The following is a 55,146-nucleotide window of genomic DNA, read 5'->3' on the forward strand; positions in this document are numbered from 1 at the left end:
GACGAAGTAGTCGGCGCCGAGGTCACGGAACCGGGCGTTGGGGTCGGATAACAGGTGCCACATGATCACGAGAATGGAACGGCCGACCGCGACGATGGCCTTCTTGGCGCCACTGCGGCGAGCGATGCGCCGGTAGCGTTCGCCGAGAAAAGTGTTGGTCCTGCTGGCGGACACTGCGGCCTCGCCCAGGATTCGGGCCAGGTAAGGGTTGCCGTGCCCGGTGGCAGCTTTGCCTTTCTTCTTGCCGGCCGACTCCGACACCCCGGGAGCGAACTTGGCCCAGGAACACAGGTGGCCCGGAGTTGGGAAGCGTGCCATGTCCAGCCCGATCTCGGCGATGGCTACCTGGGCGGCGGTGCGCCCGACGCCGGTGATCTCATCAAGCTGGTCGACCGCTGTGGCGAAAGGGGCGATCAACTCCTCGATCGCGGCATCCACTCGGGCGACGTCAGCGATCCCGGCATCCACCCGGGCCAGCATGGTCGACAACAGGAACGCGTGATGATCGGTGAAAAACCCGGTGAACGCCTCTTCCAGCCTGCCGATCTTGCGCCGCATCGAGGTGCGGGCCAGCTGCGCGAGTACCTTCGGGTCCCGCTGCCCGGCGACCAGCGCGGCCAGCATGGCCCGGCCGGACACCCCGAAGATGTCCGAGACCACCACCGAGAGCTTGATCTGGGCATCTTCCAGGAGCTTTTCCACCCGCTGCTTCTCCGCGGTGCAGACCTCGACCAGGTCACGCCGATACCGGGTCAGATCCCGTAGCCGGCGGATCGGTGACGGCGGGACAAAACTGGGCCGGATCATCTGCCGCTCGGCCACCTTGCACAACCACACCGCGTCCAATCGATCCGTCTTCGGCCGGCCGGGCAGATGCTTGACATCGCGGGCGTTGACCAGCCAGGTCTCGAACCCGTGCGCCTCCAACAGGTAGAACACCGGCTTCCAATAGTCCGATGTGGACTCCATGACCACCCGGGTCACGCCCAGCCCGGCCAGCCGATCAGCCAGCACCAGCAACGACCGGGTCATCGTCGAGTACGGCCGGACCTCCTGCAGCCGCTTACCCGGACGCGCCTCATCGGGCACCCGGACACAACACATCACCTCGGCCTTACCGATATCCAACGCGGCCACCCGCGCGATGATCTCCTCGTTGTCCTGTGTCTGCTCCAACATCGGCCTCTCCCCGAGCGTCCGGCGGGGCGGCTACCCGCGGGAGCCCAGGCAACAACGAATCTGATCCGCGTGCTCGAAGCAACAATCAAGGGCCCACCAAGGGCTCCCAGCGTCCGACTAACGCACGGCCTTCACAGACCATAGAGACAACGACGTCAGCGGGCAGCCAACACCGATTTTCACCCCTCAACGGGCGTCTTCACCAGAGGACAGACTGACTAACGCGCATAACCACTCACGAGGTCTCGGAAGACCGGCAGCAGGATGCGGTCGGCGGGCAGCCATTCGACGTCGCCGAGCTCGTCCTGGCTCAGCCAGCGCACGGCCTCGTGTTCGACCGCGACCGGATCCCCAGCACTCTCGGCCTCGTAGATCCGCAGCAGTTTTCCGCCTGGCAGCACGACGTCCGGCCCGATCGCCACACCGGGTGACACCGTGATCCCCAGCTCTTCCTGGCATTCACGAATCACGGCCGCTTGATCGCTCTCCCCCGGCTCGACGCGACCGCCCGGCAGCTCCCACATCCCGGCGACATCCTCGGGAAAAGCGCGCTGCTGAGCCAAAAGCCGTCCGTCACGGACGATCGCGGTCCCGACAATCACCGGCGCGTCGACCAACTCGACGGCACGCGTCCGAGTGCCTTGCGCGACCGACCCGAGCAACGACAACACGGGCCGACGAACCGCGATCCCGTCCACGAAAGCGTTGGGCGACAACCAAGACAGCTCGCACGTAAGCATGGTTCCGGCAGGCGTCGAAGCGCATGTGCCGGTCAACCGGGCGCCTCGGAAAGGCTGCCCCGGCAGCACGGCCGCGATCTGCCCGGCCGACACCGAGACCAGGTGGGCACGCTTGGAGATGACCTCGATCAGTGCTCCGGCAACGGTTCGCGCGGGCACGTCGATCAACTCGGTGGTTCGCAAGGCGGGCATCAGGGGCGCACCAACGGCAGGAAGACCAGATCGACGATCTCCTCGATGACCGAGTCCGGCACGTTCGGCCCGCCGACGTGCTGCAGGATCTCGTTGCGGATCAGGTCGAGCGGCAGCGTCCGCAGTCGTTCCGGCAGATCGCCGCGGGCCTCCCCACGAGCCTCGGCCCGTTGGAGAATTCCGTGCATCTGCTTGGGTTTCATCAACGCGAGCCGTTCGCGGATCTTGGTTTTCAGCTCCTCGTTCGCGCCAGCGTCGGCGATCACCCCGAACACGAAGTGCAGCATCCCGGCGGTTGCCCGGTCGGCGGTGCGCCGCAGCAACGCGATCACGTCGGTACGCAGGCTCCCGGTGTCCGGGACGTCGAGCTCGGCCGCGGCGAACTTGAAGTACGCGTCGATGATCAGGTCCGGCCGCCCTGACCAGCGCCGGTACAACGCGGCCTTGCTGGTCCGCGCCCGGATGGCGATCCGTTCCATGCTCACCGCGGTGTAGCCGACCTCGGTCAGCTCCTCGATGGCCGCGCGCAAGATCGCTTCTTCGAGCGCCTCGCCGCGCCTGCGCGGCCCTTTCCGGTGATCAACCTCCACCCGTCAGAGCATAGTCCCAGCCATGTCGAAATGGCCGATGACCTGCGGATTCATCGGCCGAAACCCGTTGCGCGAATTAATTCAACACACGTAGAGTTATTGCTATGCTAATAGCAACGAGCACAAGGGGGCGGAAATGATCACGTACCCACAGGCGCGGACCTGCCCGTATCAGCCCGCACCGGGCTACGACGAGCTGCGCGAAGGCCCGCCGCTGCGCCGGACACGGCTGATCAACGGGCAGGAAGGCTGGGTCGTGTCGGGTCACCGCGAGGCCCGCGCGTTGCTCGCCGATTCGCGAGTGTCGTCGGACCGCACCAACACGGGCTTTCCGATGATCATGCCGCCCGCGCTCGCGGCCGTGCAGACCTCGCCGAACCGGCCGTTCATCGTGCGCGACGACCCGGACCACAACCGGATCCGCCGGATGCTGATCCCGCAGTTCACCGCACGGCGGCTGCGGGAACTGCAGCCGGAGATCGAGCAGATCGTGCACGCCACGATCGACGACATGCTCGCCGCGGGCCCGCCTGCCGACCTGGTCAGCGCGTTCTCACTGCCGATCCCGTCGCTGGTGATCAGCCGGTTGCTCGGGGTTCCATGGGAAGATCACGAGTTCTTCCAACGGGCCACCAAGGCGATCGTGCAGGCGTTGGACACGACCGTGACAGGCGAGGTCCTCGCGTCACTGATCAGCTATCTCTCCACGTTGGCACAGGACCCGCCGCCCGGACTGATCGCCCAGCTCAAGGAGGAACAGGTCGCCACGGGCGCGATGTCCCAGGACGACCTCGTGTTCACGTCGATGCTGCTGCTCGGCGCTGGCCACGAGACCACGTCGTCGATGATCTCGGTCGGCGTGATCACCCTGATCGACCATCCTGACCAGTTGGCGGCATTCCGGTCCGATCCGGACACCGTGCCCGACGCGATCGAAGAACTGCTGCGGTACCTGACAATCGTGGAGGCCCCGCTGCTCAGGGTCGCCGTCGCCGACATCGAGATCGCTGGCGAGGTGATCAAGGCGGGTGAGGGCATCGTGTTCGCGGGCAGCATCGCCAACCGGGATCCGGACGCGTTCGAAGACCCGGAACGCTTCGACATCAGCCGCACCGCCACGCATCACATCTCATTCGGCTATGGCGTGCACCAATGTCTCGGGCAGAATCTGGCTCGGACGGAACTCCGGCTGGCCCTGTCGGCGTTGTTCGAGCGGGTGCCGACATTGCGGTTGGCGGTGCCGGTCGAGGAGCTCGGCCTGCGGCCAGCGGTGTCCATCCAAGGGGTCGACGCACTGCCAGTGACGTGGTGACGATGTTTCCTGACATTGTGCTGACAAAGGGGTTCAGGACGCGTGACTAGTGGTAGGAGTGAGATATGCACGTAGAAGGTGACCGGGATGTGTGCGTCGGCGCGGGAATGTGCGTGCTGACCGCACCCGAAGTGTTCGACCAGGACGACGAGGGCATTGTCACGGTGCTGCACGAGGTGCCGAGCGCGGACGAGGAGTCCGTGGTGCGCCAGGCAGCCACGTTGTGCCCCTCAGGAGCGGTCAAGCTCAGCTCCTAAAGGGACTTCCACCGGACCTGGAACCGCGCCCCGCCATCGGGTGACTCGGTGACCAGGACGGTGGCGCCACGCCGTCGGACCAGTTCGGCGACCAGGGCGAGACCGAGGCCGGATCCGCCGGTCTGTCTCGCCCGGTCGTCCTGCACCCGGTAGAACCGGTCGAACACCTTTTCCCTGTGCTCAGGCGCGACGCCAGGACCGTCATCGTCCACAATCAACCGAATGTGCCCGCCCGCCGGGAGTACCGCGACGGTCACGTGAGCGCGTGCGTACAGAATCGCATTGCGCAGCAAGTTGTCCAGTACAAGGTCCACTTCGGCCGGTGCGGCAAGCACCCAGGCCGATCCCGTCGGCGCTTGGAGCGTCACGCGCGGTGTTTCGCTGCTGCAGCGGGAAATCGCCGCTTCGGCCGCCGAGACCAGATCGACCGGTTCCGCCGTGGGCAGCTCGCCCGCGTCGGATCGGGCAAGGGTGAGCAGTCCGTCCACCAATGTGGACAGTCGGACGGACTCCTGCACGATGTCCGCCAGAACCTCTTGGGACAGCACAGGATCCGGGTTCGCCACCGCGACCTCGGCCTGCACCCGGATGGACGCGACCGGCGAACGCAGCTCGTGCGCGGCGTCGCCGGTGAAGCGGCGCAAGCGTTCCGTGGCCTCATCCCGGCGATCCAACAGCGCATTCATACTTTCGGCCAACGATCGCAGCTCGTCATGCGAGTCTGGCAACGGCAAGCGTTGCCCCGCAGGCAATCGAGAGGCCGCGACACGCATCCGGTCCACCGGTCGCAGCGAGGACCGCACGGCGAACCACGTCGCGATCCCGGTCGCGGCGGCCCCGAGCACACCGGCAAGCAGCAGCCAGTTGAGACCCACGTGTTGCGCCTGCTGGTATCCAGCCAGCGCCGCGCCAGCGACCACAAGCCTTTGCTGGCCGTCGGGCGCGGTCACGACCGTGCCAATCCATCGCGTCGGCGGGTCGTCTGACCACTGCAGGACGGGCTCGGCGCCTTTCAGGTCCCGCAGCGCCCATTCCTTCAGGCCGGGGTCGCCAAGGTTGTCCTGCGGCGTTCCGGCCGTGTCCAGGACCCTGACCTGCACGTACGGCGTGTCGGGGCGAGGGGTTCGGCCAGCGGAGACGTCCGCGATCGCGGCGTCGAGGATCGGCTGCAGCTCACGGTCGGCCGAACTGATCAGCAGACCGCCGATGCCACGGCCAGAAACCCAGGCCAGCCCGAGCAGTATGACGAGCGTCGCCCCGGTCGCCATGACCGCGATGCGAAACCGGACGGATCGGCGGAACCACGCCTCTTTGGCCTTGTTCACGACCCCATCACGGCGTCAATCTCGCCCGTGGACGCCAGATAACCGTGGCCACGGACCGTGCGGACGATGGAACCGGCGCCGACCGCGTCAAGCTTGCGCCGCAGGTAGCCGACGTACACCTCGACGGCGTTGCGTGTCGCGGCCTGCTCATCGCCCCAGACGGCTCTCAGCAGCTCGTCCTTCGTGACAACGGACCCTGCCCGGCTCGCCAGCACATCAAGGACGGCGAACTCACGTGGACTGAGCGACACAGGCTCGCCGGACATGCTGACCTGCCGCGCAGCCCGATCGACCACGAGTTCCCCCAGCCGAAGCCGCTGACCAGAACCCTCGACCGCGCCTCGTCTCAGCAACGCCCTGACCTGGGCGACCAGGACCACGAAGGAGAACGGTTTGACCAGGTAGCCATCAGCGCCCAGGTCCAGCCCGTCGGCCTGGTCGATCTCGCCGTCCTTGGCCGACACGAGCAGCACGGGAGTACGGACGCCTTCGGCTCTCAGCGCCTGCAGCACCCGATAGCCGGACAAACCGGGCAGCATGATGTCGAGCAGGATGGCGTCGAACGAGCCGGTCCGCGCGACCTGCAGCGCGCTCGGGCCATCCGCGGCCACCACCACGTCCATACCTTCCGCTGCCAGGCCACGCTGCAGCGCCCGGCGCACGCCCGGTTCGTCGTCAACCACAAGAACGCGAGGTCTCACGCGCACAGCATGCCCGTCTCTCAGCTTTCCAGCCGGGATTTCTGAGCCTTCTCTCAGCGTCTCAGCCTCATCTCAGGTGCTGGCAGGCAGTCTCTGTCTTGCGGGAACATCACAAGACGCGAAACGGGGAGTTGACGGATGAACACCAAGAGGACGGCACTGGCCGTCGCGGGGGCAGGCGTTCTCGCCGGCGTGATCGGGCTCGGTGTGCTGGCCGTCCCAGCCGGCGCTGACGAGCCGCCGCCCGTGCTGCCGCAGATCAGTGCGGAGCAGCTGGTCGAGTCGGTCGCGAACGCCAAGATCCCGGCACTCGCGGGCAAGGTGTCCGCACAGGAGAACCTCGGCCTGCCGATCAAGCTGCTCGAGGGCTTCGGCAACGCCTCGGTCTGGGCTGACGGGCAGAACCGGTTCCGTGCCACGCTGCCGGGCAAGGGCTCGGAGAGGACCTTCGTCGAGGACGGCGGCACCGCGTGGATCTGGGACTCAGCCCGCAACACAGTCACCAAGGTCCCCCACGGCCAGCAAGCCACGCCGGAGAAGCTGGCTGGCAAGGACCCGGCCACGGTCGGCAAGGACCTGCTCGGCCTGGTGCGCCAGTACAGCGACGTGAAGGTGGACGGCACCGCACGCGTGGCCACGCGCCCCGCGTACGAGCTGGTCGTGACGCCGAAGCCGACCGAGCGGACGCTGCTGCGGGAGATCCGTATCGCGGTCGACTCGGAGACCCGGATTCCACTGCGGCTGCAGGTGCTGGCCAACGGCCAGGCCGACCCGGCCGTGAAGGTCGAGTTCACCGAACTCAACGTGGGTCCGCAGGACGCGAACCTGTTCACGTTCACCCCGCCGCCGGGCGCGACCGTCAAGGAGCGCACGGACGCCGACAAGCCGCACGACTCGGCTGAGGCACGCAAGGGTGTGGAGGACTTCCTGAGCGGGCTGAACCTGAAGACCGTCGGCGAGGGCTGGGACACCACGCTGGTGGCCAAGCTGCCCGGCGACCTGAGCTCGATGCTCGGCCAGGCCGCAGGTCAGGGCCGTGGTCGCGGTGACATGGACGTCAGCGGCATGCTGAAGACCTTCGACAAGGAGGTCTCGGGTCCGTACGGCACCGGGTACCTTTTCAGCACCAAGGTGGCGACCGCCCTGGTCACCACTGACGGCCGGGTGGCGGTCGGCGCCGTCCCGGAGCAGGTGCTCACCGAGGCCATCGGACAGGTGAAGTGACGTTCGCTGAAACAACCGGGGTGGGCACGGCCGAGGCCGTGCCCACCCCCATGTTGGCCGCGAGAACGCGCGGCCTGCGCAAGCTCTACCGCAATACCGTCGCGGTCGATCACGTCGACCTCGACGTCCCGGAAGGCGCGGTGCTTGGCATGCTCGGGCCGAACGGGTCCGGCAAGACCACGACCATCCGGATGATGCTCGGCCTGACGACACCGACCGCTGGCGAGATCGAGCTGTTCGGCGCGCGGCTGCCCGAAGCGGCTCAAGCGGTGTTGCCGCAGGTCGGGGCGTTGGTCGAAGGGCCAGGGTTCCATCCGTTCCTCTCCGGGCGGGACAACCTGCTGCGCTGCGCGGCGGCTGAGCCGTTGCTGAAGACATCGGCGATCGCCAAGGCTGTCGACGAGGCGCTGGAGCGTGTCGGCCTGTCGGACGCGGCCAACCGGCGTTATCGCGGCTACTCGCTGGGCATGAAGCAACGCATGGGCCTGGCTGCGGCTTTGCTCGTGCCTCGGCGGTTCGTGGTGCTGGACGAGCCGACGAACGGCCTCGACCCGGCCGGAACACGCGAGGTCCGCACGGTGATCGCGGACCTGCACGCGGCAGGCACGACCGTGCTGGTTTCGTCGCACCTGCTGTCCGAAGTAGAGGCGACGTGCACGCACGTTGCCGTGCTGCATCAGGGAACCGTGGTCGCCCAGGGCGAGCTCAAGGACCTGCTCGAGGCTTCGAACGCCGGGCTGCTGGTGTCCACACCGGAAGTGACGGCCGCGGTCGACGCGTTGCGGGACAACAGGATTCCCGCTCGTGCCGTGCCGGATGGCCTGCTCGTGGACTTGACCGCGACGACGGCGCCGGAGGTCGTGGCGACGTTGGTGCGTGCCGACATCCCGGTCTACGAGGTGCATCGGCAGCGCACCGGCCTTGAGGACCTCTTCGCGCAGCTCACGGAGACGCCATGACCACGCTCGCGCCGGTGAAGGCGCCCATCGGCCGGTTGTTGCGCTCAGAGCTGCGCTGGATCTACCGGCGGCCGCGGACGTTGATCCTGTTGGGGCTGCTGGCTTTGTACCCGATCCTGTTCGGGATCGGCACCCAGGTGATCGACGATCCCGTTCAGGCGACCCAGGACCAGACACTGGTCGCGACTGTCGCCGGGAACGCCTTCATGCTGCCGGTGATCGTATTGTCCACGACCATGGTGTTCTTCCTGCCATTGGGAACGACGATCACTGCGTCCGACGCTTTGGCAGGCGAGGCCTCACACGGAACCTTGCGCAGCTTGCTGCTCGCGCCAGTGAGCCGGGTCCGATTGTTGGCCGTAAAGGCTTTCGGTGTCGCGGTGGTGTCCGCGGGCGCCGCCTTGACGACCGCGCTGATCGCGTTCTTCACCGGGTTGATCATCGCGGGGCCGGGCAATCTGGTGTCCATCTCCGGCTCGACTTTGTCGGTGGGCGAAGGTCTGTGGCGGGTTCTGCTGGCGACCGGGTGGGTCGTCGTGCAGATGTGGGCGATCGGCGCGATCGCTTTGGCGGTGTCCGCGGCGACCGAGCACCCGCTGCTGGTGATGGCGTCGGTGATCGGCGGGCTGTTCGTGTTCGGCCTGCTCAGCCAGATCCCGGTACTCGACTGGATGGACCCGTTCCTGCTCACGACCAGCTGGAACGACATCGCGGACTTCCTGCGTGACCCGATCCCGTCGGAATACCTGATGACCGGATTGCTGCGGGCGGTCTGCTACATCGTGATCGGCTATTCCCTAGCCCTCGCGCGCATGGTCACCAAAGACTCGTGAGTGGTTAGCCGTGTTCTAACCCGCGTAATCACTCACGAGGTCCTACCAGGGCAAACCCGTCGGCGTCGAACCGCAGTCGCACTGGGTGGCCGGGTTCGGGGGCGTCCGCGATACTCGCGACCGCGTCCACTTCGCGGTGTTCCAGCTTGACCAGGAGCCGCACATGGTCACGTCGATGCACGCGCCCGCTGACCTCGCCATACAGCGGGCCTTCCTTGTCCGCCACGAGTGCGTTGGGGCGCAGGCCGATCTGGTGACGGCCGTCTGGCGCCCAGGGGATCTTGACTTCGCCGAGGTCGAACCTGGCGGTGCCGTTTCTGATCTCGGCGCGCAGGATCGTGCCGCAGCCAAGGAAGATCGCGGTGGCCTCGTCGACCGGGTGCCGCCAAACCTGCTCGGCGGTGCCGGTATGGACGATCTTTCCCCTGCGCATCAAGGCAACGCGGTCGGCCAGTGTGAAGGCTTCGTCGTGGTCGTGCGTGACTACGAGGGCTGACGTGCCCGCTTTTCTGAGCAACCTGGCCAGATCCAGCGCCAATTGTTCCCTGAGGGCTCGGTCGAGCGCGGAAAGCGGCTCGTCGAGCAGGAGCAGGCGCGGCTTGGGAGCAAGTGCTCGGGCAAGCGCGACGCGTTGCTGCTCACCGCCGGAAAGCTGAGTGACCCGGCGCTTCTGGTAACCGGTCAGGCCGACGAGATCGAGCAGTTCGTCGACCCGGCCGTCGTCCTTGATCTTGTGCATCCGCAGGCCGAATTTGACGTTCCCGGCGACATCCCGGTGCGGGAAAAGCTGGCCGTCCTGGAAAACCAGGCCGATGCCGCGCTTGTGCACGGGCATCTTGGTCAGGTCCTCGTCGCCCCAGTGGATTGAGCCTTCGGCCTGTGGCTCAAGTCCCGCGACCGCACGCAGGAGCGTCGACTTCCCACAGCCGGAAGGGCCGAGCAGGGCAACGACTTCTCCATCGCCGATGTCAAGGTCGACATCGTTCACGGCGGTCGTCTGTCCGAACTGGACCGTGAGATTCCGGATCCGCATCAGAATTCCTCCACTGTGGTCCGGAACCGTTCAATCAGGACGGCGACCGCGATCGTGACCACCATCAACAGCACGCAGGCCGCGTACGCCATCTGGTTGTTCAACTCACCAGGTCTTGAGATCAACCGCCCGATGGCAATGGGCAGAGTGGGCGCGTCCGGCCTGGCCAGAAAGCTCGTCGCGCCGAATTCGCCCAGCGCGACAACGTAACCGAAGGCCGCCGCGGTCACCAATGACCGCCCGACCATCGGCAAGTCCACTTCGAACCAAACTCGGACAGGACTGGCGCCGAGTGTGCCCGCGGCCTGCCTGAGCCGGTCGTCAATGGATCTCAGCACGGGCAGAAGAATGCGAATGATCAGCGGTGTCACGACAACCGCCTGCGCCAGCGGGACAAGGAGCGGTGAGGTCCTGAGGTCGCCGGGTAGGGCGTCGAGCGTGATCAGATATCCGAAGCCGACCGTGACCGCGGAGACGCCGAGCGGCAACATCATCGCGATATCCACGAGCTCAGCCGTCTTTCCCAGTCGTGTCAACGCGACCGAGGACAGTACGCCCAGAACAAGCGCTAGCACGGTCGCATCCGTTGCCGTGCTCAACGAATTCATCGCGGCCCGGAAACCGGTGACTTCCAGGCTGTTGTCGTGCCCAGTGCTCGCGAGCGCCCTGAACCCCTCCACACTGGACTGGCTGATCAGGCTGATGATCGGAGTGAGCAGAAGCGCGATCACACCGTACGCGATCCCAACGACAATCCACTCGCCACCAACCGGCCTACGCGCAGTCTCCTGACGCCCTCTCAGTTTCAGCGCAGCCTGGCGCCTTTTCCTCGCTATGGACCCGATAACAAGCGCCGCGACGACGGCCGCAAGCTGAAGGATCGACAGCGCGGCTGCCCCCGGCAGATCGAAAAGCTGGACTGTCCTCAGGTAGATCTCGGTCTCAAGTGTCCGATACTCAGCCCCACCCAGGATCAACACAACACCGAAACTCGTGCTGCAGAAGAGAAACACGACCGCGGCGGCCGATCCGATCGCTGGTGTCAACGCGGGCAACGTAACCTGCGTGAACGCCTTGAACCTGGTGGCACCCAAAGCCCGCGCCGCGTCTTCAGCCCGCCGGTCGGTGTTCGCCCACAGCCCGCCGACCGTCCGCGCCACAACCGCGACGTTGAAGAACGCGTTGGCCAGGATGATCGACCACATGCCGCCGTCCGGCATCAGACTCCGGAACGCCAGTCCAACCACGACCGTCGGCAGCACGAACGGCACCAAGACAATGGCCTGGACCAAGGCTTTGCCAGGCAGCTTGCACCGGGCGAGCAGGAACGCCAACGGCATCCCGGCGGCGAGAGCGACCACAGTGGACGCTGCGGCCTGCCCAAGCGTGAACGCGACCAGTTCCCACGTGTCGGAATTGGTGAGCGTGTCGAGCATGTGGGCACGCGCGCCAAGGCCGATGATAGCGACCACCGGCCACGCGAAGAACAACGTGAGAAATCCCAGTGGCACAAGGGCCACCAGGATCACGCCTATCCTTGGACGAGCGAGCGCCACTGGTTGACCCAGCTCTCCCGGTTACGGTCGACGTCCTGAGCCGGAAGCGTCGCCTCGACATCGGCGGGCATGGGTGCGGACTTCTGCCACGCCTCCGGCAACGCGACGCCGTCCCGCGCGGGGTAGACGTACATCTGGTCCGGCACCTCGGCCTGGAACTGCTGGGAGAGCATGAAATCCAGGACCTTCTTGGCACCTTCGGGGTTCTTGGCGCCCTGCAGGACGCCCGCGTACTCGACCTGCCGGTAGCAGGTGTCCAGGAGGGCCTTGGTGTCCGGCGTCGCGGCGGGGCTGGAGGCGTAGGAGACGACGAGCGGTCGCGTGCCTTTGCCTGTCCCGGAGAACTCCTGGTTGTAGGCCTCTTCCCAGCCGCTGACGACCTTGACCCCGTTGGCCTTCAACTTGGTCCAGTACTCCTGCCAGCCATCCTCCCCGGCGTGCAGGATGGTGCCGAGCAGGAAGGCAAGGCCCGGTGAGCTGGTCGCAGGGCTCTCGACCACGAGCATGTCCTTGTACCTCGAGTCGGTGAGGTCCTCGTACGTCTTAGGCTCAGGCACGCCCTTGAGCCCGCCCGTGTGCACGTTGACGCACACGTCACCGATGTCGATCGCCGTCAGCCGGTTGGTCGCGTCAAGCTGGTAACGCTTGTTCGCCCCCTGCGCCTCGTAGGGTTGGAACACGTTCTCATTGAGCGCCCGTGACGCGAACGTCGAATCAATGCCGTAAGCAATGTCACCAATCGGGTTGGCCTTCGTCAGCACAAGCTGATTGGTCAGCGCCCCGGCGTCACCGGATTTTCTCAGCTCAACCTTGATCCCGCTCGTCTTCTGGAACTCATCAAGGAGCTCTTTCCGTACAGCGAAAGAATCGTGCGTGACCAGGGTGACTGTCTGCTGGTTGGCGGGCTGGGGTTGCTCGGTCGTGAGCGAGCACCCCGCCGTGACCAGCGCGATCGCGACAACTGCTATTCGAAGCACCGTGTGTTCCTCCGTCCCTGCGCCGGCATGACCCGGATCAGGTTCTTACGGTCGAGGGCTGGTTCGCCCTCCTCTCAGCCCGGTTGCACCGGACTCCCGTGGCAGAACCGAGAGCATAGATGCACGATGGAGGAATGGCCGAACTGCTGACTTCCGAAGAGCTGACCTCGGCGCTGACCCACCTGCCAGCGTGGCGCCATTCGGGCTCGTCGATCACCCGAACAGTGGAGTTCGCGAGCTTCCCCCAGGCGATCCAGGTGGTGAATCGCGTGGCTGAGATCGCGGAGAACGACGACCACCATCCGGACATCGACATCCGCTGGCGGACTTTGACGTTCGTGCTGAGCACACATTCGGCTGGCGGGTTGACTAGCAAGGACACCGCCCTGGCCACCGAGATCGACGCTGTCATCGAGGCAATCCGCCCTGAATCCGGGGAGTGACCCGACTGCCCAGGCTTCGCGCTCAGCCCCTCAGGTTCACCAGCGAGCCCTCCACCTTCGCGGCCCGCCTGAGTCGGCTGGCCCCCGCCCGCCTGGTCTACCCTGCAGCCACCCCTGACCTGCACGAACCCAAAACTGTCGTACCCACGGCGTAACGTAAAAATCAGGGGTCCCCCTGGGGAATTGCTGTTGCGGTCGAGGGTGCGCGAAGACCGTCGCCGGGGCCTACGGGTGCGGGGACGGTCGAGGCCTATGGGGTGCGGAGACCGCCATCGGGTGTACGAGCGCGAGGACCGTCGCCCCGGCCACGGGATCGGTGGCGCCGATCGAACACGAGCCCTCAGTCGCGCTCGGCCGAAGAATCAGAGGCACCCCAGGACTCCATCGCGCCCGGGCCATCGAAAGTGCACCGAGACATCGGCAAGTTTCCGGTGCCACAAAACCAACCTCCTACCTCCGATTGGCCTGCGGTAAAAGGGCCGATCGGAGGTTGTTCGCGACATGAACGTGCCGTTTAGCTACGGGAATGGGGGGATTCACCGGAAGCGAGGTACGTTCCATGGCTGATCTGAGCAGACGTCGGGTGTTCACCGGCGCGGTGGCACTGGCAGGGGCTGCGACGATCGGACTCAATCCGGTCGCGGCCGCGCAGGCGACGCGGCAACGCACCGGTGCTCAGCACGCGCCGTCGCTGAACTTCGGCGACTTCCCTGTCGTGGCAAGGGTTCGCGCACGCCGGGCCTTGGAGCACCTGCAAGTGCTCAGCGACAAGATCGGCCCTCGAATCGCTGGTACAGAAGGCGAACTGCGCGCCAAGGACTACATCGCGCGGGTGCTACGCGATCTGCGATACCAGGTTTCGTTGCAGCCCTTCAAGATCGCAGACAAGTTCCTCGGTTCGGTCCGCGTTGGCAAGGACACGTGGCAGACGGGTTCGTCGCCGCAAGGCTTGCAAGACGCTACGCGTGAAGGCGTTGTGCTCGATGTCGGCGATGGTTCGAACATTCCGGCAGACGTGACCGGAAAGATCGTGTTCATCGGCGCGGTCACGAACGTCGCCGACGCGTATTTGACTGCGGCCCAACGGGGTGCGATCGCCGTACTGCTCGGCAGGATCGGGGCGGACCCGCTGCGCAGGCTTTCCGCGTTCTCGCCGACTTTGCCGACGCCGGTCACCATTCCGGTCCTCGGCCTCGCGCAGGTTCAGACCGAGCGGTTACGTGAGCGGCTCGCCAAAGGCACCGTCAAAGTCAAGGTGTCCTCGGTGCAGCACAAGAACCTGACGTCCCACAACGTCATCGCCGAACGTCCGGCGACTTTCCACAACCCTGACAACAAAGTCGTCATGGTGACCGCGCATTACGACAGCGTTCCCGGTTCACCTGGCGCCAACGATGACGGCAGCGGCACCGTACTGTGCCTCGAACTCGCCCGGGTGCTGCGTCATCTTCCGACGAACAAAGCAATCCGCTTCGCACTGTGGGGATCGGAAGAGTACGGCCTGATCGGCTCGCGGCATTATGTGTCGCAACTGGCCGAGCCGGACATCAAGCGGATCAGCGGCACATTCCAGAACGACATGGTCGCCACCGCCTACGACCCGGCGCACATCTACTGGCTGCTGTCGGTCGACGGCGCCAACAACGCGACGACGCAAGCCGTTGCCGCAGCGGCAAAGCGCCTTGGTTACGAGCCGCGGACAAAGGGTCCGGTCGCTCGTGGTTCCAGCGATCACGTGCCGTTCCACGAAAAGGGCGTGCCCGCGGCCAACTTCAGCTGGCGTGGAGAGGGCGGCCCTGCTCTGCTCGAGCCGACATACCACACGCCTGAGGACACCATTGCCGACAACATCAGCCTTGAGCGCCTTCAGGTTTCGCTCGAACTGATCGGCGCGGCCGCGTACGACCTCCTGCGCCAACGCTGAGGAGGAACCGGGGGCCCTGCCGTGCGGCAGGGCCCCGGTTTGCTTGGCTAGTAATAGGTCTTGCGGCCCAGCGGACGGCCGACGGCGCCGAGCACCGTGAGGATCAAGCCGATGACCAGCAGGATCCCGCCGATCGTCGTCAGGATCGAGATACCGGCTAACAAGCCGATTACCAGCAGGATCGCACCGAGAATAATCATGACACCTCCATGGGGACCTACCTGAGGAGTTGCCACCCGCGCCGCAGTCGAAACCTAGGATTGCTGAGCGCTCTGCCAAAGACCGAGCAGGTTGCCCTCGGTGTCCTTGAAGTACGCCGCGAACCCCATGTCGCCGACCGGTGCCTTGGCCGTGACGGTCAGACCGCCGAGCTTCTCGATCTTCTCAAGCGCGTGGTCGATCTCCGGGACGTCGATGACGAGCACCGGCGACGTCGCCGCGTTGACGCCACGTGCGAACATCCCACCATTGATGAAGCCAGGTTCGGTCGGACCGGTCTGCATGTCGGTGGGACCGGAGGAGACCAAGTTGTACTGCATCTCCGGCATACTCATGATGTCCCAGCCAAACGCCTCCTGATAGAAACCTTTGGCGCGCTCAGCGTCATCGAACGGGACCTCGAAGTGTACGACTCTGCCACTCATCGCTCTCGCCTCCCGGTGTCAGGGAAACGACGGTAGACCTCGCTCAGCATTTCCGCCAGGACAACCGGAACGTCGATGAAACACTGCTGTCAGTGGAGTCCATGGTCATGAAAGTCGTCGCCGACTTTCCCACAACACGCAGTTCGGCGTTGATACTCAACGGTTTCCGCTGCCGGCACGGTCCATGCAGGACATCCTGTGGCGGAAGCTGATCGGTGACCTGCCAGTTGTCGCTGACCGGTCCCGGTATCGTGTGCGAACTGTGCCGGGTAGGCATGCCAGGGAAAAAGTAATGCCCCTTCGCGATTCCCCGTGACCCAGCACCAATATGCGCGAACCCGCGATAATCGGTCTGCGCGATGCCATACGTGTAGTCATCTGGATGATTCACCCGCACACTGATCTCACACGTCTTGCGCACCTCAGAACTGTGCGCCTGAACAATGAAATCGCTGTAGGTCACCGTGAACGCCTCATTGTCCAAGGACATCGCCACAGCGGCACTACCCGCCGCGCACCCGTCTCCCTTGAGGCTGAGCACCTCGATCGTGACTGGCCCCGGCGGCGGGACAACGGAAGCGAAGGCGAGAATGACCGTGGCCAAGGCATTCAGCATGGCAACCTCCTGAGCGACGGCGGCACGCTATCGCCAAGGGCGCCATCGGCAACACCGCCGGGAGACCGGCTCAGGATTCCCCCGAACGACGCAGCCCTGCCCACCATCGCCGACCGCCGAAAAGAGCGGTCGCTGATCCGCTGACCAGACCCGACATATAATGTTTCCGCAGGTAGGAGGTCCGCTTTCGGATGTGCGAGTAGCTTGTGGCGATGCGAGTCGCTACCGCTGACGTGTGACCGCTCTACCGGACTGGATGCGCCCTCCTCGCGCCGAGGGCTGGTACGCGGATGACCTGGACGGTCTCCAGGACGCACCCCGCCACACAGAGCTCATCGACGGAGCGCTCGTATTCATGATGTCTCCGCAGCGGTCATGGCACGGCCGCATCGTTACTGGGCTCACAGTGGCCTTAACGGACCAAGCCCCCGACGGCATCGAAGTCGAACGCGTGATGACGATCAGGCTGGATGTACGGAACCGGCCGGAAACCGATGTCCTCGTAACAACCGCCCCCTACGAGCCGGACCGAACGTGGTACGCCCCGGCTGACGTGCTGCTTGCCGTAGAGGTCGTCTCCCCGGAGTCCGCTCATCGCGACTCCACCGTCAAGCTCCGCAAATACGCTGAGGCCGGTATCGCGCACTACTGGATCGTCGAAGAGCAGGACACGAAGCCAGTAGTGCATGTCTACGAGCTGGACGCACCGACCACCACCTATGTCCCGGCGGGAATATTCAGGGGCACGCTGGACCGTCCAGTCCCGTTCCCCATCGCCCTTGACCTGGACAATCTCATCCGGATGAAGTGAGCAAGGGACCGCTCCAGCCCGTCACTTCACGTGCTGATCGATGCCGCCGGTCGTATGACCAGCAATGATCCGCACGGGAGTGGCGGAATCGAAAGACGCCGCGTCCTTGTACCAAACCGGCTGGAACGTCACTTCCCTGAAGTGGACCTTGACCTGCTGCGTAGCCAAGCCGTCGATCGTGTAACCCCGGCCGGAATCGGTAACGACCGGCCCGGCGACATCCCCGGTCCAGGCATTCACCACCGTCACCTCGACAGAGCTGGTTTCCTGCCCCTCGACGCTCGTGACGCCGCTCAAACTCCCACCGGCCGACAAGGTCTCGACGGCAGCCGCGGTGTTATGACCCGAGTTGACCTTCACCTTGGCTGCGTGGAACCGGTCAGCCGCGTTGCCTGACCACTGCCATGCGTGTTTCCCGGCAGACGACGTGAACTCAAGCGGCCACCAATAAGGACCAAGCCCGGTCACTGTGTACGCGCCCTGAGCATCAGTCGTTGCCGCACCAGAATTGTCCGAACTCGTTGTAGCGTAAGGGAAAACCTTGACCCCGCCGAACGGGTCGCCGGTCTGCTTGTCTTTGACGATGCCAGAAATCGTGCCAGCCGGGTCGAGGCGGATCGGCGGAACCTTGGTGTACGTCCCGGGCTTGCCGTCGATCTCACGAGCGAGTTCTTGAATGCCCGTGCCACCGCCCAACCTGCCAACCCACTGCATGCCGTGCGTTGTGTCGCCAGGCCGTACGAAAAGGTTGTAGACGGCAGGAGCAAGCGGGCCGATGGTGACCGCCCCGGTCTGATCACTGCACCACGACCTGACACCCGAATCAGACACACCACGATCAGCGACCGGTTGCGTACATGCGCCAGCAACGGGATCGCCGGTCTTGGCGTCCCTGATGGTCGTTTGGATCGCGACGGCAGGCTTCGCCTTCACCGTGACCTTGGTGACCTCGCCAGGCCGAACAGTGACCCTGACCGTGTCGGGCGAGAAGTGGGTTTTCTGGGTGACCGTGACGGCGAGGCCGTACGTCCCGCGGACGAGCTTATGGTCGACCTGCCCTGTCGTCGTACAGGACCGGTCCCGGCGCCCAGGCACGAAAACGCAGAACTCATTGACGGGCGCGCCAGTCACTTCGTCCACAACAGACAGATCCACCACACCCCGCGGAAAGATCTGCTCATCGACAACAGGTTCGACACCCGCAGGCACAGTTACCACTTCCGCCTCTTCCGGCGTGTCTTTCTGGTGGTACCACTGGTTTCCGAGGGCTTCGGTCAGGATCTCGACGCGATAGCGCGCTGGCCACAACCCATCGACGCGATACGTGCCATCCGCAGCCACGCCGACCGAGTTCCAGATCTGCTGTGGATAGTCGGCATCGTGCACCCGCACGCGTGCTCGAAAACCGGGCATGTCAGCCGTCACCACGCCGCGCACCACGCCCTCCCCCGTCGGGCGCAACCCCAAATCCAGTTGCCCGCCGGAAAGGTGTGCAGTCTTCGCGGTCGCGATACCGCGCGCGTCGCCGCCGTTGTCGGAGTTCCACGTGTCGGCATAGCCCGCCGCTGACACCTTGACCTTGTAGTCCTGCCCGGTCGGCGCGGTCGACTCAACCCTATATCTGCCCGCTTGGTCGGCACATGTGTGCGCGACCTCGACGTTGCTGGAGTCGAAGACCGTCACACAGGCCTCGCCCACCGGCTGACCGGTGAACCTCGCGGAAATTGTTCCGCTCGCCAGGACATTCTCAGCATTGGCAGTACCAGCCAACGAACCGAACAAGGCGAGCACGGCCACAAATGCCGTGATTCGACGTCTCACGCTACCCTCCCCTGACAGCTGGTCAGGAATCTAGCGGGCGCCAGGAATCGCTGTCAGTGCCCGATCGCGCCGACAAGCGTTCCAATTGGCCGGACGTCAAGGCTTTTCCAGGCGCCAGAACGTAGGACGCCACGTTGCTAGGCATAACACTCCTTCACCGGGCTTCCTTCTCGTTGGCCAGACAGACACTCAACGCGGTGAGTACGGTGTGACGAAACGTGTTCATCGGAAAGGATCACGGTGACGGATCCAGAGCAGATCGTTGCGGACTACGAGCTGCGTACCGCGGAATTGCTTGAGCGGCTGAAGAGGCCAAGACCAAGCTCAAGGACTTGACCGGTACCGCTACGAGCCAGGACGGCGCGGTGACTGTGACCGTCGGTGTCGCCGGTGCGCTGGTCCGCCTGTCTTTCGGGCCGAAGGCCGACCAGATGCCCAAGGAGCGGCTTGCCTCCCTCGTCATGAGCACCGCGAGACGAGCGCAGGCGCAGGCCGCAGGGCAGATCAGCGCGATCATGGAACCGCTGATCGGCGCGGACAGCGACGCGATGCACTTCGTCAACGAGCAGATCCCGGCCGTCGACCTGCCAGACGAAACGGAAGAGTCTCCGCCCATGCGACGACTGGCCACACTCAACGAGGACCAAGAGGGCCGAGCAACACGCACAGGCACCGCCCGCTCGTCGCGCTCCCACTCCCGATGACGACGACATCGACTATGACCAACACGACCTGTTCAAAAGGGGTGAGCATTGATGCCCGACGGCTTCGCGGTCGACCTCAACGTGCTCGCAGCGCACGAACGCGAACTCAAAGCGCTGATCGCCGGTCTGCCTGATGCGGCATCGGCAGGTGCCAACCTGTGGAACCCGCAAGCGTTCGGCGTCGTCGGCATGGTCTTCGCCCAAGTGCTCAACCGGTGGACGAACGACGCTGCTGAATACGTCGGCAAGGTCAAGGCCGCTGGCGACAGTGTGGCCGATCGATTCACCGCGATGCGCACGGCATACGACGAGAACGACAAGAGTCTGAAGGACGCGTTCACCAAGTTGCGCGAGGGCATGGACGAGGCGGCGCCATGACCCAGCCGCAGAATCCGCTCAACGCGACAGAGGATTTCGAGGCGTCCAGCCTGCTTCAACCGTCCAATTTCGACAGCGCGACTCAGGCGTGGGACGGCTCCGGTCTGTTCGGCAGTGCCGCCAACACGATCTACGACGGGTTCAACGGCGACTGGGGCGCCTTTGCGGGCGACGCGGTCAGCGTCGGTCTCGACCTGCTCGGCGTTGCGATGAACCCGTTGGGAAGTGTCCTTTCCGGTGTCATCGGCTGGCTGATCGAGCACATCGGATTCCTCAAGGAGCCTCTCGATCTACTCGCCGGCGACCCGGACGCGGTCACAGCGATGGCGGCCACGTGGTCCAGCATCGCTACCCGGATGCAAGAAACCTCAGCCAAATACTCGGACACACTTACCGCGCTCAGCGACGCACATGGTCCAGCCATCGATGCCTATCGCACTGCCGTGAAGGACTTTTCCACCGTAGTGGCCGGTGGCGCCGACCACGCGACGTCCGCCGCCCGCGCGATGACCGTCGCCGCCACGATGGTCGGTGTCGTACGCGGTGCTGTGCGTGACTCGATCGCAACTTTCGCGTCGGATCGCATCATCCGGTTCGCCGCAGCCTCTGCACTGGCTCCGGTCACCTTCGGCGCGTCGCAGGCCGCGTTCATCGCCGAGTCCGTCGCGTCGGGGGCGATCCTCGCTGGGAAGAACGCGAAGAAGGTCAGCAAAGTCATCAAGCAACTGGAGAAGGTGTCCAACGACGCCAAAGAGTCTCGTAACATCATCAAGGGAACAGTCCGCAACCTCGACAAGAGCGTCGGCCAGTACAACCGGGATGCCGTGAAGCACGCCGGTGACTCGTTGCGAATGACGAAGAAGGCCGCAGCGGGAAAGCTCAATCCCAGCGATGCCGACAAGCTCAAGGGTCTCGGCAAACGCGGCGACGAGCTCAAAACCGCACGCACGGAGGCTGGAGAGAAACTCGCGGCGAACCGGAACGACAATCTCCGCGAAGGCAAGCCCATCGGAGACCCGCGCATCGACACGGTCGGTGACCAACTGGAATCCAAGGTTGGCCCCATCACGGTCCCGACGTACCCAAGAATCCTCGCCAACTCGGCGGTACAGGCGTGGAGCGACCAGAGCCATCGGGAGCAGGACGGCCACGCAAAGCAGGACGAGAAAGACAAGGAGTGGCGGGAGCACTGGGAGGCCGAGCGACGCAAAGCGGCCGAGCCGCCCAAGGTTCAGGGGCCACCAGCATCGCCCCAATCGGAGAAGTGGCGCACTGAAGGAGATCTGTGACAGGCGTCTTCCCGCGGCACGCGATGGCGCTGGCGCTCGTCGTGCTCGCTGCAGTGCTCCCCATCTACGTATGGGGCGCCTTGCTCCAATGGGACGCACAGCTCGCCGGGCAAGGATCCACGGACACCTGGGGACAGGTCTGGGAGTACGTCGGCGCCGGTGCAGCGGTCTGGTTGATCATCGCTAGCGCATACGTGGTGTTCTGGCGCAGAGTCACAGTGTGGCCGATGATCACTCTCTTGGCCATCGCGCCGGGCCTCGTACCCGCGGTGATCACGAGCCTGGAGATCGCGAACGACTACCGGACCGAATACCGCCCGGTGATCAGTCTGGGGATCGCCATTGCTTTGGGTGCGGCCTGTTTGGGTTTGTTGCACGCCATTCGCCTGGTCACCACACGACCTGTCACCCACGCGATGATCGCATCACGACTGGAGATCCCGTTCGAGGCAGACGGGCTCAATGCCCGTTTGTGCGTTCAGCACGACCGGCTTGTCCTGGACAGCCTGTTGTCGAGGTGGAAGCGATCCCGTGCCCGTGTCGCAATCCCGTGGACCACGCTGCGCTCGGTGCGACTGGAGCAAGTGGAACACGACACGACATGGCAAGTCCTGGTCTACAACGGCAGTGAGCAGGCTGACGCGCTGGAATACGACATCAGGCCTGGCCTGGCGATAAGGATCGTTGGCACGGCTCGCGAACTCCTGGTACCCGTGTCCGAAAGGGACGGTAAGACGATCGTGGCGGCGATCGAGTCCCGCGCGGCCAACGTCGAGCGTGACGCCGAACCTGCAACTGAGGAAGCGTGGCGCGCCATGGCCGCCCGCAGAAGGACGGGCGCGCTCACCCCTTGGCAGCGCGTAACGAAGGAATACGACCGCACCGACTACCGCCCTTACCGGCTGTTGGTGGTGATCGCCTTCTTGCTCACTCCGCTGTTCACTGCCCTGCTGATCGCCATCGGCCAGGTCACCGAGCTCGGTGACCTCGGTATGGGCACTGGCGGCATGATCGGCTTCGGCGCGATCGGCGTCGTCTTCCTGTTCCTCGTACGCTCGCCGCTCGGCCAGTTCCGCAGATTCATCCGCGCGAACGAGTACGTCGAGGCGTTTCCGGAGCCGTCGAACGTCAGGCGTTGAAACGGAACCCCGCCGTAATTTGAGATGAACCAACTGCCCATCGGGTGAAAGGATTCGCCGCATGTTCTCCGGCGACTTCGAGGTGCACCTGACCGGCTCCGAATGGGAGGTGGACAAGCTCTCAGCGTTTGCCGAGCAGAACGGCGCCAAGTTCAGCCATATCCAGCTTCAGCGCGGCGCGATGCCATCCCAGCCGATGCTGACCGTATCGAGCAACGGCACGCTGGCGGATCTGCATGAGGTCGCGGCGCGGTGGCGTGCCAATCTTGAGGCAGCCGACCTGAGCGTTCTGCGGGTGAAAATCGAGGCAGCGCCATGGAATGAGGGCGTGCCACAGTTCGATGAGGAGGCGCGTGCGGACCTGTACTTCGAACACCACGTGAAGGTGCTACTACCCGTTGGCGGCTTGTCGGCGTTGACGTCGACCGCCCAGCAGCATGAAGCGCACGTTTCGCGCAACGCACGGCGCAAACGCGATGACGGCCGCGAGGAACGGTTTGTCACCCAGCGCTGTCACCGCGTTGGTCGCCTGACTGCCCAGGCTCGACTCGACGCGCTGCTGACGGCATTGCGGGTTGGTTGGTACGAGGTGCTGGAGGTCGAGGAGGAATACGTCGTCCACGACGACGCGCTGCACATTGACCGGGGCTGGCTGGAGCACGACCCAGCGGCGGACTGGCACGCGTCGGGGGATGAGCGGCTGCGGACCGCGCCCGCCGGTACCGAAGGGTTCCCATCGACCTACCTGCCGCTCGCAGTGAAACCGCGACAGGACATCCGGCAGCGCGCCGCGTTCGACCCGGCACTCAAGCATTTTGCGCATGCCTTCCGGGCTGGCGAGCCGGTGTTCGGCAACGACACCGAGGGCGAACGGTGGCTCGCCGCCCGCCGCGCCGCGATGGGGCACACGCTGGCGGTCGTGGCGACCTCACCTTGGGCTGAGCACCTCGTGCTGCGAGGCAGTGTCGTGCTCCGGGCATGGCTCGGCGACGCCGCGCGTGAGCCTGGTGACCTCGACTTCGTGGTCACGCCGCGCACCTTCGCCTCAGACAGCAGCGAGGCAAAAGCGGTTGGCGGCGGTCGGCGGCATTATGGGGCGCTTCAACGAGAAGTTCGCGTTCCTCGCCCTCGTTCTGGCCCTTGCTGGACTGATCGCCGAGATCCGTGCCTGGCAGATCGCGAAGGGCCGTGTCCACCAGGCGGCGGCCGCCGGGCACACGATCAGTGCACTACCTGTCGATCGCGCCGCAGCTGCACGGCCAGCCGTCGCCGTGGATCGGCATCCGGTGAGCCAGCCGCCAGCTAAGTACGGAGTACGACGCCGACGACCTGTTGATCATCTAGCGACATCGCGAGCCCTGGCTGCGCACCAACCATCAACAGCGGGCAAGACGATCGCGATGACGAGGTTATCCGCGAAACGGGAACCTGCTGGCTGTCGGGGCCGTCTCACCAACTGGCCGTGTTGAACTGGTGACGGTTGGTAGGCTTGGTCGGCTGGTAGTCACCAAGGGGAGTGGACAGACATGCCAGAGGGACTGGAGCAGGACCAAGAGCCTGGAACTGCCGAGCAGCAAGTCGACTCGGAGATCGTTCTTGGCCAGGTCGGCGGTGCGATCGCGAGCGCCTTCGATGGCGAGTACGAACACCACTCAGGTGGCGGCGGTGCTGGTGGCTACTACGAGTTCACCAGCCTTGCCGAGCTGGACGGCATCATCGCCCGCGTCAAGGCAGTTCACGAAACCATCCTTACTGATGGGGAGAAATTTCAGCGAGCTGCCGAGCTCGCGCAACCGCCGGCAGCCGACATCATGAGCGTTATGCAAGCCAAGGCAACTCAGCAGTGGCTGATCCGTGCATACGAGCACAATCAGATGTTGCTACAAGTCGCCAACGCCGCCATCCGGAAACTTGAAACGAGCCGCAAGTTGTATGCAAGCACCGAGCAGGGTGTTACATCGGACATGAACAATCAGTACGAGGGCTGAGCAGCCAATATGCGATCGATCAAGCTCCTGGCCGGAACGGCAGTCGTGGTTGCGATGGCATCCGGGTGTACGACGAGCCAAGGCGGCACACCAACGCCGAGTTCAAATACTGGATCTGCTGCGGCCAGTACGTCGGCCACCACATCTGGCAACGACTCGGAGGCACCGCGTGTGTCTGTACCGCTAGACGCCAGCAAGTTTCTGAGTCAGCCCTGCGCGATCCTCGCTCCCGCCCAGTTGAAAGATCTAAACCTCCAGGCACAAGGTAAACCGGACACCGACAGTCAAATAGCGAAGACGTCTGGACCTAGCTGCAGTTGGCGTAACTCGGACGCCTCAGCGAATAGCGTCTCCTTCACGACTGGCAACAAGAATGGTTTGTCGGACACCTATCGAGCGCACCGCCAGGGGCAGTTTGGCGGTTATTTTGAGCCGACAGACGTGACTGGCTACCCCGCAGTGTTCAGGGACATTAAGGATTTTCGAAACAATGGCACTTGCAATCTGACAGTCGGAATCTCAGACACCCTAACGTTCCTGGTAACGGAACAAGGGCCGCTGAAGGGGGCTGCATCCTGCGATCGCGCTAAGCAGGTGGCGTCGCTGGTGATCGAGACGTTGAAGAGGGGTGGGTAAGATGTTCCTTTCAGGCGAGGGCATCTACAACAACTTTCAGCAGGCCCCGGGTGGTGCGGGTCTCAGCAATTCCGCAGCTCTGGTGAACGAGTTGGCGAAGAGCTACAACGCTCAGGCTGACGAGATCAAGAGGCTGGTGGCAGCCACGGAAGCGGTCTGGAAGGGAGATGCTTCCGGGGCAGCGCAGCGGGGATTGGGGCCACTTGCCGTAGAACATGCGTTGGCTGCTCCCGCATTGGCGACAGCGCAAGATCTGACAAACCGGCAGGTTGGGTCCTTCGACGACGCGAAGAATCGGGTTATTCCGGTCCCGCCCGCGCCGGCCAAGGTTGATCCGTTGGCTGCGTTCATGAACCCGGGCTCGTTGGTTACTTATGGGGAGCAGTTGGGCGCACACAAGGCCGCAGCCCAACACAACGTGGACGTGATGCGTGGTTATGAGAATGCGTCCGTTTACAACATGGGCATGCCGGATTCCTTCGGACAGATAGCTGACGACCAGTCAGAAATTCGTGTCGCCACCGGTACACCGACCGGTTCTGGTGGTGGCGACGGCGGCGGGCCAGATCGCCCAGGACCCGGGCAAGGCAACCCGAATTCGCCTGGTGGAAGCGGGGGTCCGTCTGGTGCTGGCGGCTCAGGTCCGACTAACAGTGGCTCTGGCTCAAGCACGGGCAGTTCAGCCGGTAGTGGCGGCAGCCATGTGGTTGCGCCTCCCCAGCCGCAAGGGACAACTCCGGATGGTTTCGTGCCTCCTGCGCCTCCAGTGGGCGTGCCGGGTGGAGTGGGAGGCGCCGGTGGCCCGGTAAGTGGCGTGCCACAAAGTGGTGGCCCCGGCGTTGGCTATCCCGGCGGCGTGATCGGCCCTCTCGGCGTTCCGCATGACGACACGGGCTCGGGTGGACGGAGCGGCTCGGGCGCCGGTACTGGCATGGGTCCAGGCGGCCGAGGCCCAGGTGGCGGCGGACCGGGCACCGGTGGTCCTGGTGCGGGTGGACGTCCCGTTGTTGGCCCGGTCGGCGAACCGATCGCAGGCGCAGGCCCTGGTGCACGCGGCGGCAGCATTGCTGGTCGCGGTGGTCCTGGTGGGGTGCCGATGGGCGCCGTACCGGGCAAGGGACAAGGCAGCGAGGACGAGGAGCATGAGCGCGCGTCGTTCTTGCAGGAGCCGGACCCGGAAAGCGTGTTCGGCACCGATGAGATCACGGCACCGCCGGTGATCGGCGGGCAGCCATAGCGGGCTGACCGGCTCTGGGGGCCACGTTCGCACACTAGGAAGGATCGACCGGGTGTTGTGGCCACGGCCGATGCGGGTCGCGCTGAACACGCTCATGAGACTGGTGCGCGCCGAGAACATCGGCGAACTGCCCGATGTACTGACTCCCGCAGCAGGCTGGCAACCGGAGGCTGAGGAGAAAGCTCTGGACGGCCAGTTGCGGGAAGAGTGCACGCGGCTGGGGTGGTTTGATCAGCGTGGCCGTCTGGATGTAGACGTGGCTGCAGCGCTGTCGGTGTTGTGCCGCCCGACCATCGAATACTCGGGATGGATCACCGTTGGCGACACGACTGCGGGGGTGATCGTGGCCGCAACCGGCCGTTCGGCGCTACTGGCCATCGAGCAGGACGGTTGGGTATCACTGCGGTCGGTCGGATCGGCGAGTCTCCCTCGGGTGCTGGTAGCGCAAACCCCGGATGTCGGGGCGGGTAGGGGTGAGCCTTTCCGGGTGCGGCGCGCGGACGTGCTGGCGTTCGACGGCGGACAACATCGACCGCACGGCGGAGTGGCGGTTCATCCGGTGCCGTTGGAAGTTCGACGACTACACGAGATCGCCGCACTGGGCCGGACTGGAGGCGGCGAGTTCCGCGTCGCGGTCAGGGATGGAGTCGGACGACGCCATGTTGCGTCGAACACCGTGTCGTATGTGGACACTGTTGTTGGGCGATATGTAACCCTGGCCAGGATGGTGAATGGCGAGGTCGAGATGTTCATCGCACCAGCGGACCACCGTGCGCTGGTCGCGCGGCTCCTCGAAGTTCATCGGTCACTGACTGACTGAGCCACCCCACTATCCATCTGTCCAGAGTGGATAGTCGACGCCAGGCAGCCGGTTGGCCATCAACTCCATACAGCGCGAGCATCGTCGACAAGCACCAGAGGCCACGTTTTCGTCAGTGACATCGGCGATGAGCAGACAGCCGCAGATTGCGAAGCCCACTACGGAGCCATCTTCGGCTTGGTCAGCGACGGGTTGTCCCGCACGGGTTTCCCGGACGTGCGCACAGTTGGGTTCAACGATGCCTCGCCCCCAGAAAACGGGAATGCCGCTCGGTAGCTCTGCAGTCATCGACTGATGCCCTTCGTCGCGGCGCGACGGCTCACAAGCACAGACGGGGCACTGGTTCCGGTCGATGCTGGGTGCACTGTCGAGTGGCACGCAGGCGGCGCCGCAGCGCGCGAACCACAGTGGAATGCCGGCAAAATCGATCGGCGTCGTGTTGTCGATGACGTGCACCAGCCGTCGGAACACGCCGGTAGCGAACATGGCGTCAATCCCTAACCCCTTCCTGGCCGCGTTGTGCGTCGACGGTCTTCGTCTGCAGCACGGCCTGCTCAGCGACCGCTAGGTACAACCCCGCCAACTGTTGCCAGTCCTCGACTGTCATCTGTCGCGAGTGGATTTGCAGCGCTTTGGCCGGTGCCCGCTTGGCCAGTTGCAAGATCGCCGCGGCCAGATCGACCTGTTCAGGGGTGGGGCGTCCGATTCAACGCGGCTGCGTGAATCGGCCAACGCCAATAGAGCGGCCTCGATCTCCGCAAACGTCACGACGCCCGCCCCATCGACTGATCATCATGGCCGTGGTTGTCGAGTCGGCGGCACCAACGAAGTTCGGTTACGTCAAGCTCGGGAACCGATTTGGCATGTGCTGCAACGCATTGGCTCATACCCGCCGTCTCCGGTCCGCCAGTCCAGACCACCCGGTACACACGAAGTTCGCGCTCATAACGGACTTCTACGTGCACACCACTTGCGCGGGTCAACAGACTGGCCAGCCGTCGAGCACTGCGCGCTCTCACGGACAAGGCAAGCCACGTCCCTTCACAGGCTCGACACGCGGACACAGGGAGCGCTCGCGACCTTCAGCCCCCGGAACCTGGGCAGGAAACGGGGGCCTCCGGCCGCCAGGGCGAGCAGTCAGTGACTACTCCCGCTGACAGACCTATCATACGTCACGTATATACGTGGTGCTACCCATCGATCAGGGGACGGTGGGACACGTGGTGAAAGAGGAGACTGTTCGCACCGTTACGAGAAGGTGGAGGACATGGAGGCTGATCTCGGCCCAGGCGCACGGCGCCGCTACCTCGGCAAGGTGCTCAGGCGGCTGCGCGACGAGCGCGGATTGACCGCCGCTGAAGTGGCCAAACGGATGCGCGCCAGCCAACCGACGCTGACCAGGATCGAAGGCGGTCGGAACGCCATCCTCCCGCGCCACGTCTACCGGCTCTTGGAGATCTACGAGATCGACGACGAACAGACCGATCGGCTGATGCGCGTCGCCGAACAAGCCAACCAGCGCGGATGGTGGGAGCCGTTCTCCGACATCATGCCCGACTGGCTGGAGATCCTCACCATGCTGGAACCGGACGCGGACATGATCTGTACCTACGAATCCGAGTTCGTGCCGGGCCTGCTTCAGACCGAGGACTACGCACGAGCCATTCGGCGCGCTGCCCGACTTGGCGACGTGGACGGACAGGTAGAGCGATTTGTCCAACTCCGCACAGAAAGACAACAACGCATCGGCGACAAGCCAATAACCGCCATCATCAACGAAGCCGTCGTCCGCCGGATGGTCGGTGGCAAAGAGGTAATGCACGCTCAAGTCCAGCGGCTGGTGGACGAAAGCACGACCGGTCGAGTCGACCTTCGCATGATCCCGTTCGACGCCGGCGCACATCCTGGGATGAAGGGCTCCTTCATCATGCTCAGGTTTCCAGACACCGGCGAGGAGATGGACCTCGTCTACGTAGAGACGGAACGCGGCGGGATGTACCTGGAACGACCCGCGGACCTCCTCCGCTACGGCGATGTGTTCACTGGCCTACTCGATCTTGCTCTCACTCGCGAGGAAACCGTCACGTTCCTGGCTACCCTGGTCACGAAGCTGTGAACCTGGGCAACTGGAAGGGGTTCGGGTATGACCGACCTCTCAAACGTGACATGGCGAAAGAGCAGCTGCAGCAGCGGCAACGGCGCATGTGTCGAGCTGGCGAACGTGGGTGCAGTGCGAGACAGCAAGAATCCTGACGGGCCAGTGCTGACCGTCGACATCAGCCAACTCATCGCGGCAATCAAGTCTGGTCGCTATGGCGATTAGCCCGAACGGGTAGGACGGGACTGTTCCGACTCTGACGCACCTCGCTGGCCTTATCGTGAGCAGTGGCTTACGGGGAGTGACAGGCGGCCAAAGGGGTGGGCATGCCAGAACCTGCTGATCACGTGCGGGTGACACCGGACACGTTAAGAGCTGTGGCGCACGAGATTCTGGATCTCGCCGACGCCACGCACCATCACGCCCGGCTGTTGGGTGGCGCGCAAGACAACCTGAATGGCGCACCGCCTGGGTTGGACAGCCCTCGGGCACACGCTGACGTGGAATCCGGGTGGCAGCAGGCACTGCACACGCTGAACACGAAGATCGCCGTCGATGCCGATACGTTGCTACTGAACGCCGAGGCCTACGCAGCCAACGAACTGCGCACGACGCGCAGTATGCGGGTCATCTGATGGCCACCTACGACGATCTGATTCGGGTTGATCCGAACGCGTACGCCGAAGAAGCCCGCAACTGGCAGAAGGCCGCCGATGGTATCCGCGACCGCGGCAACGATCTCGACCAGAAGATCAAGAAACTCGAGGAATGGCAGGGCGCGGCGGCCGACGCCGCGAAGGCCAAGCTGGCTGGATATCGCAAGCAGTACGCAGACGCAGCCGCGACTATGGCTCAGATTCCCCCAGTCCTGAACGATGCGGCGCAACGATTCGGTCGTGCCCGGAGCGAGGCGTTTCGGCTGATCGACGAAGCACGCAAGGCAGCATGGGACTTCGACCGGGATGGCAAAGTCATAACGCCGGGTCCGCCGCCAGTGTCGATGGCCGGCTTGGAGCTCGAAGCCGGTCGACTGCAAGACGCCATGCGCGCCCAGATCGACGAATGCTCACGAGCAGATGCGGACACGGCGAACGCATTGCGGCGGCTGTCCGCACAGTCCGCAGGCCTCGCCGCGCCAGACCAAGCCACAATCGCCGCCGCCGCAACCGCAATCCCGCCCCGGACGACCGCGCCCACCGAGGTCAAGAAATGGTGGGACTCGCTCTCCCCCATGCAACAAGAATCGTTGCTGTTCACGCACGCCGCGGAAATCGGAGCGCTCGACGGCGTGCCAGCCGTGGTGCGAGATCGAGCCAACCGCAACAGGCTCGTCGAGCTGCAAGGCCAACTGGAAGCCGAAAAGCAGCGCCTGGAAGCCAGAGGCGGGCAGTTGAGCCCGCAGGAACGGGACAGGCTCGGCGAGATTGACGGCAAGCTGAAGGGCATCCTGGCCATCGCAGGCAGGCTCAACTCGGGTGACGCCACCCAGCAGCAAGCATTCCTCTTGGGGATCGACACGGCGGTCAACGGTCGCGCGATCATCGCGATGGGAAACCCAGACACTGCAGCCAATGTGTGCACCTATGTGCCAGGCACAGGCGCCAAACTCGCCGGCGCCAGCGGCGAAATGGAACGCGCGGATCGGATGAACACGGCAGCAACCAGGGCTGGTTCGCCATCGACGTCCACAATCGCGTGGATCGGATACGACGCACCACAAAGCATCTTCCCAGAAGCCGGAAGCGAGAGTTACGCCGAGGGCGCGAGGAAAGACCTGGACCGCTTCCAAGACGGGCTTCGCGCGACCCACGAAGGGCAGCGATCACACAACGTTGTGCTTGGCCACAGCTACGGCACCACCGTGGTCGGACATGCGGCCCACCATGAACGCCTCGACGTCGATGGTGTCGTATTGCTTGGCAGTCCAGGACTTGGGTGGGAGGTAGGCAACGCGAAGGATCTGAACCTGCCGCCCGAGCACGTATACGCCACTACAGCCGAGAACGATTCGATCAAGAACACCAATATTCCGGACAGCTACAACGACCCGGTGTCTCAAGCCGCCGACCCGCTCGGCCGAGATCCAGCGGATCCACGCTTCGGCGGTCAAGTCTTCACGTCCAGCCCTGGCACACCCGGCGGGATACTTGGCAGTGGCACCGGTGAGGCCCACAGCCAATATTGGGACCAGGACAAGCTGGCCTTGCCGAACATCGGCAAGATCATCGCTGGACAACGCCCGGATTAGGACATGAACAGCCGACTCGCACACCACGCCGCCCTCGCAGCGATTCTCCTACTGCTCAGCTCATGTTCTGCCCCAAGATCGGACGTCCCCGTGAAGAACACGATCACCCAGCAGGAAGCGAACAACCGAGCCGAAAAGTACCCACAGGACGCGGCCGCAAGCCTGACACCACCACCGCGGCTCGAACTGCTCTCCCGATTCGACAACAGCGAATGCAACGACCCAACAGACAACGGCCCTCTAGGCCGCGTCTACGTCAGCCGCAGTTACTGGCTCCGGGATGTCCCACGCGAGCGCAACGCCGAAGTCGTCGAAGGACTTGTGCGTTGGTGGACGCAACACGACTTCGTGGTCATTGCCGACAAACGCCCTAAAGAGAACTGGATCTCCGTAGAGAGTAAGACAGACGGCTTCAGCATGTCCATCCAGGAGACCCCAACTGGGGACCTTTCGCTCGGCGCCACCTCTCCCTGCGTTTGGCCGAACGGAACACCCGCACCCAAACCAGGCTCGGCCAACTAACTCGTAGCCGACCGTCGCGCTCAATTGCTACGGGCCGGTTATGCGGGCACGGCAGTGGCATTGATCGAGTGCATCGTCGTGATCATCGCTTCCATGTCCGTCTCGTGGAAGATCTCCTCCGGACCCGCGGGAATGATGACCGTGAACGGTGGCTGATACATGATGTCAACCGTCATCGTGCCATTGTGCGCGAAGTAGTCGATCATCTCGTTGACGAAGCGGAGTTGGGCCGAGGTAAAGGTCTTGCCCGCCTGGAACTTACTGAAGGCAGCCGCAACGGCCTGCCGGTCGAGTCCGGTGAGCGACCGAAGGAACAAGCCAAAACCACCAGAGTTTGCCTTCGCGCGGTTGATCTCGGCCTCGGTACCGATCCCGGACTCGATGAAAATTCGTTCGAGCTCCTCAAGATCGGTAATAGTGATCTGCCGGTTGCGACGCAGCTGGATACTGGAACGGTGCGCACACCAACGTGGCGTACAAGTTCAACGCGCACACGAATCACATGGTCGCGGTCGTGCCAGCGCGCCGGTAGCCGCGACATCGCGAGTTCGGCCCGTCGCCGCGCCCGCCGGTGCTGCTCGTCGGTGAGCAGTTCACCATCAAGCACCGGCCCGACCGCCTCGACCTCGCCAACGCTGGCGACCATTGGCGGCGTGCCCACACCAGGGATTGGCACGACGTCCCCCAACTCGTCGTTTCGCTGGCTTGAAGTCATCGCCGATCACCACCAGCCTCGTCAGTGCTGGTGCGGCTCATCGCCAGCAGCGCGAACCCGCAGACCACCATCAAGCCGTCGAGCACCAACGGCCCCACTGCAGCCGTCAGCGGTCCGTATTGCCACGCCAACAACACGCCCCGTAGATGCCCGTACGAGATGACCGCCGAGCCGATCGCGACAGCCCCGGCTCCCCCGAACCGAGCCAGACTCCACAGAGCCCCTTTGGACCAGCGGATGCGAGACAGCGCCTCCACGGCAAGCATCAGTCCAATTGGCCACACCGCAGCCCCGGCCTGCGTGCAATTCCCGGTGACCAGCCAGGCGGCTCGTGGGCTGCTGGCAACCAGACATGCAGCACGTTGGCCGCGATCGACATCACCGAGCCGAATACGAACCCGGCCCATGCGACCAGCCGACCGCCAGATGGGAACGGAGTCGGTCCGTGATCACCAGCGCTGGTGACTCGGTCAGCGGCTGGCGATCCCACCTCGCCAGGGCTGGCGAGGTGGCTCGCAGCTAGTTCGCCGACCGCTACCCGCCGGTCCGAATCGGCACTGCCTTCGCTGGTGTTCTCGGCCGCCAATTCCGCCAGCACTTTGCGGACCGCATGATCGGTCGCGCCCGTCAACCTCACCAGCGTCGGCCGCCCCCGCGTCGGCTGGCCGGCCTCGCGCGCCGCGTCGAGTGCCTGGCGGACCTGGGTCACCAGCTCACCGTTGGTCACGGTCACTGAGCACCTCCCGCCGAGCCGGTGGCGGCCGGGTGGCAGCGCGGGCATAGGACCGAACGAGTGCGGTCGGTATCCAGCCACACCATCCGGGCCGAGACTGGATCACCGGACCGGGCATCGCACTGGCCGCAGGGTGGCGGGAACGGCGACAAACGGTTTCCTAGATGGTTAAGGACGTTTCGGGGGCAAGCTTTGCTCCTCGTGGGGACGCTGTTTGCCCCTCGCGTCGGCATTGTCTGCCCCTCGTCCTGCTCAACGGAGGGCAAACTCTGCCCCTCGGCAACCGAGTTGTCCACAGTGGCCTCGGCGCGATGCACTGCAAGGTTGTACCCGTTGGGGCGTCGGTCCGCCCGTTTCACTACGCGGCAACGATTTCCGGGTCCGAGGGATGGATCAAATCCAGTTCTTCCAGCGTCCGCAAGGCATAGCGAACTGACCGCTCAGACAACCGCGTGTACCGCGCCAACCTTGCCAACGAAGGAAAGGCGTTGCGGCCGTCTGGATCAGCGTGGTTGGCGAGCCCGACCAGCACTATCGCCAGACTGGACGAGTCTCGCCGGTCACGAGGGATTGGGGCGGCGTTGAGCGCCCAGTGGATTGCTTCAATGCTCACCAGACAACCGTCTCGGACAGTGTGTACAGCTCCGCTGCCTCGGCCTCGGTGAACCCGATCGTGCCGGTCCGGCGACAGAGATCAACCTGAACCGCGACCCGGCCATGGAACCCGTCACGGGCCTCGGTTTCGTTGGTGCCCATCGCGGTGGCGACCTGCGACCACGAGTCCACCATGCCGAACCGCAGCAGATCGGCGACCACACACCGCCGATCTGCAGTGACCTCCTGCGCGATCCGGACTCCGTAGGCGAGGTCGGCGAACAGGTCGTCGGGATCGAGATCCCCGGCGTTGGTGTGCCCGGCCAATAGGGATTGCGTGCGGGCGTTGGACCAGTGCTCCACCAGCGTGCTCACGGACTGGTGAGGAATGTCGTGCGGACTACGGAATCGCTTGTGGACCAGGCGAGTGAAGGTGATTGGGGCGCATTTCAACGCATCCCGCAGGCTGGCAGACTCTTCGTCCACGGGGGCTCCATCCCGTCGGAGGCCCCGGTTCGCGGGTTCAGCGCTTGCCGGGGCCGACCTGAAGTCGGACCCGCGCGGCCGTCCGTGCTACGTGCGGGAAGCCTCGCGGGCTTCCGACACGGTCACGACCAGGGCAATAGCAAAGTCGTTGTTGCTGTTCAGGGGGTAGATGCGGCCAGGAGCGGGAGGATTCTCATGCGGTCGGCGGCGATCCATTCCAGGGTGCGTTTGATCTCGGTGAGTCCAGCCAGGCGGATCAGGCCGATGGCCAGATTGCGGAGCATGGCCATGGCGTGAGCACCGTTGCCGGTGTAGGCGTGCTGGTGGTCCTCAGAGGGCATCTGATCTTAGTTAGGCAAGAATGTCTGCTTTGGGTGGATCGTTTCGCCAGGTTTGGGTGGATTCCCCGGTCAGGGTGCGGCTCATTATGTTAGTCATCGCCCAGTGGACCATCGTGCGCGACCGCTGGGGCAGGGCTTCGTAGTCGCGCGCGAGTCGGCGGTGTTGCATCAGCCAGCCCAGACTGCGCTCCACTACCCACCGCCGGGGCAACACGTGGAATCCCTTGGCAGAAGGGCGTTTGACGACCTCAACCCGGATACCCCGCTGGGCTCCATGACGGATGACTGTGTTGTTGTAGCCACCGTCCACCCATGCCGCCGACACGGTCGGATGCGCAGCGGCGAGATGATCGAGAACCTGTTGCCCGCCAGCGGAATCCTGCACCGACGCCGCGGTCACGATTACCGCCAGCAGCAGGCCGAGCACATCGGTGGCGATGTGCCGTTTGCGGCCCTTGATCTTCTTGCCCGCGTCGATACCCTGACTGGATTCGCTGACATTGCAGGAGGTTTTCACGCTCTGCGAGTCGATGATCGCCGCCGTCGGGGCAGCAGCGCGGCCTTTCGCGACGCGGACTTGGTCACGCAACAGGTCATGCAGCGTTTCCGTTGTGCCATCGGCTTCCCACTTGGCGTAGTAGTCATAAACCGTCTTGCAGGGCGGGAAGTCGTGCGGCAGATACTCCCAGGCGATCCCGGTCCGGCACACGTACAGGATCGCGTTCACGATCTCCCGCAAGTCATGCACGCGCATCACGGTTCCCGGCCCACGCCGGGCAGCACGCCACGCCGTCAGCGTTGGCTCGATCAACGCCCAGCGAGTATCGGACAAGTCGCTGCGGTACGCACGCCGGGGCCCCACAAGTTGATCAAGGTATCAGCCGTCACCCGACACAGACATATCGCCCCAACCAAGATCAGATGCCCTCTTAGGCAGGCCGTCGCCGGTAGCGCAGCGTCATACGCCGGGAGTTCAAACGAACCGCCTACCACGGCCGCGGCGGCTACTCGTCAGGGCGCGACGGACAGTCCCGACTGCGTGCACGATATGCCGATCGCGTGGTGTTCGTTATGCAAGACCCCTCCGGCCGGAGTGCTTGCTCATGGCTACCGAACGAAAGAGGGAAACGCCTATCACAACGATCCCCACTGCACCTGGCTACACAAAGGGCAGCGATATGCAGAGCGAAAGGGCAAGAATATTCACGACATAGTTCGAGTCGCCTGGAACGCAGTGGATCCCGGCGAACTAGAGCCATGTGAGTCATGCTGCACGACGCAGTGGATGCTGCGACACGGGCATGTGAAATAAGCCAAATTCGATGAACCACCCAGACAGACAAGCATTGACCAACGTTTGCAATGCCCGCCCGGCCGCATCTGCAGATTCCTTCCACAAGCGTCCACACCCATTTCGCGGGACGCCGCACTGGATATGAGTGAAAGCTTAATCCCAGCCGATCAGCAGTCGTATTGTTATCAAAGTTCAGCGCCGCTACACGTCGAGCCGGAATTCGTCTGCGCTGCCGTCTACATATCGAACAGGTCTCCCTAATGCTTTCGATACATCAATCATGAAGCCCTGCCAGCCTGCGCGCTTCGCGGTAGCAGACAGTGGCCGACGCGGCACAAACATCCCGCTGGATTGCAGATCCCGCGGGAGGAAGAAGATGCGCATGGCGCCATCGTCATTTTCAAGGACTATGAACAGCGAGAAGTAGATACCAGCTACCATACGTTCCTGTTGTGGACCCCATGCCGAGCCAGGGAGAATGGTTGGACAGTCTGACGGTAGCGGCCCCTTGACAGACTTGGTCTTGACCTGGGCCAAGTAGCCACAAAAGTCACAGATAATGTCAGCGCACTTGAAATTCGATGGGAGCACCCTCAGTGTGCGCTCCGACGGCTTACAACCAGGACACCGAACGCGCTTGGCAACCAGCTGCTCACCGCGGTCACCCAAGGATTGCTTTGCCGTCCGCGCCATTTCCTGTCCTCCAGGGCTGGCCAGTCGCATTTTCGGAACAGATGCATTATGTCAGAACTCGACGGTCAAGCAATCCGACAATGCCCAATGCCCTCACCGACCGAACTGGGCGAGACCACCGTACGAACGACCGGCTCGGCCAGCACCACGGTCAGCCGACCGGCGCGACCGACTCGATGTTGGCGGAAGTGAATTCCCACTGTGCTTCACGAAGGTAACGCCACGAACCAACGGCCGTACAACTCACGCGGCTGGATCTCCCGGATCGTCCGGCTACCGGTCTTGCTCCGACAAGTATCAGCACGTCACGCTGGTGGTCAACCGCGTCGGACAACAGGATCGACTCTGCGCCGTCCAAGTTGGGATCCAGCTCCGCCAATCGCTCGAAAGTGTCGGAGGCATCAGCTCCACCACAGATTTTGCCGGTCGGGTCGGCGAGCAACCGCTCTGTCGGCTCGGCCGCTCCGAGCCGAACGCGGGACACTGCCCGTGTCGAGGCCATTGAGGCTGAGGCGCGAAGATCCGGGCGAGTCTCGACCATCACGACGCCCTGCGCGTCCTCGACGACTGGGGACAGCCCCGCCGCGCGCAACCGCGCTGAGTTGAACCGCCACACGCTAACCGCGCCACCGGCTTCACTGACGCCCCCAACACCCGCGACGCAGCCACCGTCGGCTGACCGGACACCACTGCCGTCAGATCCGGTGTCTCCACGAGAACCTCGGCTGTCCGACCAGCCAACTGACCGGCCACGTCACCCGAACTGGCCTCATCCGGCGTGCCATCGGTGGTGGCTACCAACGCCTCGCCGCATCCGGTCACCACGTCGTCGGCGACGACGCCCAGCAACTCCGCACCTTGCTGGCCGAGTCATGCCTTCTTGGTCAAGCTTGAGGTTGCTCCGTGTCGGAACTCGACGACGTCACCGTCGGCCATGACGTAGTCCTTGCCTTCCATCCGGACCTTGCCGGCGGCCTTCGCGGCAGCCATCGAACCCGCAGCAACGAGGTCGTCATAAGACACGGTCTCGGCCTTGATGAAGCCTCGTTCGAAGTCCGTGTGGATGACGCCAGCGGCCTGGGGCGCGGTGTCGCCCTTACGAATGGTCCACGCACGGGCCTCCTTCGGCCCGGCGGTCAAGTACGTCTGCAGCCCCAGCGTGTGGAAACCGGCGCGTGCCAATGAATACAAGCCCGGCTCGGTCTGTCCGATCGACTCAAGCAGCTCGCGGCGAGACTCCTCGTCCAGCTCCAGCAGCTCAGCCTCGACCTTGGCGTCCAGGAAAACCGCATCCGCTGGTGCGACGAGCTTCTCGAGCTCGGCCCGCCTGTCCGGGTCGGTCAGCACGGTCTCGTCGGCGTTGAAGACGTACAGGAAAGGCTTGAGCGTCAACAGGCTCAGCTCACGCAGCAACGTTCCGTCGACACCGGCGGAGAACAGCGTACGGCCGGAGTTGAGGATCTCCTGCGCGTTCTGCGCTGCTTCCAGGGCCGGACGGGCTTCCTTCTTGGTGCGCGCTTCCTTTTCCAGACGCGGCAACGCTTTCTCGAGCGTCTGCAAGTCTGCCAGGATCAGCTCGGTGTTGATCGTCTCGATGTCGCTCGACGGGTCGACGGTTCCGTCGACGTGGATCACGTCGGGGTCGTCGAAGACGCGGATCACCTGGCAGATCGCGTTGGCCTCACGGATGTTGGCCAAGAACTTGTTGCCGAGCCCCGCACCCTCCGACGCGCCCTTGACGATCCCCGCGATGTCCACGAACGACACGGTCGCGGGCACGGTCCGTTCCGACGAGAACAGTTCGGCGAGCTTGTCCAGCCGCGGGTCGGGCAGCGGGACGACGCCGACGTTCGGCTCGATCGTCGCGAACGGGTAGTTCGCCGCCAGCACGTCGTTGTTGGTCAGCGCGTTGAACAGGGTCGACTTGCCGACGTTCGGCAGGCCGACGATCCCAAGGGTGAGGCTCACGACGAACCAGTCTAACGACCCTGAATATCTACCCACATGCATATAACTTGCTCTTTATATTTACTGTTCAGGTGCCTCACACGGCCATGTCTGATTCCCGCTAGTCCTACGTCGGTCGCGGACGTACGGTCAAACCATGTTCGTTGACGAGGACCGCGGATACCGCGCCGTCGCCTCCCGGGATCCCCGGTTCGACGGCCAGTTCATCCTGGCCGTCCGGACCACCGGGATCTACTGCAGGCCATCCTGCCCGGCGACGACCCCCAAGCGCCGAAACGTCGAGTTCTACGCCACGGCCGCAGCGGCGCAAGCGGCCGGTTACCGCGCGTGCCGCCGATGCCTGCCGGACGCAGTGCCCGGATCACCGGAGTGGAATCTGCGGGCTGACCTGGCCGGACGCGCGATGCGGCTGATCTCGGACGGGATCGTGGAGCGCGAAGGCGTGACCGGCCTGGCCACGCGCCTCGGCTACTCGGAGCGGCACGTCACCCGGATGTTGACCGCGGAGCTCGGCGCGAGCCCGTTGGCGCTGGCCAGAGCCCATCGGGCGCACTCGGCGAGGCTCCTGATCGAGACCACGACGCTGTCGTTCGCCGACGTCGCGTTCGCTGCGGGCTTCGCGAGCATCCGGCAGTTCAACGACACGATCCGCGCGGTGTTCGCCGCGACCCCCACCCAGTTGAGGGTGGGAGCGAAACGGCATCGTCCACTGTCGACAGCGGGGAAAGTCAACCTGCGCCTGGCTTTCCGCCAGCCGTTCGACGGATCGGGCATCCTGGACTTTCTCAAATCCCGTGCTGTCAGCGGAGTCGAGGATGCCAGCGATGGCTCGTACGCCCGAACTCTCCGTCTCCCGCATGGCACGGGCACAGCTCGGATGCACCCGGCCCCGGATCACATCGATTGCACGCTTCGCTTGTCGGACATGCGAGATCTCGGCAGCGCGGTCGCGCGGCTGCGGCGGTTGTTCGACATGGACGCCGATCCGTGCGCGATCGACGAGCTGCTGTCCACCGATCCCGCGCTGGAGTCGTCTGTGCTGAAGACGCCAGGGATTCGCGTTCCTGGCAGCGTTGACGGCCCGGAGATCGTCCTGCGTGCCCTGATCGGTCAGCAGATCTCGGTCGCCGCGGCGCGGACGGCGCTTAGCCGCCTCGCGCTGGCTCTCGGTGAACGCCTCGAAGTGCCCGACGGCGATCTGACAACGTTGTTCCCGACGCCTGGGGCGATCGCCGAGCACGGCGCTGAAGTGCTGACTGGCCCACGTAAACGCATCGAAACCATCCTCGCGGTCAGTTCAGCCATCGCCTCTGGCGCGCTCGATGTGCATGTCGGCGCGGACCCTGACGAGCTCACGGCGGCCTTGGAGAGTTTCAGCGGGATTGGGCCGTGGACCTCGGGCTACGTGAAGATGCGCGTGCTTGGCTCGCCTGACGTCCTGCTCCCCGGCGATGTGGCGTTGCGCAAGGGGGCATTGAAACTTGGTATCACCGACCTCGCCACACGGTCGGCGGCGTGGGCGCCTTGGCGGTCGTACGCGGGCATGCACTTGTGGCGAGCAGACTTGAGGGAATCATGACTTCATACTCCACAGTAGACACACCGATCGGCCCGTTCACGGCGGTCGTCAGGGATGACGAGGTGATCGCCTCCGGCTGGACGGGCGCGGTCGACGACCTTGTCGGCCTGATCCATCCGACACTGCGGCCCGCCGAGGTCCAGTCGCGCCCGGACCTCGGCGCGGTGACCAAGGCGGTGCTCAGGTATCACGACGGTGAGCTGGACGCGATTGAGGAAGTTGCGGTCAGCCAGCGGTCCGGCGAGTTCATCCAGCACGCTTGGCAGGTGCTTCGGACCGTGCCTGCCGGGGAGCCGGTGACGTACGCGCAGTTCGCCTCGTTGGCTGGGCGTCCTTCGGCTGTGCGGGCTGCAGCAAGCGCTTGTGCACGGAACCCGGTCGCGCTTTTCGTGCCGTGTCACCGGGTTCTACGTACGGACGGGTCGATCGGCGGCTTCCGCTGGGGCCTGCCAGCCAAGCACTGGCTGCTCGACCACGAAAAACCCTCGTGAGTGGTTAGCCGTGTTCTAACCCTGCTAACCACTCACGAGGGGTGACCTGGGGAAACGTTAGGCGATCACTTCGAGGCTCGAACCGGCGCGAGCCTTGCGAACCCGCAGCCGCACGGGAATCCGTTGCCGCAGTTCTTCAACGTGCGAAACCAACCCGACAACCCGGCCGCCAGCCCGCAGTTCGTCCAAAGTGTCCATAACCTCGTCGAGCGTGTCGGCGTCCAGCGTGCCGAATCCCTCGTCGACGAACAAAGTGTCGAGCAGCGCGCCGCCAGTCTCGGCGGCCACGACGTCCGCAAGACCCAGTGCCAATGCAAGGGAAGCCAAGAACGATTCACCGCCGGACAAGGTCTTCGCTGGCCTGATCTTGCCGGAATAGTCGTCCAGCACGTCCAAGCCGAGGCCGCCGCGGGTGCCATGCGAGCCACGAGCGTCGGAGTGCACGAACGAATACCGTCCTTGGCTCATCCGGCTCAACCGAGCGGTCGCCGCGACGGCAACCTCTTCCAACCGAGCAGCCAAGACGTAAGAACGCAACGACATCCGGCGCGAGTTCTGGCCGCGGCCGTTGACCACGTCGGTCAAAGCCGCCAGCTCGGCGAATTCCTCCTCGACCGGGGACAGCGCGGCCCATTCCGCGCGCAACCGCGCTGCCAGGGCTTTCACGTCCGCCGATCGGCGTTCGGCTTCACGCAACACCGCGACTTCGCCGTCGGCGACCTCACGTGCCTTGGCCAACACGGCCGCCATGCTCGTCAAGTCGATCTCGGCCTTCGGGTCCACTCCGGCCAGATCTGGTTCTGCCAGAACGGCTTTCGCTGCCGCCGAGCGGTTTTCCAGTTCGCTGATCATCCGGTCGAGGTCGGCAAGGCGCAGTTCGTCCCGTGCAGCCGCCAACGCGGCCCCCACCTCGGTGAATCCCGCCGAGATCGCGGCTTCGTGCACCTCAGTCTGCTGAGAAGTCAACCGCTGCGACAGTTGTTCACGCTGCCCACGCGCGCGAAGCAACTCGGTCACAGCCGCCGCGGACAGCAGCACATGCTCCCGCCGCACACGCACATCCGCGTACTCGCCGCGCGCGGGATCGAGGCGCTTTTGGCGCATCTCAACGGTTTTTCCGAGCTGCTCACGTTCCGTGCGGAGGCTGGCCAGCTCCTGCTTGGCCGCCGACAACTCCGCTGAGATCGTCGCGGATCGCCGTTCCAGCTCCTCGACCTGCTTACGCTGCTCTTCCCGGCGTGCGGCCAACGCGGCCGTCGAGGCGAGCAGTTTGTCCACGTCGGACAGATCTGCGGGGTCGTCGCCCGTGGCGAGTCGCTCCTGCAACCCTGCCAGGTCAGCGATTGCCGCGTGATGCGCGCGTTCGGCCTCACCACGTTCGTTCTGCGCGTCCTGCTCGACCGCGACCGCCGCCGCTTCTTCGGCCTCGCTCACGGCGCCCGGGACCAGCTGAGCAAGCGCTGGGTGCTCGGTCGAACCGCAGACCGGGCACGCTTCGTCGGACGCCAGGCGGCTCGCCAACTCGGCTGCCATGCCGTCCAAGCGGCGCGCACGGATCGTCAACGAGTGGTCACGCGCCTGCTGATGGGCATCGATTGCCTTACGCAGCACGGCTTCCGCGTTCTTGACCTTCTCCTCAGCCTCACCGAGCCGCTCACGCAACCGGAGCCGTTCGGTCAACTCGGCCTTTCTTGCCCGCAAGCCGTCAAGCCGGGCCGCTGCCTCGCTGGCCAGCAGCAATTCCTCGGACGCGGCCTTCAGTTTCTCCGGCAACGCCACCAGATCGGCTTCAAGGCCGTTGACTTTGTCCTCCGCGGCCCAGTCGGCTTCGATCAGCTTGTTCAGCCGCTGCTTGGCTTTCTTCTGCTGCTTGGAATCCTCCAGCAGCTGCGCCAACCCGCCCGCTTCTTCGGTCAGCCGCGCGGATTCCGCACGCAGGAACGATTCGTCCGCGTCGACCCGGTGAAAGCCCGCTTTCCGGGCAGCGACAATCGCTTCTTCTTCGGCACGGATCGCGTGGTCGAGTTCGATCTGCAATTGTCCGGCGCCACGGTTGGCGACCACGACCGGAACCGCGCGCCTCGCCTTGGCGCGCTCCGCGATCCATTCCTGTTGCTGTGGCGCCATTCTTTCGCATTCGGCCAGCTCGGCCCTGGCGTTGCGCAGCCTTCGGACCCGGTCAGCCAGCTCACGGGCTTTGGTCAGGTCCTGCTCGGCCGCGGCCGCGGTGACACCGGCCTGCTTGGCTTTTTCGCGCGCTTCCGTTTCGGCTTCGGCGAGCCGGGACGCCATCAAATCGAGCCATTCACCGTCGGCCGAATGGTCCTCCGGCGGTTCCTCGCCTGCCGCCTGCGCGACCCTGGCAACGAGCCGCATCGCGCCCGCGCGGCGCGTCTCCAGGTCGCGGAAACGTTCCGTCCGGCGGTCCCTGAACCATTTCTCGACATCCGCGAAACGGTAGGTGCTGAACAATTTCTCCAGCAGCTGCTCGCGTTCCTGCGTGTCCGCACGCAGGAATCGGGCGAATTCGCCCTGTGGCAACAAAACAACCTGGAAGAACTGCTCCGCGCTCATTCCAAGCAAGCGCTCGACCGTACGGCTGACCTCGTCGATCCTGATCAGACCGTCCCGGTCATACCCGCCCGGTGGGTCGCCCACCCAGGTCAGCGAGGCCCTGGCCTGCTGTTTCGTGGTGCCCTCGCCGCGCCTTTTCGGCCGCTCGTACTCCGGGCCGCGGACCAGCCTCAGCCGGTGGCCCTGCACGGTGAGCTCCAGCTTGACCTCGGTCAACGTGTCGTTGTCGGCGTAGTCACAACGCAGCCGACGAGCATCGTTGCGCACGCCAGGAACCTTGCCGAACAACGCGAACGCGATCGCGTCGAGCAATGTGGTCTTGCCCGCGCCCGTCTCACCGTGCAGCAAGAACAATCCGTCCGCGCCGAGCAGATCGAAGTCGACCGACTCGGTGCCCGGATACGGGCCGAAGGCGGTCACCTCCAAGCTGTGCAGCCTCATCGCTCTTTCTCGCTCTCCGCCGCGGTGACGACCTCCAGCGCTTCCCTCAACCAGGCACTTTCTCGTTCAGTTGGTTCGCCGCCGCGCGCGTGCCCGACGAAGCAGCACGCGACTTCAAGATCGTCACGGCCGCGCACGGCTTCGCTGTAGCGCAACGATTCCCCGTTGCGGCCGCCCGCGGGCTGCCATTCCATGTGCACGGCGTACGGAAAGCGATCTTGCAAGCGCCGCAACGCGTCCACCGGCCTGACCTGGTCGGTGACTGTGATCGACAGGTAGTGCTCGCGGAACCGCTCGTGCGCCGGATCGGTCAGCAGATCGGCCAGCAGGCCGTCGAGCTTGGCCAACGGCCTTGGCACCGGCAGCATCCGGCGCTCGATCCCGGCGAGCCCGGCCTTGTCGATGTCCACCAGCCAGACCGATTTGTGCTGGCGCGCCTCGGAGAACGAGTACGCCACCGGGCTGCCGGAGTACCTCAGGTTGTTCGCGAGTTCTTGCGCGCCATGCAAATGCCCCAGCGCGACGTAGTCAACGCCGTCGAAGGTCGACCCGGGCACCTGTTCAACGCCGCCGACCGCGATCGGCCGCTCGGAATCACAAGCCTCACCGCCGGTTACGAACGCGTGCGCCAAGACAACCGATCTTGCTTGCCTGGTCGCAAGATCAGCCCGGACGCGGTTCATCGCCTCGGTCAGCACGCCGGTGTGGCCACGTTCGCTGATGCCCAGCGAATGCCTGGCGACTTCCGGCTCCAGATAAGGAATCCCGTAGACCGCGACATCGCCGTGGTCGTCGCGCAACAGCACCGGGCGGGCGATGTCGTTGATCCTCGTCCGCATGTGCAGACCGCCCGCTTCGGCGAATTTCCCGATCGCGCCGAGCCTCGGCGCCGAGTCGTGGTTGCCTGGTGTGATGACCAGCTGGGCGCCTGCCTCACGGATCCGGACCAGTACGCGCTCATACACCTGCACCGCTTCGGCCGATGGGACCGCGCGGTCGTATATGTCGCCGGCGACCACCACGGCGTCAATGCGCTCATCGGCGACGATGTCCGCGAGACCGCCGAGCACTGACTCCTGTTCGGCCAGCAGATCCGCTCCGTGGAAGGTTCGCCCCACGTGCCAGTCGGACGTGTGCAGCAACCTCATGACACCAAGTTAGAGCTCGCCACCGACATTCCCCGGCACCACCCCCGGCGTGTTGCCACGACAGAGTGAAACCTCCAGCTAGAACAGAACAAACACCAAAACTGTCGTACCCCTCCGACATGATGGCGCAACCAACTCAGCGAAGGGATCTCCAGTGGCTTGGGCAGTGGTTGTTCTGTCCCTGCTGCTCATCGGTGCGGTGCTGGCCCTATGGAAGCTCTACATCGACGGAATGCGGCGCACAGAGGCAGCGATGCAGCAGCTCGCGGCCGAACGCTCGCGTTACGACGAGCAGCACACGGCGCTACGGCGCTACGAGGTGGCGTTCGCGTCCATCTCCGGCCGTGGCGAACTCGGCGAGCAGGTGCTCGTCGAGACGGCCAAGATGCTCGGATTACGCGAGGGCATCCACTTCACCTTGCAGACAGATCTGGCCGGCGGCGGCGCGTCCCGGCCCGACCTGGTCCTGCTCGTCGGTGACGGCAGACGCGTTCCCGTTGACGCCAAGGCATCCATGGCGATCTGGGCCGAAGCTGTAGAGACGTCCGACCCGGAAGAACGCCTCGACGCGTTGCGGATGCACGTCCGCAACATCCGCTCCCGCGCCTCGGACCTGGCCGCCAAGGGCTACCAGCGATGGGCCGACGCGATCTACGGCACGATCATGTTCGTCCCATCGGACGCGGCGGTTGTCGCGGCGCTGGACACGGACCCGAACCTGCTGCACTGGCTGCTGGACAGACGGGTTTTCCTCTGCGGCCCAACCGGTTTCGCCGTCGTCGCGTCGGGTGCGCTGTTCGCCGCCACCGAACGTGCGCTCGCCGCCGATGTCGAGGCCGTCCGTGCCACGGCCGCCAACGCCCACCGGATGGCCGGAGCAGCGATCGACGCGGTCAACCTGTCGAGTACGCACCTGCAACGATTCCTGTCTGCCCGTCGCCGGGAACTTGACGCGCTTGAGGGCTTCCGTGCGTCCGTCAGCCCGCTGACGGAGGCCGCGGCTAGCCCGACTCCCATCGCGCCGGTCCGGCGTGCGGACGAGATCACAACCGGTGTTTCCGAACGTGAGGAGGAGCCAGCCGTGGACTGACATGCTCGTGAGTGGTTAGACGGGTTAGAACGCGCATAACCACTCACGAGGTCAAGCAGCGGCGGGTAGCGGGGCCCATCGGCCGGGGGCCTGCCGATGCCAGCGCCAGCCATATGCGTCACGGAAATCGTCCGTCCACAGGCCCCAACCGCCCTCGAATCCGACAAAGAGGTGATCACCAGTCCAAACGGACACAACTGAATCCAATGGAGTGGCCGGAATCACACCGAACGGGGTAAACCCGACGGCTATTGGCGGCTGGTACGACAGGCCTCACCTGCGAGCGTCTACCGTGTGGAAGCGTGACCGCCACGCGCGATCGCGACAGCGATCTTGACATGGACGCGGCAGAGACCGCGTGGGACGAACGTCCCGTCTTCGGCACCCGTCGTGGGCTGCCTTGGTGGGGTGCCGTCGTACTGGCGCTCCTGCTGTCCGCCGCTGGTGCGGTGGTCGACAAGAGCAGACTGGTCGACGACCAGCGGCTGACCGGGTTCGGCCTGTACCACGCGCTGTTCCTGGCCGGCTGTGTGCTGGCGGTGCTTGGCGTGCGGCGGCGCAATCTGTTCGGTCCGATGGTGCAGCCTCCGCTGATTTTCGCCGCGACCTTCATTCCTGTGCAGTTCATGCGGGAGTCGACGGAGACCGGGACTCGGAAGCTGCTCTTCGAGCTTGCCTTGCCGCTGGCCAGTTCGTTCCCGTGGATGGCTGGGGCCACGGTGGCGACGATCGCGCTTGGCGTGATCCGCCTGCTCGTTCAGCGCAACCCGGAAGGGCGTGTGGCGAGCTTAGACGCGGATGAGGACGAGCGGCCCAAGCGCCGTCCGCGCAGCGACGACCTCGATGAGGAGCCGCGCCGTCGTCCGTCCAGCCGCGAACGCGAGCGTGAGCGGGAAGAGCGTCCAAGGCCGCCGAAGGGGGAACGTCCGAGGCGCGAGCAGGCCCCACCTGCCCGTCGACCCGCCAGGGACCGCGAACGGGACCAAGAGCGCAGGGACCGAAGCGAAGCCCCGCCGCGCCGTAATCCACCGCGCCCGCGCGACCAAGGCGGCGGCCGTCCGCAATCGCAGCAACGGCGTCGTCCACGCGAGGACTACTGACACACAAAAGGGCCACCCCGTGGGGTGGCCCTTTGCACAGATCAACAGATCAGCCGGTCTTGAGGTCCTTGCGCAGCTCACGCGGCAACGCGAACGCGATCTTCTCGTTCGCCGTGGTGACCTCTTCCACGTCCAGGTAGTCCCGCTCAGCCAGGAACGCCAGCACGTCCATCACCAGGTTGTCCGGCACGGACGCACCCGAGGTCACGCCGACCGTGGACACGCCTTCCAGCCACGCCGGGTCGATCTGGTGGGCGAAGTCGACCAGATAGGACGCCTTCGCACCGGCCTGCAGTGCCACCTCGACCAGCCGCTTGGAGTTCGACGAGTTCTGCGAGCCGACCACGATCACCAGCTCACACTGGGGCGCCATCGTCTTCACCGCGTACTGCCGGTTGGACGTGGCGTAGCAAATGTCGTCGCTCGGCGGGTCGGACAGCATCGGGAACCGCGACTTCAGCTGGTCGACGCGCTCCATGGTCTCGTCGACCGAAAGCGTCGTCTGGGACAGCCAGATCACCTTCGACGGGTCACGGACCTCGACACGAGCCGCGTCCTCCGCGGTGTCGACGAGCTGCACGTGGTCGGGCGCCTCGCCCGCGGTGCCTTCGACCTCCTCGTGGCCTTCGTGGCCGATCAGCAGGATGTCGTAGTCCTCCTTGGCGAACCGCCGTGCCTCCATGTGCACCTTGGTCACCAGCGGGCAGGTCGCGTCGATCGTGCGCAGATTGCGATCTTCGGCTTCCTTGTGCACCTGCGGGGACACACCGTGCGCCGAGAACACCACAAGGGCGCCTTCCGGCACCTCGTCGGTCTGGTCGACGAAGATCGCGCCGCGTTCCCTGAGGGTCTCCACGACGTGCTTGTTGTGCACGATCTCCTTGCGGACGTAGACCGGCGGTCCGTACGTTTCGAGCGCCTTCTCCACGGTCACCACCGCGCGGTCCACGCCCGCGCAGTAACCACGCGGCTTGGCCAGCAGTACCCGTTTGGTCGTATCGCTCATGCCACCCAGGGTACGGCGACACCCAGAGTGACCCGGGTCCCAGTTGGGTGAAACAGGCGATCTGCGGCAGGCTATGCACATGACGCCTTTGCCGCTGCCGTTCCGGGTCGCCGCCGGTCTCGCCGCGACCGCCATCGAGCGCGCGCGTGAGCTGCCGCAGAAACTCGTCGAACTGCCGGTAACCGTTGCCAGTCAAGCGATGCAGCTTTCCATGCGGGTGCAGCAGGAGATCACCGCGCTGGCGATACGGGGTGACGAGGCGCTGGCGTCGTTCCGTCCGGTCGACGAGACGCCTGAGTGGGCGACGTTCGACGAGGACCTCGAAACCTACGACGTGAGCCGTCCGGAGACCAACGGCGCCGTGGTGACCGACCCGTGGGAGATGGAGGAGTCGGCGATCGCGGAGGTCGAGCGGGAAGTCGAGGAGGCCGAACAGACCCCGCCGCCAGCGGGCGTGCCGAACTACGACGACCTGTCGCTGCCTCAGCTGCGGGCGCGGCTACGCACCTTCTCCAAGGAAGAGCTCGAGGAATTACTGCGCTATGAACAGGCAAGCGCCGCGCGGGCGTCGTTCATCGGCATGCTGACCCGGCGTATCGCGTCGGTATCGGCCGCGTCCCCGCCTGATCCCCAGACTGATTCACAGTGACCGAACAGACAACGGCCGAGCAGCCGTGGCCGGTTCGCACGGTCGCCCGCAAGATCAACGAGTGGATCAGCAGGCTCGGCGCGGTCTGGGTGGAAGGCCAAGTCACCCAGTTGTCGCTGCGGCCGGGAACACAGACCGCGTTCCTCACGCTGCGCGATCCCGCCGCGGACGTATCGATGACAGTGACGGCGCCAACTCAGTTGCTGCGCGAGTTCCAACCGCCGCTGACTGAAGGCGCGCGAGTGATCGTGCACGGCCGTCCGACCTTCTTCATGAACCGCGGCACGTTGAGCCTGCGCGCCGACGAGATCCGCGCGGTCGGTATCGGCGAGCTGCTCGCGCGCATCGAACGGTTGCGAAGGTTGCTGTCCGCGGAAGGCCTGTTCGAGCGCTCCCGCAAACGCAAGCTCCCGTTTCTGCCGCGCACGATCGGACTGATCACCGGCCGCGCCTCGGCAGCCGAACGGGATGTCCTTGTGAACGCGCGAGCCCGCTGGCCGGCAGTGGACTTCCGGGTGGAAAACGTTGCGGTGCAAGGAGCTCTCGCCGTCCCGCAGATCCTGGACGCACTATCCATATTGGACCGTGACGAGCGGGTCGACGTGATCGTGATCGCCCGTGGCGGCGGCAGTGTCGAGGACTTGCTGCCGTTCTCTGACGAAACTCTGTGCCGCGCGGTCTACGCGTGCCGCACGCCGGTCGTCAGCGCGATCGGCCACGAACCAGACACTCCACTGATCGACCACGTCGCGGACCTTCGGTGTTCCACGCCAACCGATGCGGGCAAACGAGTCGTCCCGGACGTCGCGGAGGAGATCCAACGCATCAGGACATTGCGTGATCGCGCCCGCCGCGCACTACACGGCTGGGTGGATCGTGAACGGCGATTGCTCGATCAACTGCGCAGCAGGCCAGTTCTCGCCGACCCCCTCAAACCACTGGAAAGGCACGCTGAACAGGTAGAAGCGGCGCGGCAGCGCGGCCGGAGAGAGGTCATCGCACTGGTCAAGGCCGAACAGGCCGCGATTGACGGGACCAAAGCCCGCTTGACGACCCTCGGCCCAGCCGCCACTCTGGCCCGGGGATACGCGGTTGTGCAATTCGTCACTCTGGATGAGAATCTCAGGGTTCTACGGTCGGTGACCGACGCGTCACCCGGTACTCGCTTGCGAGTCAGGGTCGGCGACGGAGCCGTGCACGCGACCGTGTCCGAAGAGAACGAGTCAGCCGAGTCGGGGAGGGGAGGCAGCGGTGACGACTAGACCAGCCTTCCTTCCGTCGACGATGAGCGCGGCGGCGTCCACTGGAGCCGAAGTGGTCAGGCGCAGCGCGGAGGAAGCAGACGCGGCCGCGGCCGAATGCTGGGCGGCCCTGCTCGGCGGCTGCGACGGACCAGGACGCCGAGTACTGCCCCAACGCCTGCGTCAACTCGCCGAAGCGACGGGGATCTACGCGGGCTCAGCATGGTGGAACGGCGACGGCACGCATCTGCGCAACCGGATCAGCCGCGCCCGTGAGCGCATCGAAGACGCGGTCGTGGATCGCGACGGCGCCGAGTTCGCTGAGGCGTTCATCGGCTACGACGAGGCCGTCGCGAGCGCGCTGGTCCGCGTTGGGAGCATGATCAAGTGAGCACGGACGAACAACTCGGCTACGAACAAGCCCGCGATGAGCTGGCGGACGTCGTGGCCAAGCTGGAAGCAGGCGGCCTGTCCCTTGAGGATTCGTTGGCGCTGTGGGAGCGCGGCGAGGCATTGGCCAAGATCTGCGACCGGCATCTGGCGGGTGCGCGGGAACGCGTAGAGGCCGCGTTGGCGGCGGCAGACAAAGAAGACAAGGCCTGACGCCACTTCTCCCGGTTACCCCGCTCGGGTTACCCCCGAGTAGGCAAACAGCGGGTGACTCCCGGTCAACCACAGCCCCAACCTTGCGGGTCGCAGCCTTTTCGTAGCTCGTTGAAATCATTCGACCACTGAGGGTTACACCACATAGGGCGGACCGCCACCCCGGCCCGCCCTTAGCTTTCGGCCGCGATTTTCCCCACCTGCAAGGAGGAAACAATGCCGCCACGCACATTTCTCAAGCCTGTCGCCACTGTGGTGATCGCCGCTGTGCTCGCCACAGGCGCCGCGCCGACGGCAATGGCCGATCAGCAAGACAACGTCCTCGTCACAACGCTGCGACAGGCCGTCACGCCGGAGCAGATCGACGCCCTGGCGACAAAGGCCGCCGCAGCCGGTGACACCGCGACCGTCGCGAGACTGGCCGGCGCGAAGGCCGCACTGTCCACTCAGGACATTCAGGACATCGACTGGATCGAGGCCTTCAAGCTCGCCTTCAAGGTCCTGCAACCGTTCGCAGTCGCCGCACTGCGGTACGGCGGCCCGATCGCCTCGGGCATCATCGAGTACGTCGGCGAGGCGCTCAAGCAGTTCCCGCAACTCGGCGAGCCGCTCAACGAGCTGTTCTTCAAGCCAATCGCCGGGCTCATCCGGGTGTGGGCGCCGCGTCTGGCTGACCTCATCGAGAGCATCAAGATCGACAACGTTCCGCACGACCAGGCCGTCGCCCGGGTTGCCGATCACTTGCAGAAGGAGAAGGGCCTGTCCGCCGAGGCAGCCACTGTCCTGAGCAAGGGCTTGATCGCCAACGTCTGACGCACACCGGTAACGGCCCGGGGCGCCCCGGGCCGTTACTTGGCGATCGGGGCCGCGGTTTGCGCGGCCGTCGCCAACGTCCGGAACTCGTCCTCGGTCCCGCTTCCGGTGATCAACAGTTGGACGCCGTCCTTCGACAGGACCCACGAGGGTTCTTCGCCCCTGCCGCGGTACTTGGTCCACTGGGTGCCCGAAACGTCCACAGTGCCCGTGCTGCTCGCGGACACGTCACCGCCCGCTTCGAACACCACCAGCTCATCGACCGGCGCCTTCGACTGGCTCAGCCGCAGGTACTTGCCTCCTGGCGTGATCCAGCCCACGCGCACAGCGACCGTTCGCCCGGCTCCGGAGCCCAACGGCGTCGTGTTCGACGAGTTGGCACGCCAATCCGGCGGCAACGCGGGCGATCGGACAGGGAAGTCCACGCGGCGGGCCGCACTGGACAATTCCTTCGGCGCATCGACCGTCGGCGCTGAGCCCGGGTCTACTTTCGGGCCGCTGGGACTGAACTCACATCCCTGCGTCAGCCAGACGATCGCGCCGATGATCGCCGTCAATACCGCCAGCGACAACACCATGTCGCGGGCGCTCGTCTTGAACCGGTTCGGGGCCGACACCCCTCCATCGTCGCAGTTGGCGTAACTCGCCGTTACCGCGGGCCCCGCCCGATCTGCGAGGATCGACAAGTCGCGACGAGGAGGACAGATGACCGAAGCGAATGCCGCCAGCCGCCAGGAATTGCCGGACCGCAACCTCGCACTCGAACTGGTCAGGGTCACCGAGGCAGCAGCCATGTCGGCGGGCCGCTGGGTGGGCCGTGGTGACAAGAACGGCGGCGACGGCGCCGCGGTCGACGCCATGCGCAAGCTGATCGGCACTGTGTCGATGAACGGCGTCGTGGTGATCGGCGAGGGCGAGAAGGACGAAGCCCCGATGCTGTTCAACGGCGAGGAAGTCGGCGACGGCAGCGGACCGGCGTGCGACGTCGCCGTTGACCCGATCGACGGCACAACGCTGATGGCCAAAGGCATGCCGAACGCGATCGCGGTGCTCGCGGTCGCCGAGCGCGGCGCGATGTTCGACCCGTCCGCGGTGTTCTACATGGAAAAGATCGCTGTCGGGCCGGAGGCGGCTGACGTGATCGATCTGACCGCGCCGGTGGCCGAGAACATCCGCAGGGTCGCGAAAGCCAAGCACACCGACGTTTCCGACGTCACAGTGTGCATTTTGGACCGTGAACGCCACCAGCAGCTCGTCTCCGAGGTACGCAAAGCGGGCGCGCGGATCCACTTCATCTCCGACGGCGACGTCGCGGGAGCGATTTCCGCCGCCCGCCCGAACACCGGTGTGGACATGCTGCTCGGCATCGGTGGTACGCCAGAGGGAATCATCGCCGCGTCGGCGTTGAAATGCATGGGTGGCTCGATTCAGGCGCGGCTGTGGCCACGTGACGACGCCGAGCGGGAGAAGGCGCTCGCGGCAGGCCACGACCTCGACCGCGTGCTGTCCACCGACGACCTGGTCAGCGGCGAGAACGTCTTCTTCTGCGCGACCGGGATCACCGACGGCGACTTGCTGCGCGGCGTGCACTACCGGTCCGGTGGCTGCACCACGCAGTCCATCGTGATGCGGTCCAAGTCCGGCACGGTCCGGATGATCGACGGGTTCCACCGGCTGACCAAGCTGCGCGAGTACTCGACCGTCGACTTCGACCTCAAGCACGGCGAGGACGACGAAACTTTCCCACCTCTGCCGTAGATACTTACCCGATCCAGTGAATCTCGATAACTGACCGCGATAAGGCCGCCGGGTGAATCATTCGGCGGCCTTATCGCGTTTCCACCGCCGAAAAGCGTACTTTCGACAGGTGCTCAGCGCTCTGCTTCTCGCCATGTCAGCACTGATCCCCCCGATCGTCGGCGGGCACGACGCCGATCAGCCGTACGTTTTCATGGCGTCGATTCAGGACCCCGGCGGCGAGCATTACTGCGGCGGATCGCTCATTCAGACGCAGTGGGTACTCACTGCCGCGCATTGCGTGCAGAACAATCCGCCAGCCGACATCAAGGCCCGGATCGGCAGCAACGAGCCGAGTCGTGGTGGCGAGGAAGCGGCGATCGCGAAAATCGTCGTGCATCCCGCGTTCGACGGGGTGAAACCGGGCAATGACATCGCCTTGCTGAAGCTGGCGAAACCGGCGACCGCCGCGCCGATCGCGCTGCGCGGCGCGGCCGTCGGCTCGTCGACGAGGCTGCTCGGCTGGGGCCAGACCTGCCCACGGCTCGGCGAATGCGGAACGGCGGCGAAGCTGCAGCAGCTGGACACCAAGCTGATCGAATCGGCCAACTGCCTTGGTATCGACGGCGTACTGGAACTGTGTACGGAAAGCCCGGGCGGGAAGGCAGGCGCGTGTTTCGGTGACTCCGGCGGCCCGCAGTTGGTGAAAGATTCCGATGGCTGGCGAGTTGTCGGCGTGACCAGCAGGTCAGGCAGCGACAGCGCCATTTGCGGCACCGGGCCGTCCATATACACCAATGTCGGGGCCTTTGTGGACTGGATCAGCCAGCAAACTGTGTCACAACACTGAGATCCGGTTGAGACCTTTTTGGCGCAACCCACCGGTATCACTAGTCGTCTCTAGGGCATAGGGATCACCGGGCAAGGGAGAACCAATGCGGGTACGCAAGCTGATTGTGGGGGCAGCGGCAGCGGTCGCTGCGGCGGCCGTACTCGGCGCCTGCTCGTCACCGAGCGAGCAGCCGGTCGGTCTCGCCGCTGGCCAGGGCACCGTGCCCATCACCACGACGACCGAGACCACGACAACGCCACCGACGACAACACCGCCGACGTCCAGCAGCTCGACCTCCAGCTCCAGCTCGAGCCCGACGTCCACGAAGTCGACGACGTCGAAACCGCCGACGAGCAAGACAACCACCTCGTCGAAGCCGAAGCCTGAGCAGTCGAAGGAAGCGCCGTGCAGCACGGCCGCCAAGGCGTGCATCAAGCTGTCGACCAACCAGTCGTGGCTGATGGAGAACGGCAAGGTGGTCTACGGGCCGGTGCCGATCACCCACGGCCGCAAGGGTTACCCGACCCCGCCCGGCTCGTTCCGGGTGACCTTCAAGAACAAGAACCACAAGAGCAGCATCTTCAACAACGCGCCGATGCCGAACTCGGTGTTCTTCAACGGTGGCATCGCGTTCCACCAGGGCAGCCTGCGGGAGAAGTCGCACGGCTGCATCCACTTGTCGCCGGGCGCGTCGCAGAAGTACTTCGCTTCGCTGTCCGTCGGTGACGTCGTGGAAGTCGTGCGCTAGGTCGTGTTTCGAAGTCCCCGTTCGGTGAGAGTCTGCCCCGGCCGGAGGCCGGAGTCAGGAGTCAGCGGGGTGGT

63 protein-coding genes and 1 riboswitch (1 of these 64 only partly in view) are annotated in these 55,146 nt (G+C 64.8%); of the genes, 34 read left to right on the forward strand and 29 right to left on the reverse strand.

Annotated features, from left to right (window positions below):
- The 3 genes from LWC34_RS37730 to LWC34_RS37740 form a co-directional block, all read right to left on the reverse strand.
- On the reverse strand, positions 1–1,179 hold the 5' portion of the coding sequence (locus LWC34_RS37730; protein ID WP_233723845.1) for an IS110 family RNA-guided transposase. Its footprint begins 90 nt before the window's first position; the window shows 1,179 of its 1,269 coding nt (coding positions 1–1,179); its start codon is at positions 1,177–1,179; its stop codon lies off the left edge, out of view.
- Between the two features lie 218 nt (positions 1,180–1,397).
- A complete protein-coding gene (locus tag LWC34_RS37735; protein ID WP_233730009.1) occupies positions 1,398–2,111 on the reverse strand; it encodes a (deoxy)nucleoside triphosphate pyrophosphohydrolase in 714 nt (237 codons plus the stop codon).
- Positions 2,111–2,701: a TetR/AcrR family transcriptional regulator gene (locus tag LWC34_RS37740; protein WP_233730010.1), complete on the reverse strand. Its 591-nt coding sequence runs from the start codon at positions 2,699–2,701 to the stop codon at positions 2,111–2,113. Before LWC34_RS37740 ends, LWC34_RS37735 begins: the two co-directional genes overlap by 1 nt.
- Positions 2,702–2,837: 136 nt before the next feature.
- Here LWC34_RS37740 and LWC34_RS37745 point away from each other — a divergent pair, with 136 nt between their 5' ends.
- Positions 2,838–4,013: a cytochrome P450 gene (locus LWC34_RS37745; protein ID WP_233730011.1), complete on the forward strand. Its 1,176-nt coding sequence runs from the start codon at positions 2,838–2,840 to the stop codon at positions 4,011–4,013.
- Between the two features lie 65 nt (positions 4,014–4,078).
- A complete protein-coding gene (locus tag LWC34_RS37750; RefSeq protein WP_233730012.1) occupies positions 4,079–4,270 on the forward strand; it encodes a ferredoxin in 192 nt (63 codons plus the stop codon).
- On the opposite strand, the gene LWC34_RS37755 is transcribed toward LWC34_RS37750, so the two are convergent.
- Together LWC34_RS37755 and LWC34_RS37760 are read right to left on the reverse strand one after the other, a co-directional pair.
- Complete coding sequence (locus LWC34_RS37755; RefSeq protein WP_443667758.1) at positions 4,267–5,595, reverse strand: sensor histidine kinase; 1,329 nt, start codon at positions 5,593–5,595, stop codon at positions 4,267–4,269. The genes LWC34_RS37750 and LWC34_RS37755 overlap by 4 nt on opposite strands.
- Positions 5,592–6,296: a response regulator transcription factor gene (locus LWC34_RS37760; protein WP_233730013.1), complete on the reverse strand. Its 705-nt coding sequence runs from the start codon at positions 6,294–6,296 to the stop codon at positions 5,592–5,594. The genes LWC34_RS37755 and LWC34_RS37760 overlap by 4 nt, the downstream gene beginning before the upstream one ends.
- A gap of 138 nt (positions 6,297–6,434) precedes the next feature.
- Between LWC34_RS37760 and LWC34_RS37765 the strand changes: the two genes are divergently transcribed.
- The 3 genes from LWC34_RS37765 to LWC34_RS37775 are packed head-to-tail and all read left to right on the forward strand — an operon-like array spanning position 6,435 to position 9,312.
- Positions 6,435–7,520 carry a LolA family protein gene (locus tag LWC34_RS37765; RefSeq protein ID WP_233730014.1) on the forward strand — a complete coding sequence of 362 codons (1,086 nt, stop codon included), beginning with the start codon at positions 6,435–6,437 and terminating at the stop codon, positions 7,518–7,520.
- Between the two features lie 50 nt (positions 7,521–7,570).
- Positions 7,571–8,479 carry an ABC transporter ATP-binding protein gene (locus tag LWC34_RS37770; RefSeq protein ID WP_233730971.1) on the forward strand — a complete coding sequence of 303 codons (909 nt, stop codon included), beginning with the start codon at positions 7,571–7,573 and terminating at the stop codon, positions 8,477–8,479.
- Positions 8,476–9,312: an ABC transporter permease gene (locus tag LWC34_RS37775; RefSeq protein WP_233730015.1), complete on the forward strand. Its 837-nt coding sequence runs from the start codon at positions 8,476–8,478 to the stop codon at positions 9,310–9,312. The genes LWC34_RS37770 and LWC34_RS37775 overlap by 4 nt, the downstream gene beginning before the upstream one ends.
- Before the next feature lie 28 nt (positions 9,313–9,340).
- Here LWC34_RS37775 and LWC34_RS37780 read toward each other — a convergent pair whose 3' ends face one another.
- From LWC34_RS37780 to LWC34_RS37790, 3 genes are all read right to left on the reverse strand, one after another.
- On the reverse strand, positions 9,341–10,351 hold the full coding sequence (locus LWC34_RS37780; protein ID WP_372496754.1) for an ABC transporter ATP-binding protein: 1,011 nt from the start codon (positions 10,349–10,351) through the stop codon (positions 9,341–9,343).
- Complete coding sequence (locus tag LWC34_RS37785; protein WP_233730017.1) at positions 10,345–11,874, reverse strand: ABC transporter permease; 1,530 nt, start codon at positions 11,872–11,874, stop codon at positions 10,345–10,347. Before LWC34_RS37785 ends, LWC34_RS37780 begins: the two co-directional genes overlap by 7 nt.
- Positions 11,875–11,876: 2 nt before the next feature.
- The gene (locus LWC34_RS37790) at positions 11,877–12,878 is read right to left on the reverse strand and encodes a thiamine ABC transporter substrate-binding protein (RefSeq protein ID WP_233730018.1); all 1,002 of its coding nucleotides are present in this window, start codon (positions 12,876–12,878) and stop codon (positions 11,877–11,879) included.
- Positions 12,875–12,988, reverse strand: a riboswitch (TPP riboswitch). Its footprint overlaps the gene before it by 4 nt.
- A 24-nt stretch (positions 12,989–13,012) precedes the next feature.
- Here LWC34_RS37790 and LWC34_RS37795 point away from each other — a divergent pair.
- Together LWC34_RS37795 and LWC34_RS37800 are read left to right on the forward strand one after the other, a co-directional pair.
- Positions 13,013–13,321 carry a 4a-hydroxytetrahydrobiopterin dehydratase gene (locus LWC34_RS37795; protein ID WP_233730019.1) on the forward strand — a complete coding sequence of 103 codons (309 nt, stop codon included), beginning with the start codon at positions 13,013–13,015 and terminating at the stop codon, positions 13,319–13,321.
- A 559-nt stretch (positions 13,322–13,880) separates the two neighbouring features.
- Positions 13,881–15,245, forward strand: coding sequence for a M20/M25/M40 family metallo-hydrolase (locus LWC34_RS37800; protein ID WP_233730020.1), 1,365 nt, complete (start codon positions 13,881–13,883; stop codon positions 15,243–15,245).
- Between the two features lie 47 nt (positions 15,246–15,292).
- Here LWC34_RS37800 and LWC34_RS37805 read toward each other — a convergent pair whose 3' ends face one another.
- The 3 genes from LWC34_RS37805 to LWC34_RS37815 are packed head-to-tail and all read right to left on the reverse strand — an operon-like array spanning position 15,293 to position 16,505.
- A complete protein-coding gene (locus LWC34_RS37805; protein WP_233730021.1) occupies positions 15,293–15,445 on the reverse strand; it encodes a hypothetical protein in 153 nt (50 codons plus the stop codon).
- Between the two features lie 54 nt (positions 15,446–15,499).
- The gene (locus tag LWC34_RS37810) at positions 15,500–15,889 is read right to left on the reverse strand and encodes a VOC family protein (protein ID WP_233730022.1); all 390 of its coding nucleotides are present in this window, start codon (positions 15,887–15,889) and stop codon (positions 15,500–15,502) included.
- Between the two features lie 43 nt (positions 15,890–15,932).
- Entirely contained in the window at positions 15,933–16,505 is a 573-nt protein-coding gene (locus LWC34_RS37815; protein ID WP_233730023.1) for a DUF4360 domain-containing protein, read from the reverse strand.
- Positions 16,506–16,740: 235 nt separating this feature from the next.
- Between LWC34_RS37815 and LWC34_RS37820 the strand changes: the two genes are divergently transcribed.
- On the forward strand, positions 16,741–17,316 hold the full coding sequence (locus LWC34_RS37820) for a Uma2 family endonuclease (RefSeq protein ID WP_233730024.1): 576 nt from the start codon (positions 16,741–16,743) through the stop codon (positions 17,314–17,316).
- Positions 17,317–17,337: 21 nt separating this feature from the next.
- On the opposite strand, the gene LWC34_RS37825 is transcribed toward LWC34_RS37820, so the two are convergent.
- Positions 17,338–19,137: a carboxypeptidase-like regulatory domain-containing protein gene (locus LWC34_RS37825; RefSeq protein ID WP_233730025.1), complete on the reverse strand. Its 1,800-nt coding sequence runs from the start codon at positions 19,135–19,137 to the stop codon at positions 17,338–17,340.
- Positions 19,138–19,469: 332 nt separating this feature from the next.
- On the opposite strand from LWC34_RS37825, the gene LWC34_RS37830 reads away from it, so the two are divergent.
- From LWC34_RS37830 to LWC34_RS37865, 9 genes are all read left to right on the forward strand, one after another.
- Positions 19,470–19,841 (forward strand): YbaB/EbfC family nucleoid-associated protein, encoded by a 372-nt coding sequence (locus LWC34_RS37830; protein WP_233730026.1) that lies wholly within the window; start codon positions 19,470–19,472, stop codon positions 19,839–19,841.
- A gap of 51 nt (positions 19,842–19,892) precedes the next feature.
- Complete coding sequence (locus LWC34_RS37835) at positions 19,893–20,219, forward strand: hypothetical protein (RefSeq protein WP_233730027.1); 327 nt, start codon at positions 19,893–19,895, stop codon at positions 20,217–20,219.
- Positions 20,216–21,508, forward strand: a complete 1,293-nt coding sequence (locus LWC34_RS37840) for a hypothetical protein (RefSeq protein WP_233730028.1) — start codon at positions 20,216–20,218, stop codon at positions 21,506–21,508. Before LWC34_RS37835 ends, LWC34_RS37840 begins: the two co-directional genes overlap by 4 nt.
- Complete coding sequence (locus LWC34_RS37845; RefSeq protein WP_233730029.1) at positions 21,505–22,647, forward strand: hypothetical protein; 1,143 nt, start codon at positions 21,505–21,507, stop codon at positions 22,645–22,647. The genes LWC34_RS37840 and LWC34_RS37845 overlap by 4 nt, the downstream gene beginning before the upstream one ends.
- Positions 22,648–22,708: 61 nt before the next feature.
- Positions 22,709–23,953, forward strand: a complete 1,245-nt coding sequence (locus tag LWC34_RS37850) for a nucleotidyl transferase AbiEii/AbiGii toxin family protein (RefSeq protein WP_233730030.1) — start codon at positions 22,709–22,711, stop codon at positions 23,951–23,953.
- 220 nt (positions 23,954–24,173) lie between these two features.
- Positions 24,174–24,635: a hypothetical protein gene (locus LWC34_RS37855; protein ID WP_233730031.1), complete on the forward strand. Its 462-nt coding sequence runs from the start codon at positions 24,174–24,176 to the stop codon at positions 24,633–24,635.
- Between the two features lie 54 nt (positions 24,636–24,689).
- Positions 24,690–25,271 carry a DUF3558 domain-containing protein gene (locus LWC34_RS59045; protein ID WP_372496755.1) on the forward strand — a complete coding sequence of 194 codons (582 nt, stop codon included), beginning with the start codon at positions 24,690–24,692 and terminating at the stop codon, positions 25,269–25,271.
- Positions 25,272–26,127: 856 nt separating this feature from the next.
- A complete protein-coding gene (locus LWC34_RS37860; protein ID WP_233731040.1) occupies positions 26,128–26,508 on the forward strand; it encodes a hypothetical protein in 381 nt (126 codons plus the stop codon).
- A 52-nt stretch (positions 26,509–26,560) separates the two neighbouring features.
- Complete coding sequence (locus tag LWC34_RS37865; RefSeq protein ID WP_233730032.1) at positions 26,561–27,328, forward strand: ESX secretion-associated protein EspG; 768 nt, start codon at positions 26,561–26,563, stop codon at positions 27,326–27,328.
- Between the two features lie 9 nt (positions 27,329–27,337).
- On the opposite strand, the gene LWC34_RS37870 is transcribed toward LWC34_RS37865, so the two are convergent.
- Entirely contained in the window at positions 27,338–27,814 is a 477-nt protein-coding gene (locus tag LWC34_RS37870) for a hypothetical protein (RefSeq protein WP_233730033.1), read from the reverse strand.
- A 781-nt stretch (positions 27,815–28,595) separates the two neighbouring features.
- On the opposite strand from LWC34_RS37870, the gene LWC34_RS37875 reads away from it, so the two are divergent.
- The 5 genes from LWC34_RS37875 to LWC34_RS37895 all read left to right on the forward strand — a co-directional run bounded on the left by LWC34_RS37875 (position 28,596) and on the right by LWC34_RS37895 (position 32,196).
- Positions 28,596–29,444 (forward strand): helix-turn-helix domain-containing protein, encoded by an 849-nt coding sequence (locus tag LWC34_RS37875; protein WP_233730034.1) that lies wholly within the window; start codon positions 28,596–28,598, stop codon positions 29,442–29,444.
- Positions 29,445–29,471: 27 nt separating this feature from the next.
- The gene (locus LWC34_RS37880; protein WP_233730035.1) at positions 29,472–29,651 is read left to right on the forward strand and encodes a DUF397 domain-containing protein; all 180 of its coding nucleotides are present in this window, start codon (positions 29,472–29,474) and stop codon (positions 29,649–29,651) included.
- A gap of 101 nt (positions 29,652–29,752) precedes the next feature.
- A complete protein-coding gene (locus tag LWC34_RS37885) occupies positions 29,753–30,061 on the forward strand; it encodes a hypothetical protein (protein ID WP_233730036.1) in 309 nt (102 codons plus the stop codon).
- Entirely contained in the window at positions 30,061–31,674 is a 1,614-nt protein-coding gene (locus LWC34_RS37890) for an alpha/beta hydrolase (protein WP_233730037.1), read from the forward strand. Before LWC34_RS37885 ends, LWC34_RS37890 begins: the two co-directional genes overlap by 1 nt.
- A 90-nt stretch (positions 31,675–31,764) precedes the next feature.
- The gene (locus tag LWC34_RS37895) at positions 31,765–32,196 is read left to right on the forward strand and encodes a hypothetical protein (RefSeq protein ID WP_233730038.1); all 432 of its coding nucleotides are present in this window, start codon (positions 31,765–31,767) and stop codon (positions 32,194–32,196) included.
- Between the two features lie 38 nt (positions 32,197–32,234).
- Here the strand turns inward: LWC34_RS37895 and LWC34_RS37900 are convergent, their stop codons facing one another.
- The 11 genes from LWC34_RS37900 to ychF all read right to left on the reverse strand — a co-directional run bounded on the left by LWC34_RS37900 (position 32,235) and on the right by ychF (position 39,020).
- A complete protein-coding gene (locus LWC34_RS37900) occupies positions 32,235–32,642 on the reverse strand; it encodes a type I restriction-modification enzyme R subunit C-terminal domain-containing protein (protein ID WP_308200214.1) in 408 nt (135 codons plus the stop codon).
- 265 nt (positions 32,643–32,907) lie between these two features.
- The gene (locus LWC34_RS37905) at positions 32,908–33,177 is read right to left on the reverse strand and encodes a DUF2637 domain-containing protein (protein ID WP_233730039.1); all 270 of its coding nucleotides are present in this window, start codon (positions 33,175–33,177) and stop codon (positions 32,908–32,910) included.
- Positions 33,177–33,644 (reverse strand): hypothetical protein, encoded by a 468-nt coding sequence (locus tag LWC34_RS37910; RefSeq protein ID WP_233730040.1) that lies wholly within the window; start codon positions 33,642–33,644, stop codon positions 33,177–33,179. The genes LWC34_RS37905 and LWC34_RS37910 overlap by 1 nt, the downstream gene beginning before the upstream one ends.
- Before the next feature lie 358 nt (positions 33,645–34,002).
- Entirely contained in the window at positions 34,003–34,257 is a 255-nt protein-coding gene (locus tag LWC34_RS37915) for a helix-turn-helix domain-containing protein (RefSeq protein ID WP_233730041.1), read from the reverse strand.
- A complete protein-coding gene (locus LWC34_RS37920) occupies positions 34,254–34,724 on the reverse strand; it encodes a hypothetical protein (RefSeq protein WP_233730042.1) in 471 nt (156 codons plus the stop codon). The genes LWC34_RS37915 and LWC34_RS37920 overlap by 4 nt, the downstream gene beginning before the upstream one ends.
- 158 nt (positions 34,725–34,882) lie before the next feature.
- Entirely contained in the window at positions 34,883–35,065 is a 183-nt protein-coding gene (locus LWC34_RS37925) for a hypothetical protein (RefSeq protein ID WP_233730043.1), read from the reverse strand.
- 10 nt (positions 35,066–35,075) lie between these two features.
- A complete protein-coding gene (locus LWC34_RS37930; RefSeq protein ID WP_233723521.1) occupies positions 35,076–35,927 on the reverse strand; it encodes an IS5 family transposase in 852 nt (283 codons plus the stop codon).
- Positions 35,928–36,560: 633 nt separating this feature from the next.
- Positions 36,561–37,082 carry a DpnI domain-containing protein gene (locus LWC34_RS59050; protein WP_372496706.1) on the reverse strand — a complete coding sequence of 174 codons (522 nt, stop codon included), beginning with the start codon at positions 37,080–37,082 and terminating at the stop codon, positions 36,561–36,563.
- A gap of 121 nt (positions 37,083–37,203) precedes the next feature.
- Complete coding sequence (locus tag LWC34_RS37935; RefSeq protein WP_233730044.1) at positions 37,204–37,593, reverse strand: hypothetical protein; 390 nt, start codon at positions 37,591–37,593, stop codon at positions 37,204–37,206.
- Positions 37,593–37,901 carry a hypothetical protein gene (locus LWC34_RS37940; RefSeq protein WP_233730045.1) on the reverse strand — a complete coding sequence of 103 codons (309 nt, stop codon included), beginning with the start codon at positions 37,899–37,901 and terminating at the stop codon, positions 37,593–37,595. Before LWC34_RS37940 ends, LWC34_RS37935 begins: the two co-directional genes overlap by 1 nt.
- A 21-nt stretch (positions 37,902–37,922) precedes the next feature.
- Positions 37,923–39,020, reverse strand: a complete 1,098-nt coding sequence (gene ychF, locus LWC34_RS37945; protein ID WP_233730046.1) for a redox-regulated ATPase YchF — start codon at positions 39,018–39,020, stop codon at positions 37,923–37,925.
- Positions 39,021–39,156: 136 nt separating this feature from the next.
- Here ychF and LWC34_RS37950 point away from each other — a divergent pair, with 136 nt between their 5' ends.
- Positions 39,157–40,599: an AlkA N-terminal domain-containing protein gene (locus LWC34_RS37950; protein WP_233730047.1), complete on the forward strand. Its 1,443-nt coding sequence runs from the start codon at positions 39,157–39,159 to the stop codon at positions 40,597–40,599.
- Positions 40,596–41,090 carry a methylated-DNA--[protein]-cysteine S-methyltransferase gene (locus tag LWC34_RS37955; RefSeq protein WP_233730048.1) on the forward strand — a complete coding sequence of 165 codons (495 nt, stop codon included), beginning with the start codon at positions 40,596–40,598 and terminating at the stop codon, positions 41,088–41,090. Before LWC34_RS37950 ends, LWC34_RS37955 begins: the two co-directional genes overlap by 4 nt.
- 57 nt (positions 41,091–41,147) lie before the next feature.
- On the opposite strand, the gene LWC34_RS37960 is transcribed toward LWC34_RS37955, so the two are convergent.
- Both LWC34_RS37960 and LWC34_RS37965 read right to left on the reverse strand, forming a co-directional pair.
- Positions 41,148–44,105, reverse strand: a complete 2,958-nt coding sequence (locus LWC34_RS37960; RefSeq protein ID WP_233730049.1) for an AAA family ATPase — start codon at positions 44,103–44,105, stop codon at positions 41,148–41,150.
- Positions 44,102–45,253, reverse strand: coding sequence for an exonuclease SbcCD subunit D (locus tag LWC34_RS37965; RefSeq protein WP_233730050.1), 1,152 nt, complete (start codon positions 45,251–45,253; stop codon positions 44,102–44,104). The genes LWC34_RS37960 and LWC34_RS37965 overlap by 4 nt, the downstream gene beginning before the upstream one ends.
- A 154-nt stretch (positions 45,254–45,407) precedes the next feature.
- Between LWC34_RS37965 and rmuC the strand changes: the two genes are divergently transcribed.
- Positions 45,408–46,343 (forward strand): DNA recombination protein RmuC, encoded by a 936-nt coding sequence (rmuC, locus tag LWC34_RS37970; protein ID WP_233730051.1) that lies wholly within the window; start codon positions 45,408–45,410, stop codon positions 46,341–46,343.
- A 302-nt stretch (positions 46,344–46,645) separates the two neighbouring features.
- A complete protein-coding gene (locus LWC34_RS37975; RefSeq protein WP_233730052.1) occupies positions 46,646–47,443 on the forward strand; it encodes a DUF6542 domain-containing protein in 798 nt (265 codons plus the stop codon).
- Between the two features lie 49 nt (positions 47,444–47,492).
- On the opposite strand, the gene LWC34_RS37980 is transcribed toward LWC34_RS37975, so the two are convergent.
- The gene (locus tag LWC34_RS37980) at positions 47,493–48,449 is read right to left on the reverse strand and encodes a 4-hydroxy-3-methylbut-2-enyl diphosphate reductase (RefSeq protein WP_233730053.1); all 957 of its coding nucleotides are present in this window, start codon (positions 48,447–48,449) and stop codon (positions 47,493–47,495) included.
- 79 nt (positions 48,450–48,528) lie between these two features.
- Between LWC34_RS37980 and LWC34_RS37985 the strand changes: the two genes are divergently transcribed.
- The 5 genes from LWC34_RS37985 (at position 48,529) to LWC34_RS38005 (ending at position 51,755) form a co-directional block, all read left to right on the forward strand.
- Complete coding sequence (locus LWC34_RS37985; protein ID WP_233730054.1) at positions 48,529–49,098, forward strand: lipid droplet-associated protein; 570 nt, start codon at positions 48,529–48,531, stop codon at positions 49,096–49,098.
- Entirely contained in the window at positions 49,095–50,360 is a 1,266-nt protein-coding gene (gene xseA, locus LWC34_RS37990; protein ID WP_233730055.1) for an exodeoxyribonuclease VII large subunit, read from the forward strand. The genes LWC34_RS37985 and xseA overlap by 4 nt, the downstream gene beginning before the upstream one ends.
- The gene (locus tag LWC34_RS37995; RefSeq protein WP_233730056.1) at positions 50,350–50,730 is read left to right on the forward strand and encodes a sugar ABC transporter substrate-binding protein; all 381 of its coding nucleotides are present in this window, start codon (positions 50,350–50,352) and stop codon (positions 50,728–50,730) included. Before xseA ends, LWC34_RS37995 begins: the two co-directional genes overlap by 11 nt.
- Positions 50,727–50,942 carry an exodeoxyribonuclease VII small subunit gene (locus LWC34_RS38000; protein WP_233730057.1) on the forward strand — a complete coding sequence of 72 codons (216 nt, stop codon included), beginning with the start codon at positions 50,727–50,729 and terminating at the stop codon, positions 50,940–50,942. The genes LWC34_RS37995 and LWC34_RS38000 overlap by 4 nt, the downstream gene beginning before the upstream one ends.
- A 216-nt stretch (positions 50,943–51,158) precedes the next feature.
- Complete coding sequence (locus LWC34_RS38005; protein ID WP_233730058.1) at positions 51,159–51,755, forward strand: hypothetical protein; 597 nt, start codon at positions 51,159–51,161, stop codon at positions 51,753–51,755.
- A gap of 35 nt (positions 51,756–51,790) precedes the next feature.
- Here the strand turns inward: LWC34_RS38005 and LWC34_RS38010 are convergent, their stop codons facing one another.
- Positions 51,791–52,372 (reverse strand): DUF4245 domain-containing protein, encoded by a 582-nt coding sequence (locus LWC34_RS38010; RefSeq protein ID WP_233730059.1) that lies wholly within the window; start codon positions 52,370–52,372, stop codon positions 51,791–51,793.
- A gap of 88 nt (positions 52,373–52,460) precedes the next feature.
- On the opposite strand from LWC34_RS38010, the gene glpX reads away from it, so the two are divergent.
- On the forward strand, positions 52,461–53,513 hold the full coding sequence (gene glpX / locus LWC34_RS38015; RefSeq protein ID WP_233730060.1) for a class II fructose-bisphosphatase: 1,053 nt from the start codon (positions 52,461–52,463) through the stop codon (positions 53,511–53,513).
- 133 nt (positions 53,514–53,646) lie between these two features.
- Positions 53,647–54,342 carry a S1 family peptidase gene (locus LWC34_RS38020; protein WP_233730061.1) on the forward strand — a complete coding sequence of 232 codons (696 nt, stop codon included), beginning with the start codon at positions 53,647–53,649 and terminating at the stop codon, positions 54,340–54,342.
- Here LWC34_RS38020 and LWC34_RS58255 read toward each other — a convergent pair.
- On the reverse strand, positions 54,331–54,771 hold the full coding sequence (locus tag LWC34_RS58255; protein WP_308200193.1) for a hypothetical protein: 441 nt from the start codon (positions 54,769–54,771) through the stop codon (positions 54,331–54,333). The two genes, LWC34_RS38020 and LWC34_RS58255, sit on opposite strands and share 12 nt — an antisense overlap.
- A 13-nt stretch (positions 54,772–54,784) precedes the next feature.
- Between LWC34_RS58255 and LWC34_RS58260 the strand changes: the two genes are divergently transcribed.
- A complete protein-coding gene (locus LWC34_RS58260; protein WP_308200194.1) occupies positions 54,785–55,072 on the forward strand; it encodes a L,D-transpeptidase in 288 nt (95 codons plus the stop codon).
- Positions 55,073–55,146 lie beyond the last annotated feature (74 nt).

Origin of the sequence: Kibdelosporangium philippinense (assembly GCF_021390435.2) — a bacterium.
GTDB lineage: Bacteria > Actinomycetota > Actinomycetes > Mycobacteriales > Pseudonocardiaceae > Kibdelosporangium > Kibdelosporangium philippinense.

Excerpts from the sequence above, each read along its gene's own strand:
- LWC34_RS37735 (WP_233730009.1), bottom strand. The coding sequence starts at position 2,111 with ATGCCCGCCTTGCGAACCACCGAGTTGATCGACGTGCCCGCGCGAACC.
- LWC34_RS37745 (WP_233730011.1), top strand. The coding sequence starts at position 2,838 with ATGATCACGTACCCACAGGCGCGGACCTGCCCGTATCAGCCCGCACCG.
- LWC34_RS37750 (WP_233730012.1), top strand. The coding sequence starts at position 4,079 with ATGCACGTAGAAGGTGACCGGGATGTGTGCGTCGGCGCGGGAATGTGC.
- LWC34_RS37765 (WP_233730014.1), top strand. The coding sequence starts at position 6,435 with ATGAACACCAAGAGGACGGCACTGGCCGTCGCGGGGGCAGGCGTTCTC.
- LWC34_RS37770 (WP_233730971.1), top strand. The coding sequence starts at position 7,571 with ATGTTGGCCGCGAGAACGCGCGGCCTGCGCAAGCTCTACCGCAATACC.
- LWC34_RS37775 (WP_233730015.1), top strand. The coding sequence starts at position 8,476 with ATGACCACGCTCGCGCCGGTGAAGGCGCCCATCGGCCGGTTGTTGCGC.
- LWC34_RS37795 (WP_233730019.1), top strand. The coding sequence starts at position 13,013 with ATGGCCGAACTGCTGACTTCCGAAGAGCTGACCTCGGCGCTGACCCAC.
- LWC34_RS37800 (WP_233730020.1), top strand. The coding sequence starts at position 13,881 with ATGGCTGATCTGAGCAGACGTCGGGTGTTCACCGGCGCGGTGGCACTG.
- LWC34_RS37805 (WP_233730021.1), bottom strand. The coding sequence starts at position 15,445 with ATGATTATTCTCGGTGCGATCCTGCTGGTAATCGGCTTGTTAGCCGGT.
- LWC34_RS37810 (WP_233730022.1), bottom strand. The coding sequence starts at position 15,889 with ATGAGTGGCAGAGTCGTACACTTCGAGGTCCCGTTCGATGACGCTGAG.
- LWC34_RS37815 (WP_233730023.1), bottom strand. The coding sequence starts at position 16,505 with ATGCTGAATGCCTTGGCCACGGTCATTCTCGCCTTCGCTTCCGTTGTC.
- LWC34_RS37835 (WP_233730027.1), top strand. The coding sequence starts at position 19,893 with ATGCCCGACGGCTTCGCGGTCGACCTCAACGTGCTCGCAGCGCACGAA.
- LWC34_RS37840 (WP_233730028.1), top strand. The coding sequence starts at position 20,216 with ATGACCCAGCCGCAGAATCCGCTCAACGCGACAGAGGATTTCGAGGCG.
- LWC34_RS37850 (WP_233730030.1), top strand. The coding sequence starts at position 22,709 with ATGTTCTCCGGCGACTTCGAGGTGCACCTGACCGGCTCCGAATGGGAG.
- LWC34_RS37855 (WP_233730031.1), top strand. The coding sequence starts at position 24,174 with ATGCCAGAGGGACTGGAGCAGGACCAAGAGCCTGGAACTGCCGAGCAG.
- LWC34_RS59045 (WP_372496755.1), top strand. The coding sequence starts at position 24,690 with ATGGCATCCGGGTGTACGACGAGCCAAGGCGGCACACCAACGCCGAGT.
- LWC34_RS37870 (WP_233730033.1), bottom strand. The coding sequence starts at position 27,814 with ATGTTCGCTACCGGCGTGTTCCGACGGCTGGTGCACGTCATCGACAAC.
- LWC34_RS37875 (WP_233730034.1), top strand. The coding sequence starts at position 28,596 with ATGGAGGCTGATCTCGGCCCAGGCGCACGGCGCCGCTACCTCGGCAAG.
- LWC34_RS37880 (WP_233730035.1), top strand. The coding sequence starts at position 29,472 with ATGACCGACCTCTCAAACGTGACATGGCGAAAGAGCAGCTGCAGCAGC.
- LWC34_RS37885 (WP_233730036.1), top strand. The coding sequence starts at position 29,753 with ATGCCAGAACCTGCTGATCACGTGCGGGTGACACCGGACACGTTAAGA.
- LWC34_RS37890 (WP_233730037.1), top strand. The coding sequence starts at position 30,061 with ATGGCCACCTACGACGATCTGATTCGGGTTGATCCGAACGCGTACGCC.
- LWC34_RS37905 (WP_233730039.1), bottom strand. The coding sequence starts at position 33,177 with ATGCTTGCCGTGGAGGCGCTGTCTCGCATCCGCTGGTCCAAAGGGGCT.
- LWC34_RS37925 (WP_233730043.1), bottom strand. The coding sequence starts at position 35,065 with ATGCCCTCTGAGGACCACCAGCACGCCTACACCGGCAACGGTGCTCAC.
- LWC34_RS59050 (WP_372496706.1), bottom strand. The coding sequence starts at position 37,082 with ATGCGACTGGCCAGCCCTGGAGGACAGGAAATGGCGCGGACGGCAAAG.
- LWC34_RS37935 (WP_233730044.1), bottom strand. The coding sequence starts at position 37,593 with ATGGTCGAGACTCGCCCGGATCTTCGCGCCTCAGCCTCAATGGCCTCG.
- LWC34_RS37950 (WP_233730047.1), top strand. The coding sequence starts at position 39,157 with ATGTTCGTTGACGAGGACCGCGGATACCGCGCCGTCGCCTCCCGGGAT.
- LWC34_RS37955 (WP_233730048.1), top strand. The coding sequence starts at position 40,596 with ATGACTTCATACTCCACAGTAGACACACCGATCGGCCCGTTCACGGCG.
- LWC34_RS37960 (WP_233730049.1), bottom strand. The coding sequence starts at position 44,105 with ATGAGGCTGCACAGCTTGGAGGTGACCGCCTTCGGCCCGTATCCGGGC.
- LWC34_RS37965 (WP_233730050.1), bottom strand. The coding sequence starts at position 45,253 with ATGAGGTTGCTGCACACGTCCGACTGGCACGTGGGGCGAACCTTCCAC.
- LWC34_RS37980 (WP_233730053.1), bottom strand. The coding sequence starts at position 48,449 with ATGAGCGATACGACCAAACGGGTACTGCTGGCCAAGCCGCGTGGTTAC.
- LWC34_RS37985 (WP_233730054.1), top strand. The coding sequence starts at position 48,529 with ATGACGCCTTTGCCGCTGCCGTTCCGGGTCGCCGCCGGTCTCGCCGCG.
- LWC34_RS38005 (WP_233730058.1), top strand. The coding sequence starts at position 51,159 with ATGCCGCCACGCACATTTCTCAAGCCTGTCGCCACTGTGGTGATCGCC.
- glpX (WP_233730060.1), top strand. The coding sequence starts at position 52,461 with ATGACCGAAGCGAATGCCGCCAGCCGCCAGGAATTGCCGGACCGCAAC.
- LWC34_RS38020 (WP_233730061.1), top strand. The coding sequence starts at position 53,647 with ATGTCAGCACTGATCCCCCCGATCGTCGGCGGGCACGACGCCGATCAG.
- LWC34_RS58260 (WP_308200194.1), top strand. The coding sequence starts at position 54,785 with ATGGAGAACGGCAAGGTGGTCTACGGGCCGGTGCCGATCACCCACGGC.